The 57,671-nt window shown below is 36.2% G+C and carries 48 protein-coding genes and 1 pseudogene (2 of these 49 only partly in view); 26 read left to right on the top strand and 23 right to left on the bottom strand.

Annotation, left to right across the window (positions count from 1 at the left end):
- Both XYLOR_RS11000 and XYLOR_RS10995 read left to right on the top strand, forming a co-directional pair.
- Nucleotides 1–971 carry the 3' portion of a ligand-binding sensor domain-containing protein gene (locus tag XYLOR_RS11000; RefSeq protein ID WP_051508985.1) on the top strand. 1,285 nt of this gene lie to the left of the window's left edge, so the window shows 971 of its 2,256 coding nt (coding positions 1,286–2,256); the start codon falls outside the window, past its left edge; it ends in the stop codon at nt 969–971.
- Nucleotides 972–1,073: 102 nt separating this feature from the next.
- Complete coding sequence (locus tag XYLOR_RS10995; RefSeq protein ID WP_036879481.1) at nt 1,074–3,557, top strand: glycoside hydrolase family 31 protein; 2,484 nt, start codon at nt 1,074–1,076, stop codon at nt 3,555–3,557.
- A 151-nt stretch (nt 3,558–3,708) separates the two neighbouring features.
- Here the strand turns inward: XYLOR_RS10995 and XYLOR_RS10990 are convergent, their stop codons facing one another.
- On the bottom strand, nt 3,709–5,217 hold the full coding sequence (locus XYLOR_RS10990) for a butyryl-CoA:acetate CoA transferase (protein ID WP_036879480.1): 1,509 nt from the start codon (nt 5,215–5,217) through the stop codon (nt 3,709–3,711).
- A gap of 209 nt (nt 5,218–5,426) precedes the next feature.
- Between XYLOR_RS10990 and cysS the strand changes: the two genes are divergently transcribed.
- Nucleotides 5,427–6,917, top strand: coding sequence for a cysteine--tRNA ligase (gene cysS / locus XYLOR_RS10985; protein WP_036879478.1), 1,491 nt, complete (start codon nt 5,427–5,429; stop codon nt 6,915–6,917).
- 74 nt (nt 6,918–6,991) lie between these two features.
- On the opposite strand, the gene XYLOR_RS10980 is transcribed toward cysS, so the two are convergent.
- Nucleotides 6,992–8,020 (bottom strand): C1 family peptidase, encoded by a 1,029-nt coding sequence (locus XYLOR_RS10980; protein ID WP_036879475.1) that lies wholly within the window; start codon nt 8,018–8,020, stop codon nt 6,992–6,994.
- 94 nt (nt 8,021–8,114) lie between these two features.
- Between XYLOR_RS10980 and XYLOR_RS10975 the strand changes: the two genes are divergently transcribed.
- Nucleotides 8,115–9,104, top strand: a complete 990-nt coding sequence (locus XYLOR_RS10975) for an aminodeoxychorismate synthase component I (RefSeq protein ID WP_036879473.1) — start codon at nt 8,115–8,117, stop codon at nt 9,102–9,104.
- Complete coding sequence (locus XYLOR_RS10970; protein ID WP_036879470.1) at nt 9,088–9,663, top strand: aminotransferase class IV family protein; 576 nt, start codon at nt 9,088–9,090, stop codon at nt 9,661–9,663. The genes XYLOR_RS10975 and XYLOR_RS10970 overlap by 17 nt, the downstream gene beginning before the upstream one ends.
- Nucleotides 9,664–9,755: 92 nt before the next feature.
- Here the strand turns inward: XYLOR_RS10970 and XYLOR_RS13465 are convergent, their stop codons facing one another.
- Entirely contained in the window at nt 9,756–10,349 is a 594-nt protein-coding gene (locus XYLOR_RS13465) for a hypothetical protein (RefSeq protein ID WP_154655726.1), read from the bottom strand.
- A gap of 250 nt (nt 10,350–10,599) precedes the next feature.
- Between XYLOR_RS13465 and XYLOR_RS10960 the strand changes: the two genes are divergently transcribed.
- From XYLOR_RS10960 to XYLOR_RS10945, 4 genes are read left to right on the top strand one after another with little or no spacing between them, the layout of a single operon-like run.
- Nucleotides 10,600–11,868 (top strand): peptidase U32 family protein, encoded by a 1,269-nt coding sequence (locus tag XYLOR_RS10960; RefSeq protein ID WP_036879467.1) that lies wholly within the window; start codon nt 10,600–10,602, stop codon nt 11,866–11,868.
- Entirely contained in the window at nt 11,852–12,337 is a 486-nt protein-coding gene (locus XYLOR_RS10955) for a GNAT family N-acetyltransferase (protein ID WP_036879464.1), read from the top strand. The genes XYLOR_RS10960 and XYLOR_RS10955 overlap by 17 nt, the downstream gene beginning before the upstream one ends.
- 12 nt (nt 12,338–12,349) lie before the next feature.
- Nucleotides 12,350–12,772, top strand: coding sequence for a SufE family protein (locus XYLOR_RS10950; protein WP_036879461.1), 423 nt, complete (start codon nt 12,350–12,352; stop codon nt 12,770–12,772).
- Nucleotides 12,769–13,299 (top strand): RNA methyltransferase, encoded by a 531-nt coding sequence (locus tag XYLOR_RS10945; protein ID WP_036879458.1) that lies wholly within the window; start codon nt 12,769–12,771, stop codon nt 13,297–13,299. Before XYLOR_RS10950 ends, XYLOR_RS10945 begins: the two co-directional genes overlap by 4 nt.
- Nucleotides 13,300–13,301: 2 nt before the next feature.
- Here the strand turns inward: XYLOR_RS10945 and XYLOR_RS10940 are convergent, their stop codons facing one another.
- Nucleotides 13,302–14,588 carry a histidine-type phosphatase gene (locus tag XYLOR_RS10940; RefSeq protein WP_036879455.1) on the bottom strand — a complete coding sequence of 429 codons (1,287 nt, stop codon included), beginning with the start codon at nt 14,586–14,588 and terminating at the stop codon, nt 13,302–13,304.
- 1,033 nt (nt 14,589–15,621) lie between these two features.
- Here XYLOR_RS10940 and XYLOR_RS10935 point away from each other — a divergent pair.
- The 10 genes and pseudogenes from XYLOR_RS10935 to XYLOR_RS10890 all read left to right on the top strand — a co-directional run.
- Nucleotides 15,622–15,813, top strand: a pseudogene (locus XYLOR_RS10935) (hypothetical protein); the annotation flags it as partial.
- An 11-nt stretch (nt 15,814–15,824) separates the two neighbouring features.
- Entirely contained in the window at nt 15,825–16,472 is a 648-nt protein-coding gene (locus XYLOR_RS10930) for a hypothetical protein (RefSeq protein WP_036881042.1), read from the top strand.
- A gap of 56 nt (nt 16,473–16,528) precedes the next feature.
- Nucleotides 16,529–18,019: an RNA polymerase factor sigma-54 gene (rpoN, locus tag XYLOR_RS10925; RefSeq protein ID WP_036879449.1), complete on the top strand. Its 1,491-nt coding sequence runs from the start codon at nt 16,529–16,531 to the stop codon at nt 18,017–18,019.
- A gap of 23 nt (nt 18,020–18,042) precedes the next feature.
- Complete coding sequence (locus XYLOR_RS10920) at nt 18,043–18,672, top strand: phosphatase PAP2 family protein (RefSeq protein WP_036879446.1); 630 nt, start codon at nt 18,043–18,045, stop codon at nt 18,670–18,672.
- Nucleotides 18,673–18,706: 34 nt separating this feature from the next.
- Entirely contained in the window at nt 18,707–19,213 is a 507-nt protein-coding gene (purE, locus tag XYLOR_RS10915) for a 5-(carboxyamino)imidazole ribonucleotide mutase (protein ID WP_036879443.1), read from the top strand.
- Nucleotides 19,213–21,072, top strand: a complete 1,860-nt coding sequence (locus XYLOR_RS10910) for a 4-hydroxy-3-methylbut-2-en-1-yl diphosphate synthase (RefSeq protein WP_036879440.1) — start codon at nt 19,213–19,215, stop codon at nt 21,070–21,072. The genes purE and XYLOR_RS10910 overlap by 1 nt, the downstream gene beginning before the upstream one ends.
- Before the next feature lie 2 nt (nt 21,073–21,074).
- Complete coding sequence (locus XYLOR_RS10905; protein ID WP_036879437.1) at nt 21,075–22,046, top strand: aldo/keto reductase; 972 nt, start codon at nt 21,075–21,077, stop codon at nt 22,044–22,046.
- A 68-nt stretch (nt 22,047–22,114) separates the two neighbouring features.
- On the top strand, nt 22,115–22,915 hold the full coding sequence (locus tag XYLOR_RS10900) for a polysaccharide deacetylase family protein (protein ID WP_036879434.1): 801 nt from the start codon (nt 22,115–22,117) through the stop codon (nt 22,913–22,915).
- Nucleotides 22,915–23,868: a glycosyltransferase family 2 protein gene (locus XYLOR_RS10895; RefSeq protein ID WP_036879431.1), complete on the top strand. Its 954-nt coding sequence runs from the start codon at nt 22,915–22,917 to the stop codon at nt 23,866–23,868. The genes XYLOR_RS10900 and XYLOR_RS10895 overlap by 1 nt, the downstream gene beginning before the upstream one ends.
- Nucleotides 23,858–24,277 (top strand): GtrA family protein, encoded by a 420-nt coding sequence (locus XYLOR_RS10890; RefSeq protein ID WP_036879429.1) that lies wholly within the window; start codon nt 23,858–23,860, stop codon nt 24,275–24,277. Before XYLOR_RS10895 ends, XYLOR_RS10890 begins: the two co-directional genes overlap by 11 nt.
- Here the strand turns inward: XYLOR_RS10890 and XYLOR_RS10885 are convergent.
- From XYLOR_RS10885 to XYLOR_RS10850, 8 genes are all read right to left on the bottom strand, one after another.
- Nucleotides 24,253–25,986, bottom strand: a complete 1,734-nt coding sequence (locus XYLOR_RS10885; RefSeq protein WP_036879426.1) for an ArnT family glycosyltransferase — start codon at nt 25,984–25,986, stop codon at nt 24,253–24,255. The genes XYLOR_RS10890 and XYLOR_RS10885 overlap by 25 nt on opposite strands.
- A gap of 8 nt (nt 25,987–25,994) precedes the next feature.
- Nucleotides 25,995–26,807, bottom strand: a complete 813-nt coding sequence (locus XYLOR_RS10880; RefSeq protein WP_036881040.1) for a DUF3108 domain-containing protein — start codon at nt 26,805–26,807, stop codon at nt 25,995–25,997.
- 33 nt (nt 26,808–26,840) lie between these two features.
- The gene (locus tag XYLOR_RS10875; RefSeq protein ID WP_245602004.1) at nt 26,841–28,781 is read right to left on the bottom strand and encodes an Ig-like domain-containing protein; all 1,941 of its coding nucleotides are present in this window, start codon (nt 28,779–28,781) and stop codon (nt 26,841–26,843) included.
- A 2-nt stretch (nt 28,782–28,783) separates the two neighbouring features.
- Complete coding sequence (locus XYLOR_RS10870) at nt 28,784–30,310, bottom strand: GH3 auxin-responsive promoter family protein (RefSeq protein ID WP_036879421.1); 1,527 nt, start codon at nt 30,308–30,310, stop codon at nt 28,784–28,786.
- A gap of 110 nt (nt 30,311–30,420) precedes the next feature.
- Nucleotides 30,421–31,464 (bottom strand): ribonuclease III, encoded by a 1,044-nt coding sequence (gene rnc, locus XYLOR_RS10865; RefSeq protein WP_036879418.1) that lies wholly within the window; start codon nt 31,462–31,464, stop codon nt 30,421–30,423.
- The gene (gene fabF, locus XYLOR_RS10860) at nt 31,454–32,716 is read right to left on the bottom strand and encodes a beta-ketoacyl-ACP synthase II (RefSeq protein ID WP_036879416.1); all 1,263 of its coding nucleotides are present in this window, start codon (nt 32,714–32,716) and stop codon (nt 31,454–31,456) included. The genes rnc and fabF overlap by 11 nt, the downstream gene beginning before the upstream one ends.
- Before the next feature lie 19 nt (nt 32,717–32,735).
- Nucleotides 32,736–32,972: an acyl carrier protein gene (locus XYLOR_RS10855; RefSeq protein ID WP_004347843.1), complete on the bottom strand. Its 237-nt coding sequence runs from the start codon at nt 32,970–32,972 to the stop codon at nt 32,736–32,738.
- A gap of 185 nt (nt 32,973–33,157) precedes the next feature.
- A complete protein-coding gene (locus tag XYLOR_RS10850; protein ID WP_036879414.1) occupies nt 33,158–34,195 on the bottom strand; it encodes a 4-phosphoerythronate dehydrogenase in 1,038 nt (345 codons plus the stop codon).
- A gap of 124 nt (nt 34,196–34,319) precedes the next feature.
- On the opposite strand from XYLOR_RS10850, the gene XYLOR_RS10845 reads away from it, so the two are divergent.
- The 5 genes from XYLOR_RS10845 to XYLOR_RS10830 all read left to right on the top strand — a co-directional run bounded on the left by XYLOR_RS10845 (nt 34,320) and on the right by XYLOR_RS10830 (nt 38,584).
- Nucleotides 34,320–34,931: a DUF4254 domain-containing protein gene (locus tag XYLOR_RS10845; RefSeq protein WP_036879413.1), complete on the top strand. Its 612-nt coding sequence runs from the start codon at nt 34,320–34,322 to the stop codon at nt 34,929–34,931.
- A 3-nt stretch (nt 34,932–34,934) separates the two neighbouring features.
- The gene (locus XYLOR_RS10840; RefSeq protein WP_036879412.1) at nt 34,935–35,993 is read left to right on the top strand and encodes a glycosyltransferase family 9 protein; all 1,059 of its coding nucleotides are present in this window, start codon (nt 34,935–34,937) and stop codon (nt 35,991–35,993) included.
- Nucleotides 35,994–36,027: 34 nt separating this feature from the next.
- The gene (gene rd, locus XYLOR_RS13680) at nt 36,028–36,192 is read left to right on the top strand and encodes a rubredoxin (RefSeq protein ID WP_084608601.1); all 165 of its coding nucleotides are present in this window, start codon (nt 36,028–36,030) and stop codon (nt 36,190–36,192) included.
- A gap of 233 nt (nt 36,193–36,425) precedes the next feature.
- Nucleotides 36,426–37,388: a hypothetical protein gene (locus tag XYLOR_RS10835; protein WP_036879410.1), complete on the top strand. Its 963-nt coding sequence runs from the start codon at nt 36,426–36,428 to the stop codon at nt 37,386–37,388.
- On the top strand, nt 37,385–38,584 hold the full coding sequence (locus XYLOR_RS10830) for an acyloxyacyl hydrolase (RefSeq protein ID WP_036879407.1): 1,200 nt from the start codon (nt 37,385–37,387) through the stop codon (nt 38,582–38,584). Before XYLOR_RS10835 ends, XYLOR_RS10830 begins: the two co-directional genes overlap by 4 nt.
- A 16-nt stretch (nt 38,585–38,600) precedes the next feature.
- Here the strand turns inward: XYLOR_RS10830 and XYLOR_RS10825 are convergent, their stop codons facing one another.
- Nucleotides 38,601–40,658 (bottom strand): LTA synthase family protein, encoded by a 2,058-nt coding sequence (locus XYLOR_RS10825; protein WP_036879404.1) that lies wholly within the window; start codon nt 40,656–40,658, stop codon nt 38,601–38,603.
- A 498-nt stretch (nt 40,659–41,156) separates the two neighbouring features.
- Between XYLOR_RS10825 and nadA the strand changes: the two genes are divergently transcribed.
- Entirely contained in the window at nt 41,157–42,146 is a 990-nt protein-coding gene (gene nadA / locus XYLOR_RS10820; RefSeq protein WP_036879402.1) for a quinolinate synthase NadA, read from the top strand.
- Between the two features lie 50 nt (nt 42,147–42,196).
- Here nadA and XYLOR_RS14185 read toward each other — a convergent pair whose 3' ends face one another.
- Genes XYLOR_RS14185 through leuS form a run of 5 tightly spaced genes read right to left on the bottom strand, consistent with a single transcriptional unit; the run spans nt 42,197 to nt 49,621 of the window.
- The gene (locus tag XYLOR_RS14185) at nt 42,197–43,156 is read right to left on the bottom strand and encodes an acyltransferase family protein (protein WP_051508983.1); all 960 of its coding nucleotides are present in this window, start codon (nt 43,154–43,156) and stop codon (nt 42,197–42,199) included.
- Nucleotides 43,157–43,158: 2 nt separating this feature from the next.
- Nucleotides 43,159–45,261 carry a type IX secretion system anionic LPS delivery protein PorZ gene (gene porZ / locus XYLOR_RS10810; RefSeq protein WP_036879396.1) on the bottom strand — a complete coding sequence of 701 codons (2,103 nt, stop codon included), beginning with the start codon at nt 45,259–45,261 and terminating at the stop codon, nt 43,159–43,161.
- Between the two features lie 5 nt (nt 45,262–45,266).
- On the bottom strand, nt 45,267–45,857 hold the full coding sequence (locus XYLOR_RS10805) for a non-canonical purine NTP diphosphatase (protein WP_036879394.1): 591 nt from the start codon (nt 45,855–45,857) through the stop codon (nt 45,267–45,269).
- Complete coding sequence (locus tag XYLOR_RS10800) at nt 45,854–46,762, bottom strand: YitT family protein (protein WP_036879392.1); 909 nt, start codon at nt 46,760–46,762, stop codon at nt 45,854–45,856. Before XYLOR_RS10800 ends, XYLOR_RS10805 begins: the two co-directional genes overlap by 4 nt.
- 3 nt (nt 46,763–46,765) lie before the next feature.
- Nucleotides 46,766–49,621 carry a leucine--tRNA ligase gene (gene leuS, locus XYLOR_RS10795; RefSeq protein WP_036879390.1) on the bottom strand — a complete coding sequence of 952 codons (2,856 nt, stop codon included), beginning with the start codon at nt 49,619–49,621 and terminating at the stop codon, nt 46,766–46,768.
- A gap of 358 nt (nt 49,622–49,979) precedes the next feature.
- Between leuS and mutS the strand changes: the two genes are divergently transcribed.
- Complete coding sequence (mutS, locus tag XYLOR_RS10790; protein ID WP_036879388.1) at nt 49,980–52,601, top strand: DNA mismatch repair protein MutS; 2,622 nt, start codon at nt 49,980–49,982, stop codon at nt 52,599–52,601.
- 13 nt (nt 52,602–52,614) lie between these two features.
- Here mutS and lgt read toward each other — a convergent pair whose 3' ends face one another.
- The 5 genes from lgt to XYLOR_RS10760 form a co-directional block, all read right to left on the bottom strand.
- The gene (gene lgt / locus XYLOR_RS10785; RefSeq protein ID WP_036879385.1) at nt 52,615–53,460 is read right to left on the bottom strand and encodes a prolipoprotein diacylglyceryl transferase; all 846 of its coding nucleotides are present in this window, start codon (nt 53,458–53,460) and stop codon (nt 52,615–52,617) included.
- Between the two features lie 4 nt (nt 53,461–53,464).
- Complete coding sequence (gene ychF, locus XYLOR_RS10780) at nt 53,465–54,565, bottom strand: redox-regulated ATPase YchF (protein ID WP_036879383.1); 1,101 nt, start codon at nt 54,563–54,565, stop codon at nt 53,465–53,467.
- A 1,080-nt stretch (nt 54,566–55,645) separates the two neighbouring features.
- On the bottom strand, nt 55,646–56,101 hold the full coding sequence (locus XYLOR_RS13460) for an NTF2 fold immunity protein (protein WP_051508982.1): 456 nt from the start codon (nt 56,099–56,101) through the stop codon (nt 55,646–55,648).
- A gap of 15 nt (nt 56,102–56,116) precedes the next feature.
- Nucleotides 56,117–57,322 carry an RHS repeat-associated core domain-containing protein gene (locus XYLOR_RS13455; protein WP_051508981.1) on the bottom strand — a complete coding sequence of 402 codons (1,206 nt, stop codon included), beginning with the start codon at nt 57,320–57,322 and terminating at the stop codon, nt 56,117–56,119.
- Between the two features lie 81 nt (nt 57,323–57,403).
- Nucleotides 57,404–57,671, bottom strand: partial view of an NTF2 fold immunity protein gene (locus XYLOR_RS10760; RefSeq protein WP_036879379.1) — the 3' portion only. 188 nt of this gene lie beyond the right edge of the window; only the last 268 of its 456 coding nucleotides appear in the window; the start codon falls outside the window, past its right edge — the gene reads right to left on this strand; the stop codon is at nt 57,404–57,406.

Below are 57,671 nucleotides of genomic sequence, written 5' to 3'. Positions count from 1 at the left end.
GTAAAAAACCCTATGATCTGACTTTTATTAACTTTCAAAAAGAGAATGGTATACAAAAGCATGACTATATTAACGGTATGGCAATATGCAAAACCAATGGTATAATAATGTTGCAGGGAGTTAACGGATGGACAATATTCAATCCCGATAGTATAAGACTTCCTAATTACAGGATAAACCCTTTACTGATAAATGTATATATACAGGGTAAAAAATATGATATAAACAAACCTTTAAGGTTAGATTACAATAACAATTCATTGTCTTTCGATTTTTCTGCACTTAATTATATACGTCCGGAACAGACTTTTTATCGTTACAGACTTGAGAACAAAAGCGATAAGTGGAATGTAATATCTGCCAACCAACAAGGTGGGGCTGTAGACTCAAAGGGTATACTACATCTATCTTTTGTGGAATTACCTCCAGGTAAATACACATTGCAGGTCATGGCATCAATGAATAAAAATCAATGGCAGGGAGAGATAAAAACAATATCATTCGAAATCTGCGCTCCATGGTGGGATACTACTGCAGCTCATTATATATACGGAATATTATGCATACTAATCTTATCCATCAGTGTTGCTATTTATATTAAGAAGATGAGAGTGAAAATGATGGAAAAGCATCATGAAGAAATGACGATGATGAAAAATGAGATGGTCTTTGTAAGTAAAGTGACAGCATTTGTAGAACAGAATATATCAAACTCTAAATATTCAGTAGAACTATTAAGTAAGGACATGTGTATGGATCGTACGGGATTGTATAAGAAGTTATCAGCTCTATTAGACAAGTCGCCAACTATGTTTATACGTGATATTCGTCTTGAACATGCTGCAAAATTGTTAAGAAATGGGACTATGAATATAAGTGAGATAGCTGAAGCTGTAGGGTTCTCTTCTTCCAGTTATCTAAGTAAATGCTTTCAAGATAAATACGGTTGTAAACCTTCAGAATACAAGTAGATTAACTATTTTCAACGAGATTGTTATACGTATCAACAAATGTTTTATCGTTTTAACGACAAAATATATAACTTTGCCAGATAATTATAACAATCTAACAATATGAAGAAAAGTTTAATATTATTTGCATTATTAGTTGTGTCCTGTTGCATCATGGGACAGGACTTTAACAAGACTAAAAATGGGGTAAAAATTGATATCCCATCACAAAAAGTAACAGAGGAAATAACATTTTACTCACCTTATATAGTAAGGGTGGTAAAGTATCCAATGTCGATGCTAACAGCACCTGCCAAAAAAAGTTATTCCGTGATAATGAATCCGGTAAAGACAGATATAAAGTATCTGGATCAAGGCAATGATATCATATTAAAGTCTGAGTCTATAATAGTACTTATAAACAAGGATAACGGTGAAGTGTCTTTCAAGGATTGCAAAGACAATAAACTTCTGACCGAAAAGGGATCTGGATATGAGAAACATATTGGTGATGCTAACAATGGAAAATACAAATTCAGACAATCATTTGTTCTGGATAAAGACGAAAGCATATTCGGACTAGGCCAACGTCAATGCCCAACTCTAAACCAGCGAGGTCAACATGTAACGATATGGAGTGGCAATACTAACATCACTATACCTTATTTCACATCCGACAAAGGTTATGGACTGTATTGGGACAATGCCGGTAAGTCATACTTTGACGATTCTCCAGAAGAGACATCATTCAAGTCGGATGTCGCAATGATGGAAGATTATTATTTTATGTATAAAGACGGAACTCAAGATGGTGTCGTAAAACAAATACGTACTCTTTCTGGTCAGGCTACAATGTTCCCTCTTTGGGCAATGGGGCACTGGCAGAGTCGCGAACGCTACAAAAGCACAGATGAATTATGCTCCGTGGTAGATAAATACAGAGAACTACAAATACCATTAGACGGTATTGTACAAGACTGGCAATATTGGGGATGTGATTCTAACTGGAATGCTATGCGTTTTATGAATCCTCATTATATCAACAAGATGGGCGATAAAGCATGGGACAAGTTCTTGCCTAACGACGAAGACAAAAAGGCAGACTACAAAACCTTGAGAATTAAGACTCCTGAAGACATGATAACATATGTGCACTCACAGAATGCTCATTTTGTTATATCAATATGGGCTAGTTTTGGTCCTTGGACACAACAATATAAAGAACTTAAAAAGATTGGTGCTTTGTTACCTTTCGAAACGTGGCCAATGAAATCCGGTGTGCGTCCTTATGATCCATTCAATCCAAAAGCAAGGGATATATATTGGAAATATCTTACCAATCTTTATAAGATGGGTATAGATGCATGGTGGACTGATTCTTCAGAACCAGACCACTTTGAGAAGCCCGGAGATAATGATTATATGACTTATGATGGCACATGGCTAAGCGTAAAAAATGCATTTCCATTGATGACAAACAAAGGTATATACGAACACCAGCGTGCTATGAAAGGTAATGACAAACGTTCAGTACAGATGACACGTTGCGGAGCATTCGGCCTACAGCATTATGGTACTTTCAGTTGGAGCGGTGACATCACAAGCAGATGGGATGTGATGAAAAATCAAATACCATCGGGATTGAATTATGTAATATGTGGTATACCATACTGGAACAATGATATAGGCGGTTTCTTCGGTTGGGACTATAATAACGATCCAAAAAATCCTGCACTTCAAGAGTTACAGGTAAGATGGATGCAGTGGGGTGCATTTATGCCTCTTATGAGAAATCACTGTTCTTCGCCTATGAGAGACGAGTTATACTGTTTCGGTAATAAAGGAGACTGGGCTTTTGATATACAGAAAGAGTATATACAATTACGTTATCGCATGTTACCTTATATATATAGTAATGCAGGCGATGTCGTACTAAATAGCGGTAGCATGATTCGTCCACTGGTAATGGACTTTGTGAACGACAAAAAGGCTATAAACAGAGATGACGAATACCTATTTGGCCGCAACATCCTTGTTAAACCGGTTACTGACCCTCTATACACATGGAAGGATGAAAACAAACGCGGTCATCTTTCTTATCCTGATATAACAAAGGCTGCTGCCGGAGTTAATGTATATCTACCTGAAGGTACTGAGTGGTATGATTTCTGGACTAATCAAAAGATAGAAGGTGGACGTGAGATAAGCAAGGCTTGCCCTATCAACATAATGCCCGTTTATGTTAGAGCCGGTTCTATTATCCCATTTGGTCCTAATGTAGAATATGCAAAAGAGAAACCTTGGAATAATTTGGAAATAAGAGTATATCCAGGTAAAGACGGTTCTTTTACTCTATACGAAGATGAAGGTGATAACTATAATTACGAAAAAGGACAATACTCACTGATTACTTTCAAGTGGAATGACAAGGAACATACACTTACGATAGCAGATCGTACCGGTAAATTTAAGGGTATGCTAAAAGAAAGGCAGTTCCGTATCGTATTAGTAAACAATAATACACCTGCAGGAAACGAAGCTATTGACAACGAGAATGCATCAACTAATGTTAGATATTCTGGAAAAGAAGTCAAAATTAATATGTAAGGAGTTATTTAATCCCTTACAAAAAACAAACATAACGAAAAAGTAACTTTAAGGAAGATTATTTCAGATATTCGAGAATAGAAGATGAATATCACGATAACAAAAATGGGCGCTCCTTTACAAAGAGCGCCCATTCTATGTTATTATTTCTTTAGTATTTTATATATTCTGCGAAATCAGTAAGACGCATATCACCCTTACGTGCAAGTGAATCATGCATAGCAAATGCTGCTGGCAAATAATGATGAGTCTGACCGCCCTTTGCAATTTTAAGATAATCCCAAAGCAACTGCTTATAATCAGGATGCGCACAATTCTCTATTATCAATTGTGCTCGCTGCATAGGACTCTTACCTCTCAAATCTGCTACACCCTGCTCTGTAGCAATTATATTAACATCATGTTCTGAATGATCCTGATGACTTACCATAGGTACAATAGCACTAATCATTCCGCCCTTGGCTACTGAAGAACAAGTAAAGATACTGATGAAAGCATTACGTTCAAAATCACCACTACCACCAATACCGTTCATCATCTTAGTACCACAAATATGTGTTGAATTGGCATTACCATATATATCAACCTCAATAGCTGTATTGATAGCAATAACACCTAGTCGGCGTATAACCTCAGGTGAATTGGATATCTCGCTTTGGCGCAGCGTAAGATGATGTTTGAAGTAATCTATGTTATCATAAACCTGTTTCAGACATTCGTTAGTAACTGTAAGAGAACAAGCAGAAGCATTCTTTACACGACCATTAAGCATCATATCCACAACGCAGTCTTGCAATACTTCTGTATATATGTCGAAGTCTGGCACGTTCTTGTCCTGACCCAAAGCTCCAAGAATAGCATTAGCAGTACTTCCTACTCCACTCTGTAAAGGCAGAAATGAACGAGGGATTATTCCACGATGCATATCATTCAACAGAAATCCAGCTACGTTCATACCAATTTGTGTAGTTACAGGATCGGAATCCTTGAATGAACGCGCTTCATCTGGAATATCACATTCCACTACACCTACAATCTTCTTAGGGTCAATCTCAACATAAGGTTTACCAATACGGTCACCAACATGTAACAATGGAATAGCCTCACGGTAAGGAGGATCTAAAGGTTCATATACATCATGCAAATACTTTGCACCCTTGCTGTGGAATGAATTAAGTTCAAGAACAACATGTTTTGCCAGACGAGCTATAGTAGGACTGATACCACCAGCAGCAGTAAGATAGGCCTTGCACATATCAGGACCCTCTTCTATATCACATACTTCAAGGATAGCCCAGTCTACATCACCCATAAAGCCATAACGCAGTTCTTGCGCCATATGACTTAAATGCATATCATTATATGCTATCTCTCCAGCATTAACATGCTTACGGAAATCTCCATTAGTAGTATATGGGGCACGGAATTTTATCGCCTGAGCATTAGACAAGTCACCATCAGTACTCTGACCTGTAGAAGCTCCGGTAAATAATCCCACCTGAAATGGGCGTCCGCTCTCATGTTCTGCTATTGCTATTTTAGCAAGTTCTTTTGTCACTGCCTTAGCTGCACCGGCTGGTGTAAATCCACTAAGGCCTATATTCTCCCCGTTCTTTATCATTGCAGCAGCTTCAGCAGCTGTTATACGTGTATATGCCATTATTATACCTAGTTATAAATTCTTTTAAGTTTAAAATAGTGTGGCAAAGTTACATTAAATTGTAATGAAATCAAAATAAATCGTGTTGAAAATTAATAATTATAGTTTTTTTACGCAACTAAAATGTATAAAAAATAAGAAACTTCATTTTTTATTTTGTTCTGCCCTCTATTTGCACTATCTTTGCACCACCAAATAAAATGTTATTTATGGAACAGAATTTTTTTATCTACAACACTCTGAGTCGTAAAAAGGAACGTTTCGAACCTCTACATGCACCTAATGTAGGCATGTATGTATGTGGTCCTACAGTATATGGTGACCCACATTTGGGCCATGCCCGTCCAGCAATAACATTCGATGTTCTTTTCCGTTATCTTAAACATCTGGGATATAAGGTACGCTATGTACGCAATATCACAGATGTAGGTCATCTTGAGCATGATGCTGATGAGGGTGATGACAAAATAGAGAAGAAAGCTCGTCTGGAACAGTTGGAGCCAATGGAAATAGCTCAATACTATACTAATCGTTATCACGATGCGATGAATGCACTTAACGTGCTTCCACCAAGCATTGAGCCACATGCTACCGGTCATATAATTGAGCAGGAGAAATTGGTAGAACAGATTCTTGATAATGGATATGCTTATGTGAGCAACGGCAGCGTATACTTTGATATAGAAAAATATAATAAAGATCACCATTATGGCATACTGTCAGGTCGTAACCTTGACGATGTCATCAATAACAGCCGTGAATTAGGTGGTGTTGGTGAAAAGCATAATCAGGTAGACTTTGCATTATGGAAAAAAGCTCAACCTGAGCATATCATGCGCTGGCCTTCTCCATGGAGTGAAGGCTTCCCTGGATGGCACTGTGAATGTACCGCTATGGGACGTAAATACCTTGGCAATCATTTTGATATTCACGGAGGTGGCATGGACCTTGTATTCCCTCATCATGAGTGTGAAATAGCTCAGGCTGTAGCCAGTCAGGGTGACCAGATGGTACACTACTGGATGCACAACAATATGATTACCATCAACGGTCAGAAGATGGGTAAAAGTCTTGGCAACTTTATCACACTTGAGCAGTTCTTTACAGGCAATCATGCCTCTTTGGATAAAGCTTATTCTCCTATGACTATACGTTTCTTTATATTGTCTGCTCACTATCGTGGTACTGTTGATTTCTCTAACGAAGCTCTTATAGCTAGCGAGAAGGGACTTGACCGGCTACTTACCGGTATTACAGACATGAAACGGATTAATACTGAGAATGCAAGTGATGCTGAAGTTGCAAAGTTTGTTGCCGGACTTCCACAGCGTTGCTATGATGCTATGAATGATGATTTGCAGACTCCTATTGTGATAAGTTGTCTATTCGAAGCATGCCATCTTATCAATACCATCATAGACCACAAGGCTAAGATTAGTGTTGAAGACCTGCAGAAACTCAATGACACTATTAATCTTTTTGCTTTCGATCTCTTAGGTCTGAAAGAAGAAAAAGGCAATGATAATGATGCACGTGAAGATGCATACGGAAAGGTTGTCAATATGGTACTTGACCTTCGTGCCAAAGCAAAGTCTGATAAAGACTGGTCTACAAGCGATAAGATACGCGATGCGTTGAGCGAGGCCGGATTTGAAGTAAAAGATACCAAAGACGGTTGTACCTGGAGGCTTAATAAATAAATAAGTAATAAATATCTCTCCAAAATATGTGCGCCCCACAAGTTTTTTATAGCTTCGGGGCGCATCTTTTATATCTAGATATTTTTTACCAAGTATACCGCAATAGTCTTCAGGCGGAAGTAATTCTCAGACATATACATCAGACCTTTATAAGGATTATCAGTACCCCAAGAGTTTTTACAGATAAAGTAACGCTTACCGTATCTGTCATGCGCCAATCCAAGTATTTCCATACAATGGTCATCGGTAGTAAGGAATTTCTCAAAAGAATTCTGACGGTCTTTTTGGGTAACCACCTTGTTTTCATTCTGCAATCTGGCTACACCCGAAGCAAAAGAGAACCCAGGTTCGCTGGTATCGCCCTCCCAACATACACTATGATGATGCCGTAACGCTTTTATCACTGCATTCTCAAGACTGTCTAAAGGTATATTCATCTGCAGGTTCTGCTCCCAGTTATCTTGTACCTCCAAGGCAAACTGCTGATAGAATGGATGATGAGTATAACTAGTAAGAGCTACATATTCATCCTTTCCACAAACACTATGAGCAAACTCCAATGGTGTATATTCTGCACCAAGCATATAGACATGAAGAGGTGCCGGACCCAGCATGTCATCAAGATTGCTTTCTATTATACTCTCTGTATATTTCAATTCTGATTTTCGACCTATAGCATTATCAGCTATATATTTCAGTTTATTACAAAGCACTCCACTTCTGAATCCATCTTTATCCTGATAAGAATCATAAGGCATTGCTCCATAAGTTTCAATAGTGTTTATCAATGTCTGCCCCATTCCTCTCTCTGTAAACCAGATGTGCCCACCCGACAAATAATATCTGCGGAACTCATCTTTAAGCCTCATCCTCATTACGTAAGCGACCGACAGATTCACAGAGTCGCCACGCTCTATATGCTCACTTTCTATTGTAGCAAGCATCGCATAAGCCCAGCAATCGCTGCTGAAGCCCTGATTCTTCACAGGCGTATATCTGTTTATCGTCTCTACGGTGAATTTATCAGCATTATACTTTTTCTGTACGCAACCGGTAAACAATACAGTTGTACAAAATATCAAAAGACATATGTTCTTTTTCATAGATGCAAAAATACAAAAAATAACTATTATAACAAAGATGCTTTTGTTTTTTCAGAATTTTCTGAGTATTTTTGCAGTTTAATGCCAAAAATTAATGAGAGTATATAACAGAGAAGAGGCGATTTTCAGGATTAACAGTTTGTCTAAAGCAGGCAGAGCATGTATTTTTATTATCAATTATGACCAGACCATGTCGTACGTAGAAGAACTTTCTGATATTAACGACAATGAATGCAAATTTTACTTCAATGGGAATACCAATATGGTTAAGACCTGTTGTGGTGATAAGCATAAAGAAGAGCCAGAGTGGAACATTTTTCCAGAATCAACCACAGACTATAAGAGGAGTTTTGATATCGTACAGTCTAACATAAAAGAGGGGAACAGTTATCTGGCAAATCTTACATGCAGGATACCAATAAAGACAAATATTGGTTTAGAGACTATATTTAATCGTTCGGAAGCTCCTTACAAACTATGGATAAAGGATAAACTGGTATGTTTTTCGCCCGAAACTTTTGTGAAGATAAACAACCGAAAAATAAGTTCATTCCCCATGAAGGGAACTATTGATGCTACTATTGTAAACGCCGCAGAAGTTCTTATGAAAAATGAGAAAGAGGCAGCAGAGCATGCCACCATAGTAGATCTTATAAGAAATGACATCAGCATTGTAGCGACAGATGTAAAAGTAGACCGGTATCGGTATATAGAGAACATCAACACCAACAAAGGCGCCATACTCCAGACCAGTTCTGAGATAAGTGGCATCTTGCCAGACCATTATACAGATAATGTAGGTGACATCATTTTCTCGATGCTCCCTGCCGGTTCTATAACAGGAGCTCCAAAGAAAAAGACAGTAGACATAATATCTGAAGCAGAGAACTACAATCGTGGTTTCTATACAGGTATAATGGGCATTTATCAAAATGGATGCATCGACAGCGCCGTAATGATAAGGTTTATAGACCAGGAAAACGGTCAAATGTATTTCAAGGCCGGAGGAGGAATTACAGCCAAGAGCAAATGGATAGACGAATACAACGAAATAATACAAAAAGTATATGTGCCAATATTTTGAAACAATAAGAGTGACTGATGGTAGCATTAATAACATTGCATACCATAACAGACGTATGAATAATACACGTCAACATTTCTGGCCGGGATGTAAAATACTTTTGTTAGAAGATAAGTTGCCTGCCTGCAAAGGATTCACCGGTAAGGCAAAGATTTGTTATGACAAAGACGGTTTTACGTCATTCTCTCTTTCAGAATACAAGATGCGAAACGTACAATCCCTTCATATAGTAACAGCAGACGACATACGCTATTCATATAAGAGTACCGACCGCAGTTGTCTTGACAGATTATCAAAACAGAAGGGAGACGCCGACGAAATACTAATAGTTAGAAACGGACTGATAACCGACACTTCTTACACCAACGTGGTTCTGTATGACGGCACTGCATGGTACACGCCCAAGCATCCACTACTAAAAGGTACCATGCGCCAATATCTGATAGACCGTGGCATCATCTCCGAAAAAGACATAAGAGTGGAAGATCTAAATAGATACAAAGAGATACGTCTTATCAACGCCATGATTGACTTCGGTAAGATTTCGATTAAGTTATAATATAAAACTTCGCCTCCATATTATATCTAACATTCTACACACACAGTTCAAGCCGTTGATATAAGCCAAAGATACAGGTTCATAGAACGATTTTATTGATGATAGTTGCTCTGAAAATCTTTCAGTTCAGCATCTGTCATTTTCTCATAAATAGATACGCCATAAATTGCTTTGCCGGCACTTGTCACACCTAACGGTTCGATAACACAAAAACTAGCAATCTGTCCCATTGTCCATCCTACAATTTGCATATAAGAACTATCGTCGAACATTAGACTGGAATGAAGAAGACTTGTTGCTTCATCGTTGAAGGTGTATTTCTCTGTAACACATTTTTTTGTCATCGCTTCAGCATCAGAAGTATAATAACGAGTCACAGTTCTATCCAATCCGAAATAAAAGGAATGCGGACTGACACCATACATATTCCCATAGTATTCATTACTCATCCGCTTTCCGTCCTGACTGATTTCCCAAGTGGCATAGTGTTTCCATCCATGTCCTACGAGATTAGCTTTAAAATTTGCTTCGCCAATGGAGCCTGTTCCATAGCATCTACCCTGGGCATCAAAGTCATAATTACATCCATGGTTGTCAATAGTGTTTTCCCAAATAGACAACAAAGTCTCTACATCTTCACTGTTACAGGCTGTTAAACACATAAGAGGCAGAAAAATCAAAGACATCCGCTTTAAAAATTTAAGCATTTTATAATATTAATTTAAGTTTTACTTACAAAAGTACAAATAATATTGAGAGAATGACTATTTATTAGCTTTATTTTATTCCTTTAACATTAGTTATTCCTCGGCAATTTAAACTTATCTTTTTTGCAAATGATACCGTTTCTATCAACCACCTATATACAAGACATTTAGCGTCATTTTTTTTTATTTTATTCGCTTATTCCATAGATTTGCAGTAACTTTGCACCCAATGAAAGAAAAGATATCCGATTTTGAAATAATGGCACCCGTTGGCTCACGTGAAAGTCTTACAGCAGCTATTCAGGCGGGAGCAGACTCTATATACTTCGGTATAGAGAAACTTAATATGCGTGCTCACTCAGCTTCTACTTTTACTATAGAGGATCTGCGTGAAATTGCGGTTACTTGTAATCAAAATGGCATCAAGACATACCTTACGGTCAACACCATAATCTATGGTGAAGATATAACATTGATGCACGAAATAGTTGATGCGGCAAAAGAAGCCGGAATATCAGCTGTCATAGCAAGCGATGTGGCAGTGATGAGCTACTGCAATAAAATAGGTGAAGAGGTTCACCTGTCTACCCAGCTCAATATCTCAAATATTGAATCACTTAAGTTTTATGCACAGTTTGCCGATGTAGTTGTATTGGCCCGCGAACTGAATATGGACCAGGTGGCTGAGATATACCGTCAGGTATGCGAAGATAACGTATGCGGACCTTCAGGCAAACAGATCAGAATAGAGATGTTCTGTCACGGAGCCCTTTGTATGGCCATTAGCGGCAAATGCTATCTTAGCCTTAATACGATGGGACGTAGCGCCAACCGTGGTGAGTGCATGCAACTTTGTCGCCGTTCATATACAGTAACAGACACAGATACCGGCAACCAACTTGAGATTGACAACAAGTACATCATGAGTCCGAAAGACCTTAAGACAGTACGCTTTATCGATCGTATGATGAAGAGTGGCGTAAGAGTCTTCAAGATAGAAGGCCGTGCCCGTGGTCCTGAGTATGTGCATACTGTCATAACATGCTACAAAGAAGCTATCAAGAGTGTGCTTGAAGGCACTTTCACCGAAGAGAAAAAAGACGAATGGGATAAACGTCTGTCAGCAGTGTTCAACCGTGGTTTCTGGGATGGATATTATCAAGGTCAGACATTAGGTGAATGGAACAAACACTATGGCAGTTGTGCTACAGAGAGAAAAGTATATATAGGCAAAGGCATTAAATACTTCAATAAACTCGGAGTGGCCGAATTCGCGATTGAAGCAGGCGACTTCAGTGTTGGCGACAAACTACTTATTACAGGTCCTACCACAGGTGCGATGTACCTTAACGCAGAAGAAATACGTTACGATCTTAAACCGGTAGAGACAGCACATAAAGGACAACGCATTTCAATACCGGTACAATCTAAAGTTCGTCCTAGCGACAAACTCTATAAACTGGTGAAAACAGAATTTAATAATGATCAGGAAAGTTGAAACACAAGATGTCAAGGCTATAACCGACATCTATAATCAATATATAGCCGAAACCGATATAACATTTGAGACAGAGCAGTTGGACGAAAATACTATATCTAAACGGATTAACTCCATTTCAGTAATTTGTCCATACCTTGTTTATCTCGAAGATGACCGGTTGCTTGGCTATTGCTATGCACATCCATGGAAAGAAAGAGCAGCCTATTCCAAATCTTACGAGACAACTATTTATATCTCTCCTGAAAGTAAAGGAAAAGGTATAGGTACTAAACTGATGAAGCGTCTCCTTTCAGACTGCCGCCAGCATGGCATCCACGCACTTATCGCTTGCATCACAGCCGGCAATGAAGCCAGCATCCGCTTACACGAGAAATTGGGTTTCTGTAAAGTGTCACATTTCAGACAGGTCGGCATGAAGTTTGACAAATGGCTGGATGTAGTAGATTACGAATTGATATTAGAATAAAAAGACGAACATATGACAATAAACGAGGAACAAGATGAAATCATCGAAGAGTTTTCTGATTTCACAGAATGGATGGACAAGTATCAACTACTTATAGATCTTGGAAACGAAGAGAAGCCACTTGATCCAAAATACAAAACAGATAGCAACCTTATAGATGGCTGTCAGAGTCGCGTATGGCTCCAAGCGGATTATGTAGAAGGCAAAATACAATTCACAGCCGAGAGCGATGCCTTGATAGTAAAAGGCATTATCGCATTACTGATAAGAGTACTAAGCGGTCATACACCTAGCGAAATATTAACTTCCGATCTATATTTCATAGACAAAATAGGTCTGAAAGAACACCTGTCGCCTACCCGCAGCAACGGTCTACTGGCTATGATGAAACAGATGCGTATGTATGCGTTAGCATTCAAGACCAAAGAAGGATGAGAAAGCTGCGTACTATAGAAATGCACCGCATGTCGGTAGAGCAATTTAAGGAGTCGAACAAGATGCCGCTCATAGTTGTGCTCGATGATATACGCAGTTTGTATAACGTAGGCAGCGTCTTCCGTAGCTGTGATGCATTCCGTGTAGAAGCTATATATCTATGTGGCATAACAGCCTGTCCTCCTAACCCCGAAATACACAAGACAGCTTTAGGAGGAGAAGACAGTGTGGAATGGAAATACTTTGCTACCGCTGAAGAAGCCGTAAACGCTCTTCACAAAGACGACTTTACAGTATATTCGATAGAACAAGTAGAAGGCAGTACCAAGTTGCAGGATTTTTCGCCATTACAAGACAAAAAATACGCCATTATCTTCGGCAACGAAGTTAAAGGCGTACATCAGGAGGTTGTAGATATGAGCGATGGATGCTTGGAAATTCCGCAGTTCGGTACCAAGCATTCGCTCAATGTATCAGTTACTGCCGGAATCGTGGTTTGGGATTTCGCCAGCAAGATGATTCTTTGATTCTATTCTTTGTATGCTGCCAATTTAGCATTATACAAGTCTTTTACATCTTTCCAATGATAATAAGGTGCTATGTCTGTCTTTAAAGGCAGCTTCACCTCTTTTTCATTTAGAAGGACCTTTACCAAAACATCTTTATCCTTAACATTCTTACGATAGAAGATAAACTGTAAGTTAGATGCCATAGGCACAACATCATATAGTCTCCATCCTTTCAGGTCCACATCGTTAAGATCCTTAATCTGTTGGTCATAACCATTTATCCCCATTAGACAAACGAGCGGCATTACCATTGAGTCGTGGCCAAAACGGAGAGTGGCACCAGGTTTTGGTAAAGCTATACAACTGTCAGCTTCTTCTATTATATTACGCAACAGATAGCGTTGTGAATAAGGCATTTTAGCCTCTGTAAGTGGACATGCACCAAAATGGATATACCACCAGTTGTTCTCATAACGCCAATCGTCATACAGCTCACTGTCTGTGAATATATCATACAGCGAAATCTTGTTGCGCAATTCTGTATTTTGAAGTATCGTTGCTATTGAGAAAAGCTGATAATTCAACTTATCCATATTTACATTCTTATTTATATAGGCAGTATCATTAAACAGTCTTGTCATCAAAGGATAAGAATTTACATTCTCTTTTTTCCAAGCATTGTATGTGCTGTCTACAGCCTTCTCCTTACATAACTTATTCAAATTAGGGTCAGATAAGTTCATATAATACAAATCATGTGCACTTGCGTCATGTGTGATCTTAAGCTTTGGGTTCATTGTCAGCATCTGCTGTAACTCGTTCTCCATTGATAAAATACAGCGTATGACTACAGTACTTTTGGCTTCAATAACAGCGCTATCGGCAAAAACTTCAGGGAAATTTTGTACCATTCTTTTGGCTATTCCCTTATGTTGTTCAGCTCCCAATTTAGTAAGCTCTCCATATCTGTTAGCAGCCTCAGCATTTATCTTTTCAAGTTTACGCATTACCTCTTGACCCTTCACTGTAAGTTTGCCCTTAGCCTCAGCTTCGCGTAACACTGCAAGTGGTTCAGAATATTCTTCCTTACTGGTAAGATAGCGAGAACCATGGCGTCCATAATGACTTATATAAAAAGGATGTTCACCCTTAGGTGCAGGTGTCAATACCTTTTGTTGTGGCCCAGGATACGCATAATATGTGCTGCCTGCCAAATAATGATTGGCTATAATTTGTTGTTTAGCCTCTTGAGCTGATGCTGTAATAAACAAGCTCAATAATAATACTGAAAATATTGTTCTCTTCATAACTTAAAATTATATTTGATGCAAACTTAATCAAAATAATCGAAATAGAAGTCCTCACAGTATTAAAATTTGATGAAGAATTTTTCATCATATCTAAATTCTTTAAAGAAACCTTATAATTAAATATTTATGTATCAAGTCACATTTATTAAATAGAAAATTTGTTTTTATATTATTATATCCGTTGGCGAAACATATTTAACGGTCTGTATAGACTCCTGCGCAATCGGTCTTATTCACACTATTATGTTGAAACTTTATACAAATATAAATAAAATATTTAATATACAATGCGCTCATTTGATTTCACCAACAAATTATGATTAGATGATCATTAATTACAGCCTTTGAATATATTAGATATTGCCATAAAACTCTAATGTTTATTGAATAAAGTTAGTTTAGTTTTTCCTTCAGCAAGCACTTAATAGATTGACTATCAGTCCTTTCTGCTGGAGGCAACTTTTGAGAGTAGATTCTTTTGTTCCTATTGTCTGTGTCGTCCGAATCTAGATAGTTCTTCTTTAATTGGAAAAGAGTCTTTATTCTGAGAAACTTTTACTAGCAATGTTCTTATGTACTGTTTTAGGTCATTTTTGGAAAACATAAGTTAGTGGCTGACTATAAACATAACTTAAAACTTGTAAGACACATCCTGCAACATTCAAAACGCATAGATAATAAATCATAAAAGCTATGCTCTGATAACTTTCGACCAAGGTCAAACGATCGTGCGACATAGGTCGAAAGCTTGTAAAGTATTATTACAACAGTAAAAAAACAATGCTTTTATAACTTGAAAGGTATCCTATCATAAAAGATTAAGAGTAATTCGCAAGTAGATATATTAGTGTAAAATAAAGGCGACAATACACGTAAAATAAAGGGCGACAATATTCTCCCTGAAGTTGCCTTCAGCCGAAAGGACTGATAGTCAATCTATTAAGTGTTTGCTGAAGGAAAAACTAAACTAACTTTATTCAATAAACAACCCGTTGGCAAATTAAAAATATACTCATTTAATTCCGTCAATAGGTTAGAAACCGTATTTTTACAGTTATGCGACCAGTTTATGATTGTACGTAACTACGCAAAACAGACAAAGGGACCTTTTACTAGAATCGTTAGTAAAGTCTCCGCACTAAATATCCTTCAATATATCAACGAATTTATTCTTCTATTTTATTCGTTTATTACAGCTATTTTTATTAAATTTGCGCTATAAAAATGAATATTATGGCAAGAAATTCACAATGGTCTGACGAATATTGGTTGTTGATAATGCAACTATATCTACGAAAACCCGTAGGCGTAAAACCTCTTTATGACAAAAGAACCATAGAAACCAGTATTGAACTACACATTCAACCGGATGAAATATTCAGGAGGATGTGCTCTCTGGCCAATATGGATACACCAAGCGTGGAAAGACTATGGGAGAAATATGGTAACAATCCAAACAAACTGCAGCGTGAGGTAAAACTGCTTAGAAAAATGAATGGATTCAGTAATGCTGAGACATTCTATAAGGATGTGGAAATAAAGGAGACGTTCGAAAAAGACTTCAAGCCGCTTGACGAACAGCCGGAACTGCAACCGGTAATGCTGATAATGATTCTTGATTTATACTTCAGGCTTACGCCAATAACCATGGTACCAGAAACACCTGAAATAATAGAACTGGGCAAGTTGATGAATATAAAACCGTCGGTGATAGCAGAAGTAATGGATGTTCTACAATATTGCGACCCGTATCTGAACCGTGAAGACTTCATTATCAACCCTTTACTTATTGAATGCCAGAAAATATGGAACAGGTTCGGTAATATGGAGCCTGAAAAATTGGAAGCTTTCGCTAATCAATTGAAAGATTACTTCAAATAAATGCTCTGATATAGATTATTTTTTCTACTTTTGCAGTAGATTTCAAGTATCATAAAATGGCGCAAGGTCTTATACAAACACAGGCGCAGCAACAGGCGCAACTACAAAAGTTATCTCCGCAACAATTGTTGCAGGTGAAGTTGCTCGAACTGCCTGTAAACGAACTGGAACAACGTATCAATATCGAGATGGATGACAACCCTGCCCTTGAAATCAAAGGTATGGCAGACGATGATAATGATGTGCTGAAAGAACATTCAGATAATGATGACTTCGAAGACTATGCTAACAGCGTAGAACAAGAAGAGAGACAGTCGGCTCTGAACGAGGCTCTGGAAAATATGGGCAAAGACGATGAGATGCCTGTATATAACGGAGGAAGCAGTGAGCATGGAGATTTCAACGAGATTGTGTTCGGAGAGTATACTTCGTTCTATGATGAACTGAAAGAACAGGTAGGTGAACATGAACTGAGCGATAAGCAACGTAATATAATTGAGTATCTTATTGGATCACTCGATGACGACGGACTGATACGCAAGAATATTAGCGATATAAGCGATGAACTGGCTTTCAACTATAATATTGACGCTTCTGAAAAAGAAATAGAAAATATGCTTATTGTATTGCAATCGTTTGACCCTGCAGGCATTGGGGCTCGCTCTCTACAAGAGTGCTTGCTGCTACAGATAGAGCGCAAGGCTGACTCTAAGGCAAAGGAATTAATGAATAAGGTAATAAGCAAATATTTTGAAGAATTCACCAAAAACCGATGGGATAAGATAAAGCAACACCTCAACACTACTGACTTACAGACCAAGGCTCTTGCCACAGAACTTAAGAAACTGAATCCTAAACCCGGTAATTCGCTAAGTGAAACTTTAGGCAGAAGCATGCAACAGATTACGCCCGACTTTATAGTAGATTCGAGTGAGGATGGCAGTATATCGTTCTGCCTCAACGATGGCAATGTTCCAGAACTGCACGTATCACAGTCGTTTGCCGACTCCATGGAAGAATTTCAGACCAACAAACAGAATATGAGCAGGCAGATGAAAGAGGCTCTGCTATATACTAAAAAAAAGATTGATGCCGCACAGACATTCATAGAGGCTATAAACCAACGCAAACAGACGTTGTATACTACGATGAAGTCTATAATACAAATGCAGCACAAATTCTTCGAAGACGGCGATGAAGGATCTCTAAAACCGATGATACTTAAGGATATCGCTGACAGGACAGGTATGGACATTTCTACAATATCCAGGGTAAGCAACAGTAAGTATGTACAGACCAGATGGGGTACGTACCCGCTAAAGTTCTTCTTTAATGACAGTTATACGACCGAGAACGGTGATGAACTGTCTACAAGACAGATCAAGCTGGCTCTACAGGAGATTGTAAACAATGAAGATAAAAACAACCCAATGAGTGATGATGTCTTAAAAGATAAATTGAAAGAGAAAGGTTTCCCAATAGCAAGGCGCACGGTGTCAAAATACCGTGAACAACTGGGCATACCTATAGCAAGATTAAGAAAATAATTGTTAGTAAATACAAAGTTAAAATGACTCCAAAAGAAAGAGAGAGAAAAATTATTCTGACAGCAAGGGTGATGAGTATGGTTTTCACACCATTTTATCTTCCCATACTGGGACTAGTAGCTTTGTTTTTTCTTAGCTATCTTAGTCTGCTGCCTTGGTCATACAAGGTTTTTGTGCTCGCAATGGTATATCTATTTACCATTCTGCTGCCTACATTCCTGATACACATTTATCGTAAATATCAAGGATGGTCTCTTCTGGAGATGGGAATAAAAGAACGCCGTATGATACCATATATCATATCCATCTTATGTTACTTTACATGTTATTATCTTATGAACGTTATGAGGATTCCACGCTTTATGGGCAACATCCTGGTAGCTGCATTGATAATACAGATGGCATGTGCACTGATTAATGTATGGTGGAAGATATCTACACATACAGCCGCAATAGGCGGAGTGGCGGGGGCATTGATAGCTTTCTCGTACATCTTCGAATTCAATCCCATATGGTGGTTGTGTCTGGTGCTGTTCCTTGCAGGAATGGTTGGAACCAGCAGGATGATATTAAGACAGCATTCATTGTCACAGGTGCTAACAGGGTTCTTCATCGGACTGTTTAGTGCATTTATTGTTCTAATGTTCGCATAATCAAACTGATAATAATTTAAACAATATATAAGATATGAAACCATTAGTAAGCATTATAATGGGCAGTACAAGCGACCTGCCTGTTATGGAGAAAGCATTAAAGTTTTTGGATGAAATGCAGATTCCTTTTGAGGTTAATGCTCTTTCTGCACACCGTACACCGGATGCAGTAGAAGACTTCGCCAAAGGGGCTAAAGAACGTGGCATACAGGTTATCATTGCCGGAGCCGGAATGGCTGCAGCTCTACCTGGGGTAATTGCGGCGTCTACTACATTACCTGTTATCGGTGTGCCTATCAAAGGTATGCTCGACGGACTTGATGCAATGCTTAGTATAATACAAATGCCTCCGGGTATTCCTGTTGCGACAGTAGGTGTAAACGGTGCTCAGAACGCTGCTATCCTGGCTGTTGAAATTATGGCTCTTAGCAATAAGGAGATAGCTAAAAAGATAGCTGCCCACAAGGCCGGACTGGGTGCTAAGATAGAAAAAGCTAATAAAGACCTGGCTGAAATTAAATATCAGTATAAGACTAATTAATGGCAGACTTATTCAATTATCACAGACGGGAATCTTCTGTTGTAAATGTCGGTGATACGCCTCTGGGTGGAGACAACCCTATACGTATTCAGTCGATGACTACAACTTCTACTGACGACACTGAAGGTAGTGTGGCTCAGGCAAAACGTATCATTGACGCCGGTGGTGAATATGTAAGACTCACTACACAGGGTGTACGCGAGGCTGAAAATCTAAAGAACATCAATGCAGCATTGCGCAAGGATGGTTATAATACGCCCCTAGTGGCTGACGTACATTTCAATCCGCATGTGGCTGAGGTAGCTGCGCTTTATGCAGAGAAGGTACGTATCAATCCGGGCAACTATGTTGACCCTGCTCGTACTTTCAAGAAGTTGGAATATACAGACAATGAGTATGCTGCTGAACTGCAGAAGATTGAAGATCAGTTAATCCCGTTTCTGAATATATGCAATAAGAATCATACCGCCGTACGCATTGGCGTAAATCACGGTTCACTTTCTGACCGTATAATGAGCCGTTATGGTGATACTCCCGAAGGTATAGTAGAAAGTTGTATGGAGTTCCTGCGCATATGTAAACGTGAAAATTTTAATGATGTAGTGATATCCATAAAGGCAAGCAACACTGTAGTTATGGTACGTTCTGTACGCCTGTTGGTTGACTGTATGGATAAGGAGGATATGCATTATCCACTACATCTTGGTGTGACAGAAGCCGGTGATGGTGAAGATGGACGTATCAAGAGTGCCGTAGGTATAGGTGCTCTTCTGGCAGACGGTATTGGAGACACTATACGTGTGTCTCTAAGTGAAGAGCCTGAAGAGGAGATTCCTGTAGCACGACATTTGGTTGACTATATTGGTAAGCGTGCGGGACACTTGCTTGTGCCCGGTGATGAATATAAAGGATTTGATTATCTGCACTCGGAACGTCGCAAGACAAATGCGGTAAACAATATCGGCGGTGAGAATGTGCCTGTTGTAATCTCTAATAAGATAGGCAGCAAGGATGATCAATACAAAGCTGATTATATATATGTTGGCGGACAACTGCCTGAAAATATTAATAAGGATCAGAATTATATCGTTGACTTTAATGTATACCAAGAACTTGATAAATTGGGTTCTTTAACATCTAAAGATAACATATTTCCAATATATCCTTATAACGCTACACCATTTATAAGTTACGACAACTCAAAACTGAAGTTCCTCGTACTGCAGTTTGGTGCACCAAGTGATGAATATCTGCCATGTCTGAAACATCATCCAGAAATAGTAGTGGTATGCGTAAGCAATCACCAGAACAGACTAGGAGACCAACGCGCCCTTGTACACGAATTTATGTCTAACGGCATTCAGAACCCCGTAATATTCTGCCAGATGTACAGACACTCACATGAAGAGAAGAGTGACTTCCAACTTGAAGCTGCTGCTGATATGGGCGCCTTGATGTTCGACGGTTTGACTGACGGTATATGGCTGATGAACGACGGCGATCTTTGCATCGAAGATATCAATGCCACAGCATTTGGTATATTGCAGGCTGCACGTCTGCGCACCAGCAAAACGGAATATATCAGTTGTCCCGGATGCGGGCGTACTCTATACGACCTGCAAAAAACCATCGCCCGTATAAAGGAATCTACAAAAGACATGAAAGGGCTGAAGATTGGTATAATGGGATGTATCGTAAACGGCCCCGGAGAGATGGCTGATGCCGACTATGGATATGTAGGTGCCGCACGTGGAAAGATTTCACTATATCGCAAAAAAGTTTGCGTAGAAAAGAATATACCTGAAGAAGAAGCAGTAGAAAAACTGCTGGAACTTATTAACAAAGACAAAAACTCTTAAGAATGGAAAAATACTTTGCTGACGAATTACGCTATGACGGCGGTATGACGTACAACCGATGTGGAAAAAGTGGCATATTGCTACCAAAGGTCAGTCTGGGATTCTGGCACAACTTCGGTGGTGTGGATGATTACGAAAGAAGTCGTAAGATAACACGCTATGCCTTCGATCACGGAATAACGCATTTCGACTTGGCCAACAATTATGGGCCTCCTTACGGTTCCGCAGAAGAAACGATGGGAAGGCTGATGGAAGACGATTTCAGACCATACAGAGATGAATTGTTTATCAGCAGCAAAGCAGGATATGATATGTGGGCCGGACCTTATGGCAATTGGGGATCAAGAAAATATATGATAGCCAGTCTGGACCAGAGTCTGAAAAGGATGCATCTCGACTATGTAGACTTGTTTTATAGTCACAGGTATGACCCGAACACTCCACTAGAAGAAACTTTGCAGGCACTAGTAGATATAGTAAAAGCAGGGAAAGCACTATACATAGGTATATCACGATGGCCGCTTGAAGCACTGAAATTTGCTACTGCGTATCTGCGCGACAGGGATGTACCACTACTGATATATCAAGGAAGGTTAAATCTGCTTGACCGTGCTCCACAAGAAGATGGCATAATAGATTATTGCGCAGAACAGGGCATCGGATTTATCTCATTCTCTCCACTTGCACAGGGATTGCTTACAGACAGATATCTCAACGGTATACCACAAGAAAGTAGAATGTCTAAAGGGAAATTCCTAAAAAAGGATTCTCTTACTCCGGAACTTCTTGGCAACTTGAAACGTCTGGATGGTATAGCCAAATCACGCAACGAGACACTTGCAGAAATGGCTCTTGCGTGGATACTGCATCAGAAAGGTGTGACATCGGTATTGGTAGGTGCAAGCAGCACAGAACAGCTACAGAAGAATCTGAAAAGCATAAATGCTGAACCTTTTACGGATAAAGATGTCTAATTTTATTGCAAATGCATCTAATTTAGAAATAAATTGAGTATTTTTGCAAATAATTAATTATTGCAATAATGATATTATTAAGTTTTGATACTGAAGAATTTGACGTGCCACGTGAGCACGGAGTGGATTTCCCGCTAGACGAAGCTATGAAAGTATCTGTATATGGTACTAACAAAATATTGGACTGCCTGAAAAGGAACAACGTAAAAGCCACTTTTTTCTGTACAGCTAACTTTGCAAAGAATTCACCGGAAACAATGAAACGTATCATGGACGAAGGCCATGAAGTAGCATGTCATGGATGTGACCATTGGGAGCCAAAAGATACAGACGTAAAAGAATCTAAGAAGATAATAGAACAACTAACAGGTATTACTGCAAATGGTTATCGTCAGCCAAGAATGTTCCCTGTATCTGACAAAGATATAGAGGATGAAGGTTTCAAATACAATTCTTCTCTTAATCCGGCTTTCATACCGGGAAGATATATACATCTTACTTGCCCACGAACTTGTTTTATGAGAGGCAACGTGCTTGAGATTCCATCATCAGTGACTCCTTGGATAAGGTTTCCGCTATTCTGGTTGTCTTGCCACAATCTGCCTACAGCATTATATCACTGGATGATAAGGCGTGTATTGAAACATGACGGATATTTTGTTACATACTTCCACCCATGGGAATTTTATGAACTGAAAAAACATCCTGAATTCAAGATGCCTTTCATCATAAAGAACCACAGCGGAAAGGGCATGGAAGACAGACTCGACTCACTTATAAAAATGCTTAAGGGCAAAGGTTATGAATTTATCACATTTTCGGAATTTACAGAAATAAAAACCGCAGAATTAAAAAAAGGATCTAAATAATGATTAAACTAGCTATCGTATCTCCTTGTTATAACGAGGAGGAAGTTCTTGACCAATCAGCAAAGAGACTAACAGCACTTTTTGATGAATTAATAGAGAAAGACAAAATCTCTAAAGACAGTTTCGTACTTTTAGTAAACGATGGCAGTAAGGATTCAACATGGAGCATAATAAGCAGACTCCATAAGGATAATGCTCACTTCAAAGGGCTTAATCTGGCACGCAACGTAGGGCATCAGTCGGCTATTATGGCTGGTATGATGACGGCTAAAGAATGGAGTGATGCTGTTATCACTATCGATGCCGACTTACAGGACGATCTTAGTGCCATCGAGAAGATGATAGACGATTATGCAAATGGATATGATATCATATACGGTGTAAAGGTTTCGCGTAAGGCTGATCCTGTGCTCAAACGCATGTCTGCTGTTGCATTTTATAAATTGCAGAGCAAGATGGGAGTGGAGAGTGTGTACAACCATGCTGATTTCAGGTTCATGAGCAAGAGAGTGCTTGATACTCTTGCAAAATACCAAGAGAAGAATCTCTATCTAAGGGGACTTATCCCTATGCTAGGATTCCCATCAACGACTGTGGACGATATAATATCAGAGCGTACGGCTGGATCGTCAAAATATACTCTTAAAAAAATGATGAGCCTGGCTCTTGACGGCATTACGTCATTCTCTGTTAAACCTATCTATGGGATCATGTATCTTGGTATCATATTCATATTTATAAGTATTCTTATCGGTTTCTACGTATTATATGCCCTGTGGTCTCACACGGCCGTTCATGGATGGGCATCATTGATGCTTTCTATATGGTTTGTAGGAGGCATTACTTTGATCTCTGTTGGCGTTGTAGGACTATATGTTGGTAAGATATATAAAGAAGTGAAAGGACGCCCTCTGTACAATATTAAAGACGTGCTGGACAAGAATGATAAATAAGTTGAAGGCAATAATAGCCAGTCATCCTGAATGGCAAGCAAAATTCTGGCAGTTTTTCCGTTTCGGCATCGTGGGAACTATATGTTCAGGTATACACTATGGGGTATACTGTCTGGTACTCATGGTAGCCAATTACAATATAGCATATACAGCCGGATATGGTGTAGGTCTGATATGTAATTACGGACTTACCACATTCTTTACATTTAAAGCTAAACCTTCATCCAAGAATGTTGTAGGGTTTGGATTCAGCCATCTTATCAATTACATATTAGAGATGGGCTTGCTAAACCTATTTTTATTGTTAGGGTTCAGCAAGTTGTTATCTCCTATTTTGGTTATGATAATTGTAGTACCAATAAACTTTTTGATACTACACTTTGTTTATACTTTTTCGCGTAAAAAATGATAGAGGAATAGTGTCTGGCCATTAGCCTTATTTAATAATTGATGGCGTAATTCGAAATGGTATCCCTTCTTTACATATTGACCAAGATCGTTTCTTGCATCATCATCGCTTATAATAAGGAAACCGGAAGATGGTTGCTCATGATAAAAACTTCCTATTCTGTTACCAAGATAGAAATTTAACTCGAAGAAATGTACAGGGTCACCTTTAGCCGTTACCCCGCCTTCTATATATTCATATAGTTTGCCTTGACTCTGTGGAGCCAACTTATCTATTTGTAAGGCTATTGGTTTAGAAGATTTAGCATTGAGTATACCTGGTTTATAAGATACATTTACAGCAAGGAATACGGTTATTACCATTGCCAACATTCCATATATATGTCCATCACCGATCTTATGATTACCAATATATTTCCACCAATAGACGCACAAGGCAGTTGGTATGAGTGCACATGTCCAGGCCAATAAACCACTTACATTCTCAATAGCATGTAGTATTGCTATGTTTTGGATAGCATGGCGACCATGAAATATAGTATCTGGTATTAATCCACACTTGACAACAATAAACGTCGCAAAAAGCATGATACCGATTATTGATATGATGCCACCGTAGACTATGATTATCTTTGAGCGCTTTGCTGTAAGCCACATTATATATCTGGCAAGGAAATAAGCCATAAACGGATACATCGGCATCAGATACACACTACGCTTGCTCTGAGGTATGCAATAGAATACAAAGATAATGACTATTGCAGCGAAAGAAAACAAATCAAGTGGTTCCATATTCTTGATCCAAGCAACAAAACGATGCCACAAGATAGATGTACCTCCACTAAATTTGTGGTATGACAATCCAAATAATGAAATTATTACCAATAATGTCCATGGCAGATAACCTACAATAAGAGTAAGGATATTGTAGGGCCACGGGTTGACACACGAATCGTAACTCATCGTATTCGTCATTCTACCGATATTCTCTTCGTACATTAGATCCAAAAAGGCCTGACCTCCCTGATGGTATGCAGCTACATACCACATTGCAGGCAGTACAAGAGACATTATACCAAACAATAGAAGTAAGAAAAATGCCTTATAGAACTTAACTCCCCTTATAAGCAGAAATATACCTGTAACAAGGCATGGTATTATAGCTCCAACAGGTCCCTTGGTAAGCGTACCTAGACTCATAAGTATTATGGCAAGCCAAGGTATTCCACGCAGATTCCTTTCATACCATTCGTAAAAACAATATAATGCACATACTGTAAGCATGGTAAGTACCATGTCTACCCTACAGTTGCAACTGGCCCTGGCTAACTCAAGGCATCCTAACATAAGTAATGCAGATATAAAAGCAACCTTCTGCCCCTTACGCTTAAGATAGAACGCAAAGGTAACCATTACGAGTATAATAAATGCAACTGCAGAAGGGACACGTGAGGTCATCTCTGTTACCTTACCATTTATAGCAGATACACCTGCTACACACCAATGAAAGAAAGGTGGCTTGTATGCCATCTCACCACCGTTATTGCGTGGAAGAATCCAGTTACCTGTTTCGAGCATCGTATAAGATACTATAGACTCTCTCGGTTCACCTTTTGTATTATAGTCATATAACCCTAAAAAAGGGATTATTGTTAAAATACATATCAGCAACAACAACCAGAATGTCTTATTACTTGTCAGAGATTTCATATATTTTATTAATTTACTCTTGATGATATAGGGTTCTTTACCCCTTTAAAATTTGTAAGGAAAGCTTTGGCGCTACCAAAACGAAGGAACATATCCAAGCGTACCGGTATATGATTTTCATCATCGGTAATAAAGAAGCGTACTATCTCCTTCATCTTATTATCGTCTTTCTCTATATATGATAAAGTGAGACAACGGTATTTTACCCCGTTATCTGCCTTTATAACTGTTTTGCCACGATATTTCAGTATAGCCGGAGTAACATTATTACCATCAGCCAAAGGTATGTTTACCGAGTGACCTATCTGCCAGCTTGCAGGATTGTAACTACGAGCGCATAGGAATATGTTCATCATATCGTAGATGCAGTTTTTATATTGTGAATTTTTCCACTCATTTTTTCCATCATTGTTAAGACGGTGCTGACGAAGGTAGCTATTGCCATTAAGATAAGAATACCATATTTCATCTACTGTGTATCTCTTACCTTCGCGTGCTCCTTTGCGATAATACAAAGGCACCATATCTTCACGAGAATAACAGAGTAATGTGTCTCGTAGCACAAAGTAATCATCTACCCTATGATTACCTCTTGTTATAAGACTTGCGCGGTAAGCAGGCTGACCTTTATAACGGCTCAGGACAGTACTCATAGAAGCCGTACCAGCCTTTACCCATATAAACTTCCAATTATAATAAAGGTTATATGTAAGGAACTCACCGGATTTGAATGCCTGATTTTCTACAGGACATTGGGCAGATACTGATATAGAAGATATCAGAATGGTACAAGATAACATAAGTGACTTAATATTTTTCATCATTTTATCTTATTATGAGTTTATACACTGTCATTATTTCTCTACGGATATTAATCCCATACTTTTGGCACGTTCTGCATTGCGCTGTCTAAGTTTTTTCTCCTTATCAGGTTTTTGCTTGGTAATCTCAATTGGCTTCTGGCGTGACAGATCCACAGCTTTTACATTCCATGATTCGTTGACATCCCATTTAGCTTTACATGTTATAGCGGCAGGATAATAATAGACATTTTCTGGCTGAAGGCCTGAAGAATATAATCCGGTATCCCATTTGCCATTGTTGTTATTGTCTTCAAAAGCTCGCAGATAATACTTATCTGGTTTTAAATAATAGAATTCGGCACGGCCGTTTTTAGCTTTTACCTCTTTTATTACCCCGTCTGAAGAATTAAGCAGTTGCACTATCAAATTATTACTTTGTGTTCCTTGTATGTCGACGAAAAGTGAACTATATGTATCTAACGGATTAATCTTGATACCTTGTTTCAATGGATCGGAAACTTTCCCATATATATCCGTAAACACAGCACTGTCTATCTCCAGACTATATTCCACACTGGGTTTCCACTCTCCCAATATAGCATAAGTACGAGGTATTGAATCCAACTTCTGGAATTTGAACGGGGCCCTATACCATAAAGTGTCATGCTTTGAATAAAGATGTATACCGGCTGTATCCACTTTTACTAGTGGAGTAGGCATTTTTATTATTACATTCTTATCAGGATCCATCTCACCCAAATGACCATAATCCGGTTTTAAGGATTCGGGTCTCATTACCGTCTCGTAATGTTCACCGCGTTTCTTTGCCTTCTCTTGTTTCTTTTCCCATTCCTCGTGATCTTTGGCAAGTTTCTTCAATCTTTTGGCATATGTGTCCTTTGAGAGCACTTCCAGGGTATCTGTTTTATCGTGCAGCGTCCCGGTACTGTCTGAAGCCATATACTGCAGTTGCATCCTCAGTGTATCCTGATTGCATAAGGCAGTATCACGTAACCAATATGTAATGGTATCTTTCTTTTCTGTAGGTTCAATAATGAAAGCATTCTTTTCATTAAAATTGAGTCCATGTATAATAGGCAATTTATTGCTTCCATAACTGAAAAACAATGTAAATTTATCTGCCGTTGTTCTTTCCGACTTCAACAGATATCTATCTGTCTGGACTTCTTTAAATGCCTTTAATACTATATTGTCGGGGTAATAATGAATATAAGGTACCGACTTTATTGAATCAATATGCAAAGAGTCTTTCCATAACGTATCAGGACGTGCGTCAAGTTTACAAGAAGGAGTGATAAGGTCTTTATTGAAAGCTATCATCTCACTCTTCTGATTGAACATATAGTTGCCATCGGCATCCTGAAGGGCATATATGCGATAAGTGCCTGGAGCTATTCCTTTTACGATAAAGTGACCACGACTATCCGTTCTTGATACACGCAACAGCGGTGTCTTAACAAATGCCGTGTCAGAAAGATTCTTATAAAGACCAACCAAAATACCCTTTATAGGTTCAAGATTCTCTGCATTTAGAACATATCCTGATGCTTCCAGAGTGTCTATCTTTTCTCCTGTAGAAAAGCTATAGGTAAAATTACCTAAAGGATTCCCCTCATTATTATCTGATATAGCGTCAGAGAAATCCACTGTATATGTTGTATTCTTCTTAAGTGAATCTTTCAATTCTACCATTATTCTCTTTCCCTCGCCTTTGATTTCGGGAACTTCCATTTGTGGTGGTGACACGACAACCTTCTCGGTTGGGTTATCTAATTGTATGAACTCATTAAAGTATATATATATTTTATGTGAATTGACATTCACAGCCTTGTCTTTTGGTGAAGATCCAACTATCTGGGGAGGTGTTTCATCATACCATCCTCCATCAGGCTGTCCCATTCTTGCACATGATATTATGCAGAGAAGACTCATCGACATAAATATATATTTCAGATGCGTTCTTTTTATCATTGTTAATTGCTGTTTTCAGTGTCAGAATTCATTTCAAGCATTTGGTCTATGATATCACGGCTATTGCTCAAACGTGGAATCTTATGCTGCCCTCCAAGTTTATTTTTTGACTTAAGCCAGTCGTTAAACAGTCCTTTACGTGCTTTTACCAGTTCCAGATGCTGCAGTGTAATATCTTTAAAGCGCTTAGCTTCATAATCAGAATTTATCTCTTGTAGTTTTTTGTCAAGTATCTCAGCAAATTCAGTAATATCTGCAGGATCTTTTGCAAATTCTATCAGCCACTGGTGGCGACATCTTGCCTTATCATCCATAAACACAGGCGCGGCAGTATATTCAGACACTTCTGCTCCTGTCCTTAGGCATGCATATGCTAGACTCTTCTCGGCATTATCAACGATAAGTTCTTCTCCGAAAGCATTAATAAAATGCTTAGTACGACCGGTAATAACAAATTTATAAGGATTTTTTGATGTGAAACTGACAGTATCACCTATCATATATCGCCACAATCCACATGATGTAGATATCAACATTGCATAGTTTACTCCTAATTCTACTCCCAATAAAGGTACAACAGTAGGATTCTCTGTGCCATATTCATCCATAGAAATGAACTCATAGAAGACATCATAATCGAGCATCAACAACATAGAAAGATCGTTAGGATCATCCTGCAAACCGAAGAAACCCTCGCTAGCATTATATGTCTCCATATACTTCATTTGAGATGAAGTAATTAGTTGTTCATACTGCTTACGATATGGAGTAAATGCAACACCTCCGTGGAAGAATACTTCCAGATTAGGCCATACTTCATCTATATGCTCTTTGCCTGTTACCTCAAGTACTCTACTTAATACCGAAAGCATCCATGATGGCACTCCACTGATATTTGTTACATTCTTATTGCAAGTCTCGTGAGCAATACGGTCACGTTTAACTTCAAAGTCGGAAAGCAAAGCTGTAGATTTCTTTGGCACCCTTAACAAATTGGCAAAAGGGTTAATATTCTCTATAAGTATGGCACTTAAATCTCCAACAAGACTGTTTGGAAGATTATAGTTGGGTGTATGACTTCCACCTAAAATAAGACTTTTACCATCAAACAAACGACTGTTTGGATTGTTACGCAGATACACTGCCACGACATCCTCACCACCTTTATAATGAATGTTTTGCAAGCCATCTGCACTTACAGGAATAAATTTACTTTTATCATTAGTCGTACCAGAAGACTTGGCATACCATTTCACTGTTCCAGGCCAAAGTACATCACTTTCGCCATGGCGCATACGATCAATATCATCCTTTAATTCCTCATATGTATTTACGGGCACGTTTTTTACAAAACTCTCGTAATTATTGATATTCCAAAATAGATGATTCCTTCCATATTCAGTATCTTGAGCACGACTTATAATAGATTTAAGCACTTGCATCTGCATTGCCCCACCTTCGTTTATATGTCGTTCAAGCTGTTTCTGTCTTGAAAGAAACAGTTTACTTGCAATTTTTGTTAAAGTCATAACAACATACTTAATTCTGCAAAGATAGTGTATATTAGCTCTTTTCTCCGCAATTAACTCGCAAAGTTACTTTAAACTTTCGTAAAAGAGTAATTTTTTACCTTTTTTTATCACAAATCGGAGAAAGCGGCTGATTCAGCAGCTGCAATAATATCTTCTTTGTTTTTTTCTTTTGGAACAGCTGTAATATCTGACAAATCAAATTCTTCACTGTTATCAGATATGGATTTATTTTCTGCTTCTACAAGAGATGTATCTGCAATTACATCTACATCTTCTAGTTCTTGGCATTCATCAATTATTTTTTCCTCAACAGGAATAATAAAATCATTTTTATCTTCTGTATCAGGAACATTAAGTACCGGTTCTTCTTCTTGCTGAGTACGTAATGTCTTTGCTGCAAATACAGCATCAATAAATTGAGGTTCCTTACGAAGACGCTCAAGAGTAAGTTTGGCAGCTAGTTGCTGGCTTTCTTTTTTGGAAAAACCTGTTCCCTCGCAACCTTCTAGGCCTTCAATCATAATCTTATGATTGAATACCGGACTACCATTTTCATCTTTTGACTCATCTAACATTGTGAAATCAACATTAACACGGTTTTTTTGACTCCACTCTATAAGTTTACTTTTAAAGTTTACTTCCTTGTAAGCTACCTTGTCAATGTTTATGAGTTGTGAAAGAATTTTTTTTTGCATGAAACGCATACATGCATTATAGCCTTGATCAAGATATATTGCTCCAACTAATGCCTCGAAAGCATTTCCTCCCATATAACTGTTATGAGAGGAACTGTGTCCTGAAGACATAATAAGTTGTGTTACACCCATCTCCTTGGCTAACTTGTTTAATGTATCACGCTGTACTATCTTACTGCGAGTATTAGTAAGAAATCCTTCACGTTTACCCTCAAAATGTCTATATACAATATCACCAACTATAGCATCTAGTATAGCATCACCAAGAAACTCAAGACGTTCATTATTTACCGGCTTACCTTTAGCATTCCTTTTAGCAATACTCTTGTGCATTAAGGCAAGCTTATATAATTCTATATTATGGGGATAAAATCCTATGATAGAATATAAAGATGAATAAAGCTCCTTATCCTTGTGGAAAGGGAGCTTTATTCTATCAATAATGTTATTTAGCATATTTCTTAAAAATAACACATGCATTATGACCACCGAAACCGAATGTATTGCTTAGAGCTACACGTACTGTGCGCTTTTGAGCCTTGTTGAATGTAAAATTAAGATTATAATCTATTTCTTCATCCTTATCGTTTTCATCATGATTGATTGTAGGCGGTATAATGTCGTTCTTTACAGCTAGAATACAAGCCATAGCTTCTACAGCACCTGCTGCTCCCAGTAAGTGACCAGTCATTGACTTTGTAGAGCTGATGTTTAGCTTATATGCTGCATCACCGAATACATCTTTAATTGCTTTAACTTCTGAGATATCACCAACATGAGTTGATGTGCCATGTACATTGATATAATCAATATCTTCAGGCTTCATCCCTGCGTCGTCAAGAGCTGCCTCCATTACGAGTTTTGCTCCAAGTCCTTCAGGATGAGATGCTGTGATATGATATGCGTCAGCACTTTCGCCTTCGCCTACCATCTCTGCATAAATCTTAGCGCCACGAGCTTTAGCATGTTCGAGTTCTTCCAGGATAATACATCCTGCACCTTCGCCCATTATAAATCCGTCACGGCTTGCACTGAACGGACGTGATGCGTGCTGTGGATCATCATTGCGTGTTGAAAGTGCATGTAGAGCATTAAATCCACCTACTCCACAACCACATATAGCTGCTTCAGCTCCACCACTGACAATAATATTTGCTTTACCCAAACGAATCAGGTTGAAAGCATCTGCCAATGCATTGGTTGAAGAAGCACATGCTGATGTTGTAGTATAGTTAGGGCCATGGAATCCGAAATGGATTGAAATCTGACCTGCTGCTATATCAGCAATCATCTTTGGAATAAAGAATGGATTAAACTTAGGTCCATCAGCTTCGTGTACGCCGTAGTATTTAACTTCTTCTTCGAAAGTACGAATACCTCCAATACCTACACCGTATATTACACCGATTCTGTTTTTATCCTCTGTTTCCAGATCAATACCACAATCTTTTACACCCTGCATAGCTGATATCATAGCCAACTGGGTGTAACGATCCATCTTACGAGCTTCCTTACGATCAATGTAATCAGTTACATTGAGGTTTTTTACCTCGCAAGCAAATTGTGTTTTGAAATTGGTTGTATCAAATTGTGTAATAGGTGCTGCACCACTTACTCCTGAAATAAGATTCTCCCAAGTTTCCTCAGAATTATTTCCTAAAGGAGTAACAGCTCCAATACCTGTTACAACTACTCTTTTTAATTCCATATTAATGTTAGAGGAATAATTATTTGGCGTTCTCCTCGATATAACTGATAGCATCGCCAACAGTTGCTATCTTTTCAGCTTTATCGTCTGGGATTGAGATACCGAATTCTTTTTCAAACTCCATAATAAGTTCTACAGTATCCAAAGAATCTGCGCCTAGATCATTTGTAAAACTTGCTTCTGGTTTAACTTCTGCTTCATCTACACCTAGTTTATCAACGATAATTGCTTTTACTTTTGATTCAATTTCTGACATAATTGTAATGTTTAAATTGTTAATAATTACTTTCTAATTTAAATTTCGGCCGCAAAGTAACGAATTTTTCTTCAAGTACGCAAATTATTTAAGCAAAAAAGAGCTATCACATGCACAAAGCACCCCTATCTGTGCATAAAACCAGCTGTTTTTTACACTTAACTTACAAAAACATGACAATATTGCTATCGCCTGTTAATGTTTTCATATTCACGTCTTAATGGATAATTATCTCTCAATTTTTCAAAGCATTCAGGATTATGTTTCAATTTTATGCTATCAATAAGAGGATTATAAAGGCCTAAGGATATATCGTCTTTATCTCCTATCAGTTTGTAATTCTTTGGCAATTGGGGAGGTACTATATGAAAGGTGTTCTTTATATTGAAATACTCGCATAAAGCATCTATAACCATATTATTAGCATTTACTTTCCCATCTGCAGAATATCCTGCTATATGTGGTGTACCTATATAGACTTTGTCAAGTAGCATGCGATTTATACTTGGTTCATTCTCCCAAGTATCTATTATGGCATCTCTAATCAGTCCGTTTTCTAATGCATATAGTAGTTCGTGGTTGTCTACCACTTTCCCTCGGCTGGTATTTATTATAAATGGTTGCCTACATAACTTCTTAAAGAAATCATGATCAGCTATATGTTCCGTTTTGTATTTACCATTGTTTATTAATGGTACATGAAATGTAATAACATCGCTTACTTTTGCAATCTCGTCCAGACTTGAGAAATCAAATTCAGAACCCTCGTCCTGCAATGGCAAATCATTAATTATTACATTGAATCCCATGCTTTCAGCTACAGCTTTTACTTTCTTACCTACATGGCCGTATCCCACTATAGCAAGTGTAGAATGTTCGGGCACAAGACCCTTATATCTATTTAGCAGAATTAGTACAGAACGTATATATTGAGCCACCGAACCTGAATTGCAGCCGGGACAGTTTATCCATTTTATACCAGCCTCCTTAAGATATTCTGTATCAAGGTGATCATATCCTATTGTGGCAGTAGCAATGAATTTTACATTACTGCCTTCAAGAAGATTTTTGTTACAACGCGTACGAGTACGCACAATCATTGCATCCGCTCCTTTCACATCAGCAGCAGATATATCCGAACCTTTAATATAAGCTACATCATCTGTAATCCTGCTTATAACATCACGAATATATGGTATCTTATCATCTACAACTATCCTCATACTAAACGCAAAGATACTATAAAGGCATGTAATTACAAAGGAAAAACCAATATTTTATTAATTTTAATTGGCTAATTAAAAATTAATGTTTAGCTTTGCATATTAAATCAATACAAATTACATAATGATATTTACAGAACTTTGCAACAGTATATTTAATAAAGCTATTACGTCTTATCATATTAAAGACAATATTGAGACTCCTATCTTAAATCCATATAAAGAGAACACCATAGAAAATACTCTTTATAAAAAATGTTGGATTGATACCGTACAATGGCATTTTGAAGATATTATACGTGACCCTGAAATAAATCCTTCAGAAGCCCTAACACTTAAAAGACGAATTGACAAAAGCAATCAGGATCGTACAGACCTAGTTGAAGATATAGATACATATTTCCGTCAGCAATACATTGATGTTAAAGTTTTGGCTGATGCCACTATAAATACAGAGAGTCCAGCATGGGCTATCGACCGCCTTTCCATTCTTGCCCTGAAGATTTATCATATGAAAGAGCAGGCGGAACGCAAAGATGCTTCTGTCGAACATATAGATAAATGCAAGGCAAAACTGAATGTATTGCTTGAACAGCAGAAAGACCTTTCTACAGCTATAAATCAGCTGTTGGACGATATATCTGCCGGTCGTAAATACATGAAAGTATACAAACAGATGAAAATGTATAACGACCCGGCAACGAATCCTGTATTATATGGCAGCAACAAAAATTAAGTTATGAAATCAGACCACATATTGATAATCCGCTTCTCTGCATTAGGAGATGTAGCGATGACCTTACCTGTGGTTTATTCTTTAGCTAAACAATATCCACATCTCAGGATTACAGTCTTAAGTCGTCCGTTTGCTCGTCCGTTTTATGAAAACCTGGCTCCTAATATAGGTCTCATGGAAGCAGACATAAAGGATGAATACCATGGAGTAAAAGGACTTAATGCCCTTTATCGTAGGTTGACGGCGAAAAACTTTACAGCTGTTGCTGATCTTCATGATGTGTTACGCTCCGAATATCTCAGATTACGGTTTAATTTTGACCGCTATCATGTAGCTCATATAAACAAACACCGCAACGGAAAAAGAAAACTAATAAGTTGGGACAATAAAGAGCTGGTAAAACAGCCAACATCGTTTCAGAATTATGCAGATGTATTCGAAAAGTTAGGATATCCCGTAAAATTGGGCGAATTCAAATCTATATTTCCTGATGAAGGTGGTGATCTTAGTGTTCTCCCATCATTTATAGGTTCAAAACTAGAAGGTGAAAAATGGATAGGCATTGCTCCTTTTGCAGCTCACAAAGGCAAGATATATCCTGTCATGCTGATGGAGCAAGTAATAAACAAGCTTATTTCCAGTCATAATAACTTACGAATATTCTTGTTTGGAAGAGGAAACAAGGAATCTGAGATATTTTCAACATGGTGCAAAAAATATGAACAATGTATGTTTGTAAGTGATAGCGTAGAACAAATATATGACGAACTTATTCTGATGAGTCATCTTAATGTAATGATATCTATGGACAGCGCCAACATGCATCTCGCATCTCTTGTAAACGTGCCTGTTGTAAGTATTTGGGGTTCTACACATCCATATTCTGGATTTATGGGATGGAACCAAAGCGAAAGCAATGCTGTGCAGATAGACCTGCCTTGCAGACCTTGTTCTATATATGGCAACAAACCATGCATGAGAGGCGATTATGCTTGCCTTAAGAATATACCTCCAGATCAAATAACAGAAAGAGTAAATATAGTATTGGCAAAAAACAAATAATTTTATTCATTAATTTAAAGAAGGAGATACAATTATGAAAAAGTACATTTGCGAAACTTGTGGTTATGTTTATGACCCAGCAGAAGGTGATCCAGACAACGGTATAGCAGTTGGAACTGCTTTTGAAGACATTCCTGAAGATTGGGTATGCCCTATCTGCGGAGTTGGAAAAGACGACTTCACACTAGTTGAAGACTAAAAGATAATAAAAGGAATACTTATTAAAAGTATTCCTTTTTTATGCTGAAATAAAATGATTAGGATAATGATGCAAATTAGCTATACATGCTCATAATTGTTCATTTCATGCATAATCAAAACAAGAAAAACTATTATCACGTTAACATAAAATAAAATAGATTAATTAAAAGTTATTGTTTTTTTTATTGTAGCTATTTTATATAATTTTGTTACCCGATTATGATAATTACTATGAAAAATAAGATTATTATTATAGCTACCATAAGCTTATTTTTATTCAACAGCTGCAATAATGATGTTTTTGTAGATGAGATGAATGCTTCTACCACAAATTTACAAATGTCAGGAGAAGGTGATTCCGCAGTTGTTGGCTTTTCCACTTCAGACTGGCACATTTTATCTGTTTATTATGGCGATGAATATTATAAAGATGTCTTTTATGGAAAACTTTATGACGTAAATGGTAATATAATAAATAACGACGATGTACCATTTTATGATTTCAAGATAGATAAAGGATATATTATTCATTCAGGAACCCAAGAGGGATTTACAATAAGTCGCACACAAGATAAATGCCTCAATATAAAACTAAATGAAAATCTCACAGGTAAAGACTTTATGTTTACCATTTTAATAGGAAACAGTTTCAAGACGATACCTATAAATGTTATTCAAAAAGCTTCTTCAGGATATACATTAGATCACATTACATATAAATACAAACCACAGAGCTACTGTAAAAAAGAAGAATGGACTGTTGATACAATCAATAATATAAGTAAATCTGCTTTAACGATAGAGTACTCTGTCTTTTCAGAAGAAAGACAGGTGTCTTCGTTTGTGAGTACAGATAAGAAAGCTTTTTCATATCTTAATTACAACCAATTGGTAGATATACCCATCGGGATAAAAGACAGCATCTTACAGTTTTCGAATAAAAAGATGTACTACAATCCACATGAACAAAGAAAGAGTCTTAATTTCGATGATGTATATAAAACGATTGTTCTGCCTGTAGGAAAATCTCAAATATTAAAATCAATTGAATATGAGTATTTTAATGCAGAATATACTCTTTATATACGTAAAAACGACACAAATAAAATTAAATGTGTAAGCGGTATATTTAAAAGTAGAATACCTTCAAACAGCAATTATTACATATTTTTAAATCACAGACTTCTGAAATGAGAATATATATAACAAAATCAACATTCATATTATTACTCGCATTCTCTGCCTTAAGTTCAATTACAGGACAGACATCAGACAGTATATACAAGACTCATTTAATCCATCAAACAGAATTTGATATATCATCAGGATATATAGTACAAGCAGGAGACTTCCTGAGAGGTAACAACCAAAAAAATTCAAAAATAGACAAGTCATTATCTTTACATCTGAAATATGGATTTCAATTTTCCCCAAACTCATATATTGGAAAGATGTATCCACATACTTACCAAGGTATAGGAATATCATATAACACATTCTTCGATTATTCGGAACTTGGAAATCCTGTAGCTGTATATTTTTATCAAGGATCCCGTATAATACAGATATCACATAAGTTATCATTAGATTATGAATGGAATTTTGGTGCTTCTTTTGGATGGAAACATTATGATGCCAATAACAATCCATATAATACTGTCATAGGTTCAAAGATCAATGCTTATATCAATCTTGGACTTTTCCTTAACTGGCAGATGAACCAAAAATGGAAGTTTATTGCAGGAGTTGCCGCTACGCACTATTCTAATGGTAACACGCATTATCCTAATTCAGGAATTAATATTATAGGTACAAGAATTGGCTTTACGCGGGTTTTTGATACAAAAAACAATAAGTCAATATATAGCAATGAAAATATAGTAACTGATATAAAGCCACATTTAAGTTACGATTTTATAATATTTGGAGCTACGCGCTGTAAGGTAATACCAGAAGAAAATTATGCAATACCTGGTTCATTCGGTATTTTGGGTTTTAATTTTAATCCTATGTACAATGTCAACAAATATTTCAAAGCAGGAATGTCACTAGATGCAATGTTTGATGAAAGCTCCAATATAGAAAACCATATAGCTGGAAAAAAAGAGAATGGAGATATAATCTTTTATCGCCCTCCTTTGAATGAAAGAGTATCAGCCGGACTCTCTATTCGTGGAGAGTTTGTAATGCCAATATTTTCTATTAATCTTGGTTTAGGTCATAATTTCATTTACAAAGGCAAAAATTTCAGTGGTTTATACCAAGTTGCTGTTCTGAAGACATCAATCACACGTAACCTATTTCTACACATCGGATATCAGTTGAGTGAATTTAAAAATCCAAGAAATCTTATGATAGGTTTCGGCTACCATTTCCATAACAAGAGATAATAAAATAGGTAAGCATTTATTTTTTCTTTTGTATATCACCTGCACACTGATAATTAGCAATAGCATGGTGAAGTATACTTTTATCTATATTATGTTGCTCAGCACCGGTAGTAAGTGAATACTTACCAGACAACAGTCTGAACTGTTGCTGACGATGGCCGGCGGATAATACTATCATTTTATTATTTTCTATATATCCTAAATTTTGATACGTAGCGGCAAAAGCACGAGGATGATACGACTTTGACAACACATTCTGACCAAAGAAACGAGACTCATAACTGAAATGCAAAAGTCCAAATACTGTAGGCATCAAATCTATTTGAGATAGCAACGTTTTATTTACTGACGGTTTTACGAATCCGGGAGCATATATTAAAGCAGGAATATGATATTGATCAAGAGGAATATCAGTACTTCCTGCACTCGAAGCACAATGATCGGCAGTAATTATAAAAATAGTATTATTAAACCAAGGTTGCTTTTTAGCCATTTCAAAGAATTTACCAATAGCATAATCAGTATATTTTACGCCACCTTCACGACATTTTTTTGATGAAGGTATATCTATTCTACCATCTGGATAAGTATATGGACGGTGGTTGCTTACAGTCATAATATTGACAAAAAATGGTTTTTTAACTTTTGCATTGCCATTGAATACCTTTATTGCTTTGTTAAACATATCTTCATCACAAGCTCCCCATACTGTACTGAAAGTCAACTCTTTTCCTTTAAAATCAGATTTATCTATTACTTTAAATCCATTTCCACTAAAGAAAGATTTCATATTATCAAAATAACTGTCGCCACCATATATAAAATTTACATTATAACCCTTAGAATGCAATACTTTAGCTGTAGAAAACAAGCCACTATTATTTTCTTGTTTAATAATACTTTCACCAGAACTTGGAGGTATACATAATGTAACAGCTTCAAGTCCGCGTACAGTACGGTTTCCTACGGCATAAATATTGTCAAAACACAAGCCTTGTTGCATAAGATTATCCAGATTCGGTGTTATATTCTGTGTATTCCCAAAACGCTTTAAAAACTCTCCACTCATACTTTCAATGGTAATCAATACAATATTCTTATGTATTTCCGGCTTATCAGAATATATATGCTGAATATTATCTATACTTCTACCATACTGTGAATTAATGATGCCAACAGCTTCTGCATCTGATATTTTATTATAAAAGTCCTTATAACATAATTTGTTACTGAAAAATGCCTGACAGAATTTAACACAGCCATTAGCTTGTAGTTCATTTACATAACTATTATTGCCATGTTGAAATGAAAAATTAACAAACAAAAGTCCAAAAGATGCAGAAGACAAAACTATATATGCAGAAGTCGCAATCAACTTATCACGTAATGAAGGGATTATATTAAAATTATTTTTTCTTATATTACGAAGTAAACCATATGATATGCCACCAGATAATAATACAACTAACGATATTAATGGAACCATGGGATAAGATTCGAAAAAATTACCAATTACTTCATTTGTGTATACCAAATAGTCTACAGCTATAAAATTATAACGTAATCCAAATTCACTCCAGAAAAAATATTCGGCAATAGCATTAAATACAATAAACAAAACATAAACAAAGAATACTATATAATATGTATACTGACGCCAGTATTCACGAATGACAGGAAAAAATAAACGTAATGTATAACTAGCAATTCGATATAATAAAAGGTAACATATTATTCGTGTAAGTGATGAATTAAATTCGCGTAACGGTGTATTAATAAATTGAAGTACAATATATGTAATAGCCAGTAATGCATAAATAATATATGACCATGGCTTCTTATATTTCACTTCCGAAAAAAATAATAAGAAAAGACAGAAAAATGAAAAGCTAATTACAGCAAAGAATATATCATTGAATGTACCAAGTAAAAATATTTGTATCCATTCTAAAAATGAATAATTTACTACTGTAGAAGGATTAAATAGTAATACTACCCTCAATATAAAGCCCAATACAACTATAATACCTGATATCTTAAGAAATGTAGATATACTCAATTTTAAACTTTTCATATTATTATTATTTTAAAAAAGTCAGCAAATATAATGTTTATCTTTTAAATAATCACATAATATATCAATTAATATAGTATATTCAATATATAAAGTTCATAGCCATAACAAAATATTTTAATGTTGATAAGTGTGTTGATAACAATGTGGATAACAAAATAATAACTTGTGGATAATAAACAAGACCAAACAGTGTATTCTATTTTAGTGGATATCCACATAGTTATTATTAAGTTTTTTATAAGTTTTCCACGATTTTTACATAGAAAAAGATATAAACTTATTAAATTTGCACCGAAATATAAAATTGTTGATAAGTATTGTTTTTAGCTCATTATCAATGAGTAATAATTAAATACTAATGTGGATAAACAGGTTTCTTATGTTTATATCTTATAAAACAAGATTTTTAAATAAAAGTTATCAACGTATCAACAGTACATCATAGTTTTACATTCTATTTAAATATAAAGAATAAATATATATTATAATAATATTATGATTAAAAATGAATGGATTGAAAAAGGTTATATAGATGAACCTATAGATAAAAATATAGAGATAGTAAAAGAGATACGCCAAATGTGTAAAGACAAGAATGCTATAATTCTTGCTCACTATTACACACAAGGTGCTATACAGGATATTGCTGATTTTATTGGAGATTCACTTGCTCTTGCCAGAAAGGCTGAAAATACTGATGCAAAGATTATTTTGATGTGTGGAGTTAACTTTATGGCAGAGACATGTAAAATACTCAATCCTTCAAAATTGGTATTGGCTCCTGATCTTAATTCAGGTTGTTCTCTTGCTGACAGTTGCAAGGCTGAAGATTTGAAAAAATACAAGGAAGAACATCCTGGATATAAAGTTGTAAGTTATGTAAATACTACTGCAGCCGTAAAGGCACTTACTGATATCGTAGTAACTTCGGGTAATGCTAAAAAGATTGTCGATACATTTCCTAAAGATGAAAAACTTATATTTGGTCCTGATTATAACTTAGGTAGTTATATAAATCAGATAACTGGTCGTAATATGTTATTATGGAATGGAGGTTGTCATGTACATGAAAGATTTTCTGTAGATGAAATCATTAAATTAAAAAAATTACATCCCAATGCTAAGGTATTGGCTCATCCTGAATGTAAAGGTCCTGTATTGGCTGTAGCTGACGTTATTGGTTCTACTGCGGTATTACTTAATTATTCAATAAAAAGCTCTGAAAATGAATTTATAGTGGCTACAGAGGCAGGTATTCTACATGAAATGCAACGTAATTGTTCAGATAAAAAGTTTTATCCTGTACCTCCTGAAATATCTGAAGGTGGATTAGGATGTAGTTGTAATGATTGTGAATATATGAAAATGAATACTTTGGAGAAAATTTATAATACTCTTAAGTATGAATGGCCTTCAGTAGAAGTACCAGATAATATTAGAAAAGAAGCTTTAAAACCTATAGAAAGGATGTTGGAACTGAGTTAATTTCAGTTTTAACTTTATATAAGTATAGTAATATATATATTTTATATTATCTATTTACCAATAGTCCATGGGATAAATTTATATATAATCCATGTTATTGATGTACATATTATGTATACAATAATTAATGCTATTATTATCCTATAATATTGGCCATTATAGTAAAAATTTATTTTATTGAGTATAGTACTTGTTAATAATGGTACACCACCACATAAAAAATAATATGTTATGCTATGAGAACCTGTATATTTTATAAATTTGTAATTGGGTATTTTTTTGCTTATATTAATAAGTAAATAAATACCAACTATACTGTCTATTAAGAAAATAATATAATTACTGATTGTCAATGGACATATCATTATATTTATCTTATAATAATATTCTATGTATTTAATAAATATAATAATAATAATTGATAATGATACGTATAATGTATTGTTATAATTGTTGATAACTTTTTCATTTTTATGATACAAATATCCTAAGTACAAGTATATCATAGACATATAAGATATATTATAATTCCAAATTTTTAAATTGTTAGTGTTGATAAATGCTGATATTATAAATAAAAGTATGCATACTATAGGCATAATAAATCTATTATATTTTTCTTTTATCAACAATAAAATAGAAAATATAAACTCAGAAACAGCCAATGATGTTATAAACCATGATGCTTTTCCTGTTAATATATTATTTATTATTGCATATATGTTGTTGTTTTCATATATAAGAGCTTTGCAAACAGCTATAAAAATAGAAAATATAAAGTAAGGTATAATTATGCTTCTTAATATATATATTAGCTTATTTTGTAAACAAAAAGGTTTATTATTATAAAAAAGATATCCGGATATAAAATAAAAAGCTATTAAAGCATTACTTACGTATAGATTGTATTTTATTATTTCGCCACCGGAGTAATAAATTTCTGTATGAAATAATAGAATTTCTATCATACATATTCCGCGGATAATATCAATCCATATGATTCTTTTCATTATTATTTTATCATAGCAATTTTACATACAGTACCGGAACTTCCATCTGATTTTGCTGTAACAGCAAAGTAAATGCCTGATGCTACCCTATTCCCATGCTTATCTTTGCCATCCCATGTAAACATGCCTCCATTACTTATACCTTCTGTAATAATTGTACCACTAGCAGTTATTATTTTTACATTTGAATTATAAGATAATCCAACTATTGATATAAGTCCGGTATAATTTGGATCTACAGGATTTGGATAAGCATATACATTATCTTTGGTCATATTATCATATGTAACCGTAGCATCACTCATATATGAACAAAGTCCTTTATCAGTGCCTATAAAGACTTCTCCTGTATTATCATTAATAGCTAATGATTCTATAGCATCAGACAATAAACTGCTGTTAGACGAAATAAAATGATGTATTTGTGTCATATTGTCTGCACTTATTAGATACAATCCTTTGTCGAAAGTACCTATCCATTTTCGGTTGGCACCATCAATAGCAATGCATGAAATATCTATTCCACTTAATAGATAATCTGCATAAGATGTACCATCATTACGAGGGATAATAACTTGTGTGAATATACTATTATTATTTTTTATTGCAGTATTTGATAGTATTAATGGTCCTACGTTTGATCCTATCCATATATTACCTTCTTTATCTTCTGCTATGCAGTGTATACCTCCATTAAGTTCTAATGTAGCTCCACTCTGATTAACGAAAGTCTTATATGCTTTTACTGCATCATTTTTGATATCATAATAAAATAATGCAGGACTTACCCAATGATTATTACTAAACCATAAATTACCATTTTTATCAATAATCATATTCTGAAGCATCCCATTACTGGTTGATATTTCATTTTTGTTGTGAGTACTCCAAATTTTATCTTTAGAATATTCTATTAATGTATTTTTTGTTTGACTGGTCAACAGCCATAAATTGCCTTCATTATCGTATGTACTGCCTGTAACTAAAACGTATTCTGGATTTTCTATACCATTATTTATTATAGCAGAGTGTATTGCATCATTGCTGTTTTCTATTGAATAATGATTTTTATATTTTCCCTTATAAAATTCGTATAAGGCCGTACGTGCAGAAGCTGCAAATATATGAGTTGTATCATTTGGATCTATTGAAATACTTGATACATCAAGGTATGGAACCTTTGTTATGTCATCTATTTCATCTTCAAATACATTCCAATTATCATTATCCAGTACTTGTACAGTACCTTTACGGTTAAAAAAACTTCCGGCTATAACTCTTCCTCCACAAGTATATAATTTATTATATTTATACTTCATATAATTGAAATAATTATATTTTGGTCCATCAGGTTTTACACCAGACGATGTGATAGTATAACTATTATCATTATTTTTAGTTTCTGATATGAGTTTTCCATTATTATCTTTAGTCCAATAGCATTTGTTTATATTGTCATAAACAAAATTTTTACTACCTGTATCAAATATACTACTTATAGGAGAATTAGTATAAGTCCAGTTGCTTTTATCAGAGAGATTTGTAGAAAGCAAAGCTGTTAATATTCTATTATCACTGCATAATGCATAAATATTATTGTCTATTATGGCAGTGCTTTTTATATTGGCACTAATATTATAAGTTTCACTTATCTCAGCATCTTTGACATTAACTTTAACAATTCCAAAACCTGTAGAAATGTAGGCATAAATGCCATTTATCACTATGCTGTTTATTGTTTTGTCACTTGTTGTTGCTTTATTATATAGTTCTGATATATTATTAGTATCACCTGCAATATCTATAAGGTCTATATTGCTGTTTGTGTAAGCTATAATAAGTCTTTTGGCAGAACTGTTCCATGCTATATGTGATATATCACAATCACTTAGATTTTTTGACTTGTCATAAGTCGAAATAGAGTGATCTTTTACATTATATGAGAATAAGTTATTACTACTAAGTACAAAAATATCATTTCCCGTAGGAACTATCTCTGTAATATCATAATATGCAGGGTATATATTCCATGAACCAATAGTTTTAGAAAAAACCGCAAAAGATATTGCGGTAAGTACTATTGATAATATTATACCCCTTTTCATAAAGTCTATTTTAGAAATTCTGAAAGTTTTCCTACAGCTATGGCTCTATGTGATATTTTATTTTTGATTTCTTCTCCTAATTGTGCAAATGATTCATTATATCCTTTTGGTACAAATAAAGGATCATAACCGAATCCGGTATTTCCGCTTTTTTCTTTTAATATAGAACCTTCAACTATACCTTCAAATTCATGAATCTCAGGTTTTTCACTACCTTCTTTATTTAATATTAATGCAATAACTGTACGAAATCTGGCATTTCTATTATTATTTTCTCCTAATTTCATTAATAGTTTTGCCATGTTTGCATCACTGTCATGGCCATCACCACCAGCATATCTTGCTGAATAAACACCTGGAGCTCCATTAAGTGCTTCAACCTCAAGACCTGTGTCATCAGCAAATACATTCATATGATAATTATCATATACATATTTTGCCTTTATGAGGGCATTACCTTCCAGTGTATCAGAAGTTTCAGGTATATCAACATCACAACCTATATCCTTAAGAGATACTATTTCATATTTATTTCCTAATATTTCACGTATCTCACGCAACTTATTATTATTATTTGTGGCAAATACTATTTTCATTTTTTTAATTTTGGTACTTTAACTTTTATAGGATCAAAACCTTCACCATATACACCGATAGCACTACTCTGACTTACAAAAGCATTTGGATCTATCATTTTTATAAGACGGAATATATATGTACTCTCACTCTTTTTAGCCAATATACAAAGCACTTTCACTTCTTTACCTGTATACCATCCATGGCCGTCAAGTATTGTTACACCATGATCCATCTGTGTACCTATAGCATTTGCTATTTCCTGATATTTCTTACTGAATATCATAAACTGTACAGACTCTCTGCGTGCATTCATAACGTGGTCAAGAACATAGTTTTCAATTACCATAGTAGCAAGTCCGAATACTACTTTGCGCCAATCACCGAATATAGGTATTGTACTACCTATAATCAATAAGTCGACAAAAATCAATACACGTCCCAGTGATATATTATGATATTTGTTTACAATTGCTGCTACAATATCAGTACCTCCTGTACTACCATTATTCAGAAAAACAATAGCTAGAGAAGTACCAGTCAGAGAACAGCCTATGATAAGCGACATAAAATCTTGTCCTGGGCCTAATATCTGAACCATTTTTCCATTAGAACCTATCATTGTTTTTTGTGATACCCATAAAAACAATGATAAAACTAGAATGGCATATATGGTCTTAATCATAAATTTCCAGCCCAATATCTTTAAAGCTATTATAATCAACACTAAGTTGATTATAAAGTAAGTGTTCTGTATAGGAATCTTGGTTGCATAAAATACAATAGCAGCTATACCTGTTACACCTCCTGTAACAATCTGATAAGGCAGCAAGAAAATTGTCCAACCAAAAGTATACAGCAAAAGACCAAGGGTTATAAAAATATAATCCTTGACCTCATTCCATAATGCTTTGTTTTTAAACATATATTATTTTATTACTACATTTACAATGCGCTTTGGCACTATAATTACTTTAATGACATTTTTTTCTCCAATGTATTTATGAGACCTTTCGTCAGCCAAAACAGACTTTTGGATACTGTCATTGTCTGCATCAGCACCAAATTCCATCTGGAAACGTGCTTTACCATTGAATGATATAGTAAGCTGCATGGTGCTTTCTACTAAATATTTTTCATTATAAGAAGGCCATTTGGCATCACATACGCTACCCTCTCCTCCAATAGCAGACCATAGTTCTTCGGCTATATGAGGTGCAAATGGAGCAATAAGTATAACCATATCCTTTAGTAATACTTTATTGCGACATTTCAATTGTGATAACTCATTTAGGCAAATCATGAATGCAGATATGCTTGTGTTATAAGAGAAGTTTTCAATATCTTGAGTAACTTTTTTTATCAATTTATGAACGCTTTTCAGTTGTTCAGGAGTAGCTTCGTCATCATTAGGCATAAATTCGTCGGAGCGATTGTTGTAAAACAATCCCCAAAATTTCTTTAAGAAACGATGGCAACCGTCTATTCCGTTAGTATCCCATGGTTTACTTTGCTCTACAGGACCTAGGAACATTTCGTAAAGACGAAGTGTGTCAGCACCGTATTTTTCAACTATCATGTCAGGATTTACTACGTTGAACATACTCTTAGACATCTTCTCTATAGCCCATCCACATACATATTTATCACCTTCGAGAATGAATTCTGCATTTTTATAGTCAGGACGCCAGTTCTTGAATGCTTCTGTATCCAATACATCTCCATGTACAATGTTTACATCTACGTGAATTGGGATTACGTCATATTTATCTTTTAATCCTAATGATACGAATACAGGGGCCTTGTCATGGTCACTATCATTGATACGATATACAAAATTACTTCTTCCCTGTATCATACCTTGATTGACAAGTTTCTGGAAAGGCTCTTCCTTACAAGAATATCCATAATCGTACAAGAACTTATTCCAGAACCTAGAATAAATCAAATGTCCTGTAGCATGTTCTGTACCACCTACATACAGGTCTACATTCTGCCAATACTCATCTACATTTTTATCAACAATAGTATTCTCGTTATGAGGATCCATATAACGTAAATAATAAGCTGAAGAACCTGCAAAACCAGGCATAGTGTTCAGTTCTATTGGGAATATAGTTTTATTGTCAATAAGGGATTTGTCTACGGCCTCCTGCTTTTCACTGTCCCAAGCCCATCTCTTGGCACGTCCCAATGGTGGTTCGCCTGTCTCGGTAGGCTGATATTTATCTATTTCAGGTAATTCAAGAGGTAATTTGTCTGCCGGGATTATATAAGGCATTCCTTCTTTGTAATATACAGGGAAAGGCTCTCCCCAATATCTCTGACGTGAGAAAATAGCATCGCGCAGGCGATAGTTCACTTTTACCCTACCCAACTTGTTTTCTTTGACAAAAACCTTTGTTGCGGCAATAGCTTCCTTTACAGTAAGTCCATTAAGGCTGAAATCGATGTAAGGTTTCACGTCTTTACGTGGAGAGTTGCATACAATACCATCTTTTGCATCATAGCTTTCTTCAGATACGTCGCATCCCTCAATCAAAGGAATTATTGGCAATGAGAAATGTTTAGCAAAAGCATAATCACGGCTATCATGTGCAGGTACAGCCATAATTGCTCCTGTACCATATCCGGCCAGTACATAATCACTTACCCAAATAGGTATAGCATCGCCTGTAAAAGGATTGATGGCATAAGAACCGGTAAATGCTCCTGTCACCTTACGGTCTGATATTCGGTCACGCTCTGTACGCTTCTTTGTAGCTTCTACATATTCGGTAACAGCGTTCTGTTGTTCTGCTGTAGTAACCTGTGCCACATATTCGCTCTCAGGAGCCAATACCATAAATGTTACACCAAACATAGTGTCGGCGCGTGTAGTGAATATAGTGAATTTAACATCACTGTCTTTTACATCAAATACAACCTCAGTACCTTCGCTGCGTCCAATCCAGTTACGTTGTGTATCTTTTAGTGAATCAGTCCAATTGATAGTATCAAGTCCGTCCAGCAGTCTCTGAGCATAAGCGCTTACACGCAGACACCATTGGCGCATCTTCTGCTGAACTACAGGATAACCACCACGAACAGAAACTCCATCTACTACTTCATCGTTGGCAAGCACAGTACCCAGACCGGCACACCAGTTCACCATTGTTTCACCGAGATATGCTATACGATAGTTCATGAGTTTCTGCTGCTGCTCTTTTTCGCTCATACTACCCCACTCTTCCGCAGTGATTTTCAGTTCTTCATTGCAAGCTGCATTTATTCCTTCCGAACCATTGTTTTTAAGATGCTCAATAAGTTTGGCTATCGGTTGAGCTTTTTTCAGGTTATTATCATAATACGAATTGAACATTAAACCGAAGGCCCATTGAGTCCATTTGTAATATGAGGGATCACAAGTACGCACTTCCCTATCCCAGTCAAATGAAAATCCTATTTTATCCAGCTGTTCGCGATATCGGTTAATATTGTTAACCGTAGTTATAGCAGGATGCTGACCTGTCTGTATGGCATATTGCTCAGCCGGCAGACCATAGGCATCATATCCCATAGGATTAAGTACATTATAACCTTCAAGACGTTTGAATCTGGCATAGATATCAGAAGCAATATATCCAAGGGGATGGCCAACGTGCAGACCTGCTCCTGATGGATAAGGAAACATATTCAGTACATAGAATTTTTTTCGTGATTTATCTTCTGCAACCTTGTAAGTTTTATTTTCCACCCACTTCTGCTGCCATCTCTTTTCAATTTCTCTGAAGTTATAATCCATTTCTATTTTTATATTTATATTATATGGTGCAAAATTACTTTATTTATTCGGAACGGCAAAATTTAGTTAACAAAAAAATAAGGAAGCAACCATCACGGTGCTTCCCTTTTTTATCCTAATAACAAATCTAACATGTAAAACCATTTTGTGTTAATCTATATTTATCATTTTCGTTTCATTTGCAAAGGTAATATATTATATAGCTAAATATATAATACTATTTTGTCTAATGTTAAGCTTATCTTGCTTATTATAGATAATCATATAAAAATATGATATTATTTTTTACTCTTTTTATTTTGTCTTTTGCTCTTTTTTCTTTAATTTTGCCGATTACAAATTTTAAAATAATAGCTTAATGGCAAATAAAGATAACGGACTTACACCAATGATGAAACAGTTTTTTACGTTGAAGGCAAAACATCCAGATGCGTTATTACTATTCCGTTGTGGTGACTTTTATGAGACGTATTGTGAAGATGCTGTTACGGCTTCAAAAATATTGGGTATTACTCTTACGCGCCGTAATAATGGTGGAAATAAAGGATCTGCAGAGATGGCAGGTTTTCCTCATCATGCATTGGATACTTATTTACCTAAACTTGTACGTGCCGGTAAGCGTGTTGCTATATGCGACCAGTTGGAAGACCCAAAACTTACAAAGACGTTAGTTAAGCGTGGCATTACCGAACTTGTAACACCTGGTGTGGCTATGAGTGATAATGTGCTCAATTATAAAGAAAATAACTTTTTGGCAGCTGTACATTTCGGAAAGTATTCTTGCGGTGTTTCATTTCTTGATATATCTACCGGTGAGTTTCTTACAGGCGAGGGCACATATGATTATGTAGACAAATTGCTTGGCAATTTTTCACCTAAAGAAGTACTTTTTGATAGAGCCAAAAAACAGGATTTTGAAAAATATTTTGGTAATAAATTCTTTACATTTGAATTAGACGACTGGGTCTTTACAGAGCAGTCTGCTCATCAGAAACTACTTAAACAGTTTGGTGTTAAGAGTCTTAAGGGCTTTGGAGTAGATCATCTCAAGTCAGGCGTAATTGCCAGTGGAGCTATTCTTCAATATCTTGAACTTACACAGCATACTCATATAGGACATATAACATCTCTTTCCAGAATAGAAGAGGAGAGATATGTACGAATGGATAAGTTTACCATACGTAGTCTTGAACTTCTCCAGCCTATGCAAGAGGATGGCAGTTCACTACTTAATGTGATAGACAAAACAGTATCACCAATGGGGGCTCGTATGCTTAAGCGTTGGGTGGTATTTCCACTTAAAGACGAGAAGCCGATAAATGAGAGATTGGATATTGTGGAATATCTGTTTCGTGAACCTGAATTTCGTCAACTTATTGATGATCAGTTTCATCAGATAGGTGATTTGGAACGTATAATATCCAAAGTTGCTGTAGGCAGAGTATCACCGCGTGAGGTAGTGCAACTAAAAATTGCCTTACAAGCTATACAGCCTGTTAAAAAGGCATGCCAATGTGCTAAAAATGATGCGCTGAAGAGGATAGGAGAGCAGTTGAATCTTTGTGTTCTTTTAAGAGACCGCATAGATAAAGAAGTTAAAAACGATCCACCGCAACTAATCAACAAGGGTGGGGTGATAGCTGATGGTGTAAATAGAGACCTGGACGAACTCCGTAATATATCATATAATGGAAAAGATTATCTGATGAAAATACAGGAGCGTGAAACCCAAGAAACAGGTATATCAAGTCTAAAGATAGGCTATAATAATGTTTTCGGTTATTATCTGGAAGTAAGAAATACATATAAAGATAAAGTTCCTGAATCATGGATACGCAAGCAGACTCTTGTTCAGGCAGAGCGTTACATTACCCAGGAATTAAAAGAGTATGAAGAAAAGATACTAGGCGCTGAAGACAAAATTTTATCACTTGAGACAAAATTGTTTAATGATCTTGTTATGTCTATGCAAGAGTATATTCCTGCCATTCAGATAAATGCCAATCTTATTGCAAGACTTGATTGTCTGTTATCTTTTGCCAAAACATCTGAAGAGAATAACTATATACGTCCGGTGATAGATACAACAGATGTACTTGATATAAAGAAAGGAAGACATCCTGTTATTGAGACTCAACTGCCGCTAGGGGAGCGCTATGTGCCGAATGACATATACCTTGACACCGAAAAGCAACAGATAATGATAATAACCGGTCCAAATATGGCCGGTAAATCGGCTCTGCTGCGACAAACAGCCTTGATAGTACTAATGGCCCAGGTAGGATGCTTTGTGCCGGCAGAATCAGCTAGAATAGGTTTGGTAGATAAAATATTCACCCGTGTTGGTGCTTCTGATAATATTTCGTTAGGAGAATCAACCTTTATGGTAGAGATGACAGAGGCAGCTAACATATTGAATAATGTTTCGCCAAAGAGCCTTGTGCTTTTTGATGAATTGGGGCGTGGTACATCTACTTATGATGGTATATCCATTGCATGGGCAATAGTAGAGTATCTTCATGAGCATACAAAGGCAAGGGCACGTACTCTTTTTGCTACACACTACCATGAGATGAATGAGATGGAGAAAAACTTCTCTCGTATCAAAAATTATAATGTTTCTGTTAAGGAACTTGACGGTAAGGTTATATTCTTACGTAAACTTGAGAGGGGTGGGAGTGAGCACTCATTTGGTATACATGTAGCAGAGATTGCGGGCATGCCTAAGAGTATAGTTAAGAGAGCTAACGTTATCCTTAAACAATTGGAGGATGATAACAGTACAGTTGGTACAGCAGGCAAACCTACGCATGAGATAGCATCAAGCCGTGAAGGTATGCAACTGAGTTTTTTCCAATTGGATGATCCTATACTGTGTCAGGTGCGAGATGAAATATTAGGCCTTGATATAAATAATCTAACACCTGTGGATGCTCTTAATAAATTGAATGACATAAAGAAAATAGTAAAAGGGAAATAAAAAAAGAGCTGAATTAATCAGCTCCTAATTTTTTCATCCATTTACCTCCAAACATACAAAACAGTCCGAGTATGACAAATGGCACGCTCAATATCTGTCCCATATCTAATGGTAATCCTGCTTCAAAGGGTTCTTGTATATCCTTAGTGAATTCAACAAAGAATCTGAATGCGAATATTAATGTAAGGCATAATCCAAAGAAAAATCCGGAACCCACTTTCTTTGCGCTTTTACGGTAGAAGTACCAGCCTATGAAGAAGATAATAGCGTAAGCTATTGCTTCGTATAACTGTCCCGGATGTCTTGGTGCTCCGTCTACTCGTTCGAATATGAACGCCCATGGTACATCAGTAACTTTTCCTATTATTTCTGAATTCATTAAATTGCCGAGCCTTATAAAACAAGCTGTGGTAGGAGTTGCTATAGCTATATTATCTAATACTGTCCATAAATTGACTTTCGTTTTACGATAATACAAATATAGTGCAATCATAAGTCCTATTGTGCCTCCATGACTTGCCAGACCTTCATATCCAACAAACTTCCATGCACCGTCTATTGTCTGGTGTATAGGCAGAAGCATCTCAATTACATGTGGCCAGCTGGTAAGAAAATAATCCGGTTGATAGAAGATGCAATGACCAAGTCTTGCACCGGCCAGTATGCCAACAAAACAGTAGATGAACAATGGATCGAAGTATTTGTCTTCAATCTTCTGTTCCTTATACAATCGCTTCACAACGAAATAAGCTAGTAGCAGACCGATAAGCCAACATGTGGAATACCATCTAATCCCAAAACCACCTATATGAAATAAATAGAGTGGGGGATTCCAGAGAATGTAATTCAGTAAGTTCATATTTTTATACGTTAAATCTGAAGTGCATTATATCTCCGTCCTGCACCTCATAGTCTTTACCTTCTACGCCAAGTTTTCCAGCTTCTCTTATAGCAGCTTCATTGCCATATTTGATATAATCTTCGTACTTTATTACCTCAGCACGGATAAATCCTTTCTCAAAGTCAGTATGTATTACACCGGCGCATTGTGGTGCCTTCCATCCCTTATGATAAGTCCAGGCCTTTACTTCCATCTCTCCTGCAGTAATAAATGTCTGAAGGTTGAGCAGACTGTATGCTTTCTTGATAAGACGGTTTACGCCGCTCTCTTCAAGTCCGAGTTCGTCAAGGAAAATCTTTTTATCTTCGTAAGTCTCAAGGCTAGCTATATCCTCTTCGGTCTTAGCTGCAATAACGAGTACTTCTGCACCTTCAGTTTTAGCTATTTCCTCAACCCTTTTGCTGTATTCATTACCATCTTTTGCACTGTTTTCGTCTACATTGCAGATGTACAATACCGGTTTGGCGGTTAGCAAGAACAAGTCGTGAGCGGCTTGTTGCTCTTCTTTGCTTTCAAATTCAACAGTGCGTGCGTTAAGTCCTTTATCAAGAGCTTCTTTATAAGCATCAAGCACAGCAACATTTACTTTTGCGTCCTTATTTCCTGTAGCGGCTATTTTTTGCTCTTTGCTCATTCGGCTCTCTATTGTTTCGAGGTCTTTGAGCTGTAGCTCTGTATCTATAATCTCCTTATCACGTATAGGATCTATTGTACCGTCTACATGAGTTATGTTTTCATCATCAAAACAACGCAATACATGTATTATTGCATCAGTTTCACGGATATTTCCAAGAAATTTATTTCCAAGTCCTTCACCTTTACTGGCTCCCTTTACCAATCCTGCTATATCTACGATCTCACAAGTTGCAGGTACTATACGTCCCGGGTGAACTATTTCGGCAAGTTTTGTCAGTCGTTCATCAGGAACTGTGATTACGCCTACGTTAGGCTCTATTGTACAGAATGGGAAATTAGCGGCCTGTGCTTTAGCACTCGACACACAATTGAAAAGAGTAGATTTTCCTACATTAGGAAGGCCTACTATACCACATTTTAATGACATGTCAATCTATTTATTTTGTATACAGCCGCAAAGTTAGCTATTAAAAATGTAATAATTAACAGAAACAGTAATAAATTTGAAAGTTTAACTGATAATCTACTTTGTTATAGGTTGCTCACTGTCTGTACTAATTTCATTAGTGCAATATAATAATACAAAATTAAATGCGATTATTACAATACCCAAAATATTTTTAATTTTTAATTTTTTTTTAACCTCAACCTCACTATTATTGTATAAATGTATGTGTATCAATATGTTATATTTAGTGAGGTTTAGTGAGGTTAGTGAGGTTAATCTCACTAGTATCAAATCATTGCTATTTAGTAATCTTTTGTGTTGGAAAAGCATAAATATTAAAGAGCAAAACAACTTATTTTGTTAGACAAATCAACTTGTTTTGCTTAATAAAACAAGTTGTTTTTCAGACCTGAAAAGTTCGTTTTTTAGTAGTGAGACTATGCTTATTGTCTATTATTACTATGACTGAATTCGGCATAAATCTCTTTAGTTAAATTTCTTAGTTTTCTATACAAATTATTTAAAGATTTACTGAAACACTTTATACAAGTGTAAAACCATTCCTGATTTGCTTTACGCAATATAATGTTTGCATATTGTTTTGTCTATATTTCGTTGTTTGCACAAGATAAATATAAAGGCTATAATTCGAGATATTATATATATTATCAATTAATTATTAAAAAGTTAACCACTTTTGGAAAAAGACATAGTGAGGTTTAGTGAGGTTATAATATTAAACCTCACTCGCATAACATGCTAGTGTACATATATTTATACAATAATAGTGAGGTTGAGGTTAGAGAACGTTTTTATTTTCTATTTTATAAGTTTTTCTGTGATGTATAAAATACCTTTCAACAGTTTATATATTGTTTACCGTATGTGGTTAATGGTACGCAGTCTTTCACCTTTAACAGAATATACTTACTGCGTAACATTTCCGTTGATAAATTGTATTCTTCTTGGATTATTCATATTGTCGTATTCTATATTGGCAATTCCCTTGTTTGCATCAGATACTAGAGCATTACACGTACCTTTTAAGTGAAAGTATTTTTATTTGCCATGAAATATTCCTAATACCTTACCATCAGACTTCTGTATTAATATCTGAGCAGCGCCACCAAAAGAGTTTTTTGGAAGAGAACCATATATATACCAGACTCTGTTATTTACTAATTCTACATTAAAAGGTTTTTCTTTGTTAATTGTTCCCTCTCCGTAACAATAATTAAGTATTATCTTCGCAATACCTGCTGCTGACTTTGCATTGGGTATTATACCATTCGTTCTGCCATAAACTCCCATAGTGTCTATATCTGATTTAAAATAAGTATCATCTACCAATTTTCGTTCTTCTGTTATATCCTTGTCTACTTTCACATTTCCTTTAAAGATAAAATCTTCTTTGACTACGACATTTTTGCTTTTTACTATGTCATATTCTGACTTGATAAATATTCCTAGTATTATTCCTACTAAAAATATTATTATAGTTGTTATTTTTTTCATATCGCTATATTTTTATTAAAATTTAATTATTCGTTCATTTGCTGCTTCTTGATCTATTCTTCTTTGCCATTCAATTTCGTCTTTTAAATCATATTTTTTTGTTTCGCTAGAACTTACTTTGTTCTTTCTTGTGGGATCTTTGACGTCACTAGGCATATTATTATTAACTACAACAGTCTTACCTGTTTCGGGATTATATTTTTGTAAAGATCCATTTGGAGTTGCCAAATAACTCGGATGTTTGTTCTTATTAGCCTGTCCTATATCCCAAAAGGAATGCTCTAACCTTTTTTGCTGATCAGAAAGAGGAGTACCATATTCATCTCTTGCTCCTGAAAATTCATTATCATAATATTTATGATCATCATCATTCCAATAAGAACTTTCTCCATGGGTATGTATATTCGCAACAGCCCTTACTCCCCATGGAGCAATACTAGACGTTGAATGGGAGTAATCTCCTATATTTGGTATTGTATATGTATAGCCAATCTGACCTTTTCTGTTATGTATTATAAAAATAGTTGAGCCATATTCAACATTTTTTCTAATAGAATTATCATTGAAAGTTAGTCCAAAATCGTTAGCTGCAGCATCCATAGAAATGAAGAAATCACCAGGAGCAAATCCTTTTATATCTACAAACTTTATCGGATTATTCATACAATATGCATACGGATTGATTCCTTTATACGTTTCACATAGTGGATCCATTTTAGTCCATTGGGCCAATGCAGCGTCATAATCTCTAGCCCCATAGTCATACCAATCCAGTCCATGCATTCTGTCCAGCTCTTTTCCATTGTACTTATATGGCTGTGCAGAAGCATTAAACCCGGCATCACCATATACACCGCCAAAAGGATAGTAGTGCGTAACCTGTTCCAGCGTACCATTCTCATTCACTACTGCACGGTTGTTTCCCAGATGGTCTTGAGTATAATAATGGAACACGGGCTGGTTGCTATCCGTGAATGAACAGAACCCGCCACTAAATAATACTTTGTCCGGCTTGTTATTCTCAAAAATGAAAGGACCTATGTAATCCGTGCTATCTACGGAAAGAGTATTGGCAACCGTTAGCGGTAATGTATTGCCAATAGGCACTGTAATGTTGTTCACGGCCGTACGGTGTATTGTACGCAGCTTTTCACCCTCAGCAGAATATACATATTCCGTAACATTTCCGTTTGTAAATTGTATTCTTCTTGGATTATTCATATTGTCGTATTCTATATTGGCAATTCCCTTGTTTGCATCAGATACTAGAGCATTACACGTACCTTTTAAGTGAAAGTATTTTTATTTGTCATGAAATATTCCTAATACCTTACCATCAGACTTCTGTATTGATATCTGGGCAACGCCACCATAATAACCTTTTGGAAGCGAACCATATATGTACCAGACTCTATTATTTACTAGTTCTACATTAAAAGGCTTTTCATTATTAAATGTTCCATCGTAATAATAATTAAGTATTATCTTTGCAATATCTACAGCTGATTTAGCATCTGGAATGATTCCATCCTGATTGCTATATACGTTAAATGGGTCTATTCCAGATACA

This window comes from Xylanibacter oryzae DSM 17970 (genome assembly GCF_000585355.1).
In the GTDB taxonomy this organism is placed as follows: domain Bacteria; phylum Bacteroidota; class Bacteroidia; order Bacteroidales; family Bacteroidaceae; genus Prevotella; species Prevotella oryzae.
This window is presented reverse-complemented; position numbering and strand designations above follow the sequence as displayed.

Coding starts and splice junctions, on each gene's coding strand:
- XYLOR_RS10995 (WP_036879481.1), top strand. CDS start 1,074: ATGAAGAAAAGTTTAATATTATTTGCATTATTAGTTGTGTCCTGTTGC.
- XYLOR_RS10990 (WP_036879480.1), bottom strand. CDS start 5,217: ATGGCATATACACGTATAACAGCTGCTGAAGCTGCTGCAATGATAAAG.
- cysS (WP_036879478.1), top strand. CDS start 5,427: ATGGAACAGAATTTTTTTATCTACAACACTCTGAGTCGTAAAAAGGAA.
- XYLOR_RS10980 (WP_036879475.1), bottom strand. CDS start 8,020: ATGAAAAAGAACATATGTCTTTTGATATTTTGTACAACTGTATTGTTT.
- XYLOR_RS10975 (WP_036879473.1), top strand. CDS start 8,115: ATGAGAGTATATAACAGAGAAGAGGCGATTTTCAGGATTAACAGTTTG.
- XYLOR_RS10970 (WP_036879470.1), top strand. CDS start 9,088: ATGTGCCAATATTTTGAAACAATAAGAGTGACTGATGGTAGCATTAAT.
- XYLOR_RS13465 (WP_154655726.1), bottom strand. CDS start 10,349: ATGTCTTTGATTTTTCTGCCTCTTATGTGTTTAACAGCCTGTAACAGT.
- XYLOR_RS10960 (WP_036879467.1), top strand. CDS start 10,600: ATGAAAGAAAAGATATCCGATTTTGAAATAATGGCACCCGTTGGCTCA.
- XYLOR_RS10955 (WP_036879464.1), top strand. CDS start 11,852: ATGATCAGGAAAGTTGAAACACAAGATGTCAAGGCTATAACCGACATC.
- XYLOR_RS10950 (WP_036879461.1), top strand. CDS start 12,350: ATGACAATAAACGAGGAACAAGATGAAATCATCGAAGAGTTTTCTGAT.
- XYLOR_RS10945 (WP_036879458.1), top strand. CDS start 12,769: ATGAGAAAGCTGCGTACTATAGAAATGCACCGCATGTCGGTAGAGCAA.
- XYLOR_RS10940 (WP_036879455.1), bottom strand. CDS start 14,588: ATGAAGAGAACAATATTTTCAGTATTATTATTGAGCTTGTTTATTACA.
- XYLOR_RS10930 (WP_036881042.1), top strand. CDS start 15,825: ATGGCAAGAAATTCACAATGGTCTGACGAATATTGGTTGTTGATAATG.
- rpoN (WP_036879449.1), top strand. CDS start 16,529: ATGGCGCAAGGTCTTATACAAACACAGGCGCAGCAACAGGCGCAACTA.
- XYLOR_RS10920 (WP_036879446.1), top strand. CDS start 18,043: ATGACTCCAAAAGAAAGAGAGAGAAAAATTATTCTGACAGCAAGGGTG.
- purE (WP_036879443.1), top strand. CDS start 18,707: ATGAAACCATTAGTAAGCATTATAATGGGCAGTACAAGCGACCTGCCT.
- XYLOR_RS10910 (WP_036879440.1), top strand. CDS start 19,213: ATGGCAGACTTATTCAATTATCACAGACGGGAATCTTCTGTTGTAAAT.
- XYLOR_RS10905 (WP_036879437.1), top strand. CDS start 21,075: ATGGAAAAATACTTTGCTGACGAATTACGCTATGACGGCGGTATGACG.
- XYLOR_RS10900 (WP_036879434.1), top strand. CDS start 22,115: ATGATATTATTAAGTTTTGATACTGAAGAATTTGACGTGCCACGTGAG.
- XYLOR_RS10895 (WP_036879431.1), top strand. CDS start 22,915: ATGATTAAACTAGCTATCGTATCTCCTTGTTATAACGAGGAGGAAGTT.
- XYLOR_RS10890 (WP_036879429.1), top strand. CDS start 23,858: ATGATAAATAAGTTGAAGGCAATAATAGCCAGTCATCCTGAATGGCAA.
- XYLOR_RS10885 (WP_036879426.1), bottom strand. CDS start 25,986: ATGAAATCTCTGACAAGTAATAAGACATTCTGGTTGTTGTTGCTGATA.
- XYLOR_RS10880 (WP_036881040.1), bottom strand. CDS start 26,807: ATGAAAAATATTAAGTCACTTATGTTATCTTGTACCATTCTGATATCT.
- XYLOR_RS10875 (WP_245602004.1), bottom strand. CDS start 28,781: ATGATAAAAAGAACGCATCTGAAATATATATTTATGTCGATGAGTCTT.
- XYLOR_RS10870 (WP_036879421.1), bottom strand. CDS start 30,310: ATGACTTTAACAAAAATTGCAAGTAAACTGTTTCTTTCAAGACAGAAA.
- rnc (WP_036879418.1), bottom strand. CDS start 31,464: ATGCTAAATAACATTATTGATAGAATAAAGCTCCCTTTCCACAAGGAT.
- fabF (WP_036879416.1), bottom strand. CDS start 32,716: ATGGAATTAAAAAGAGTAGTTGTAACAGGTATTGGAGCTGTTACTCCT.
- XYLOR_RS10855 (WP_004347843.1), bottom strand. CDS start 32,972: ATGTCAGAAATTGAATCAAAAGTAAAAGCAATTATCGTTGATAAACTA.
- XYLOR_RS10850 (WP_036879414.1), bottom strand. CDS start 34,195: ATGAGGATAGTTGTAGATGATAAGATACCATATATTCGTGATGTTATA.
- XYLOR_RS10845 (WP_036879413.1), top strand. CDS start 34,320: ATGATATTTACAGAACTTTGCAACAGTATATTTAATAAAGCTATTACG.
- XYLOR_RS10840 (WP_036879412.1), top strand. CDS start 34,935: ATGAAATCAGACCACATATTGATAATCCGCTTCTCTGCATTAGGAGAT.
- rd (WP_084608601.1), top strand. CDS start 36,028: ATGAAAAAGTACATTTGCGAAACTTGTGGTTATGTTTATGACCCAGCA.
- XYLOR_RS10835 (WP_036879410.1), top strand. CDS start 36,426: ATGAAAAATAAGATTATTATTATAGCTACCATAAGCTTATTTTTATTC.
- XYLOR_RS10830 (WP_036879407.1), top strand. CDS start 37,385: ATGAGAATATATATAACAAAATCAACATTCATATTATTACTCGCATTC.
- XYLOR_RS10825 (WP_036879404.1), bottom strand. CDS start 40,658: ATGAAAAGTTTAAAATTGAGTATATCTACATTTCTTAAGATATCAGGT.
- nadA (WP_036879402.1), top strand. CDS start 41,157: ATGATTAAAAATGAATGGATTGAAAAAGGTTATATAGATGAACCTATA.
- XYLOR_RS14185 (WP_051508983.1), bottom strand. CDS start 43,156: ATGAAAAGAATCATATGGATTGATATTATCCGCGGAATATGTATGATA.
- porZ (WP_036879396.1), bottom strand. CDS start 45,261: ATGAAAAGGGGTATAATATTATCAATAGTACTTACCGCAATATCTTTT.
- XYLOR_RS10805 (WP_036879394.1), bottom strand. CDS start 45,857: ATGAAAATAGTATTTGCCACAAATAATAATAATAAGTTGCGTGAGATA.
- XYLOR_RS10800 (WP_036879392.1), bottom strand. CDS start 46,762: ATGTTTAAAAACAAAGCATTATGGAATGAGGTCAAGGATTATATTTTT.
- leuS (WP_036879390.1), bottom strand. CDS start 49,621: ATGGATTATAACTTCAGAGAAATTGAAAAGAGATGGCAGCAGAAGTGG.
- mutS (WP_036879388.1), top strand. CDS start 49,980: ATGGCAAATAAAGATAACGGACTTACACCAATGATGAAACAGTTTTTT.
- lgt (WP_036879385.1), bottom strand. CDS start 53,460: ATGAACTTACTGAATTACATTCTCTGGAATCCCCCACTCTATTTATTT.
- ychF (WP_036879383.1), bottom strand. CDS start 54,565: ATGTCATTAAAATGTGGTATAGTAGGCCTTCCTAATGTAGGAAAATCT.
- XYLOR_RS13460 (WP_051508982.1), bottom strand. CDS start 56,101: ATGAAAAAAATAACAACTATAATAATATTTTTAGTAGGAATAATACTA.
- XYLOR_RS13455 (WP_051508981.1), bottom strand. CDS start 57,322: ATGAATAATCCAAGAAGAATACAATTTACAAACGGAAATGTTACGGAA.